Consider the following 52,278-nt stretch of genomic DNA (forward strand, 5'->3'; position numbering starts at 1 on the left):
CCCCCCCCCCCCCCCCCCCCCCCCCCCCCCCCCCCCCCCCCCCCCCCCCCCCCCCCCCCCCCCCCCCCCCCCCCCCCCCCCCCCCCCCCCCCCCCCCCCCCCCCCCCCCCCCCCCCTTTTCAAGCAGAAGACGGCATACGCGATTTCCTGTACGGTCTCGTGGGCTCGGAGATGTGTATAAGAGACAGGGGCTCCGGCGGCGCGGCCGGCGCGGCAGCCTGCGCCGGCAGGGCCGGCGGCGTGGACGCGCGCTGCTGCCAGTACCACCAGCCGGCCCCGGCGGCCACCGCCAGCACGACGGCGGCGGCGACGGGCTTCAGCGCGGAGGACTTTTGCGCGGGCGGACGGAAGTCGGAATCGGACATGGGCCATGCTCCTTCAAAGACGCTGCAGCCATGGTAGACCCCAGCGTGGTCACAATACGTAAGACACAGGAGAACTCCATGACCGAACACTACCCGCTGGCCGAGCTGGCCGGCCTGCCCGACGACATCCGCGCGCGCATCCTCGCGGTGCAGGAGAAGGCCGGCTTCATTCCCAACGTGTTCCTGGCACTGGCGCGCCGGCCGGCCGAGTGGCGCGCCTTCTTCGCCTACCACGACGCGCTCATGGAGAAGGAGGAAGGCCACCTGAGCAAGGGCGACCGCGAGATGATCGTCACCGCCACCAGCGCGGCCAACCGCTGCCTCTACTGCGTGGTGGCGCATGGCGCGCTGCTGCGCATCTACGAGAAGAAGCCGCTGGTGGCCGACCAGGTGGCGGTCAACTGGCGCAAGGCCGACATCACGCCGCGCCAGAGCGCCATGCTGGCCTTTGCCATGAAGGTCTGCGACCAGTCGCACGCGGTGGACGAAGCCGACTTCGCCGCGCTGCACGCGCATGGCTTCGACGACGAGGACATCTGGGACATCACCGCCATCACCGCCTTCTTCGGCCTGTCCAACCGACTCGCCAGCGTGACCGGCATGCAGCCGAACGCGGAATTCTTCCTGCTGGGCCGGTTGCCACGCGATAAGAAGGTTTAGCTATCTTATTTATAGCTAAAAGCCCAGGTTTTACATGGGCTTCAGCCATTTTTCTTCTAGATTTCCGCCCGCAGCAGCCCCCACACCATGCGCACCAGCTCGTCCTCGAAAGCCGGCGTTCCCAGCAGCGGGGAATCCTCCAGCGAGGCGCTGCGGATCGCGCCCATCACCGCGCGGGTGGCGACGTACATCATGGCCGGCGTGGGCGGCCGCACGCCGGGCGCCTGGCCGCTGTCGATCAGCTGCGCCAGCGCCAGGGCGTTGCGGTCCGCGCCCTCGCGCAGCGCCTGGGTGATGTTGTCATGGTGGTCCAGCCGCCAGGCCATGCGGATGAAGGCGCGCCGCGGGCGCGTGGTGCCGCCGAAGGCCTGCACCAGCAGCCGCACCAGTTCGCGCACCGTGGCCCGCACGTCGCGCCGCTCGGCCACGGCGCGGTCGAGCATGGCCTGCAGATCCTGCTGCACCTTGTCGCGCTGGCGGTGGATCATGGCGGCGAGCACTGCCTCCTTCGACGGGAAATACTGGTAGAGCGTGCCGATGGAGAAGCCCGCCTTCTGCGCGATGCGGTTGGTGGTCAGGGCGCCCTCGCCTTCGCTTTCCACAATCTGAGCAGTGGCGTCGAAGATGGTCTCGATGGTGCGCTGCGCGCGCGCCTGCGTCGGCTGCTTGCGCATGCGGGGCGCGGCTTGCGCGGCGCTGGGCTTCTTCATGGCAGGCTCCTGCAAAAACTGAGCACAAGGCGAGTAGCGGCCTACGCCGAAAACTGAATAATGCTCAGAAACGCGCCCCGCATCAAGCCGCGCGCCCCCTGGAGAACCACCATGCGCCCTGCCACCCCGCCACCCGAGCGCCTGATCGTGCGCAAACTGGAGATCGACCTCAAGCGCGGCTTCGCCCGCCACTGGCATGGCGGCCGCGCCTACCGCACCCAGTTCTTCAACGCGCTGTCGATGAGCTTCCCGGTGGGCGAGCAGTTCTTCATCGACGCGGTGCGCGACGCCGCGCGCGCCCTGCCCGCGGGGCCGCAGCACGACGCCATGCGCGAGACCGTGGCCGGCTTCATCGGCCAGGAGGCCACGCACCGGCGCATCCACGGCCTCTACAACGAGGAGCTGGAGCGGCAGGGCCTGGTCAACCGCTGGCAGCACTGGGCCACGGCCCGCATCGCGCGCTTCCGCCGGTTGGTGAGCGACCCGCGCCATGCCCTGGCCGTGACCTGCGCCTACGAGCACTTCACCGCGCTGCTGGCCGATGGCACGCTGCGCCACACGCGCTGGCTCGACGGCGCCGATGCCGACATGCAGACCGTCTGGCGCTGGCATGCCGCCGAAGAGACCGAGCACTGCGCGGTCGCCTACGACCTGTACCAGGCGCTGGGCGGCAGCTACCGGTGGCGAGTGCGCTGGTACCTCTACGTCTGCCTGGTGTTCGGGATTGACGCCACACGGCAGACGCTGATCAACCTGTGGCGCGACGGCACGCTGCTCAGGCCCTCCACCTGGGCGGACGGCCTGCGCCTGTTCTGGGGCCGCGACGGCCTGGTGTGGCGCTGCGCCGGGCCGATGCTGGCCTACTTCCGGCGCGACTTCCACCCTTCGCAGGACACGCACGCGGTGCCGGCGCAGACGCTGGCGGCACGCTGGCTGGCCGCGCACGCGGCGCTGCTGCGGCCGGTGCGCTGAGAGGAGTTCCGGATCGCGTGATGACGGTGGAAACGGGCGCGACGCGGGTGGCACGGCCCGCCGAATAAAATTCGCCGGGCGGCAGTGCGTGTCGAACAGAGGCCCGCGCCGAGCCCATCACCCACCATCACGACGAGAAGAGCCTTTCATGACCCACGACGAGATCATTGCCCAGTTCGGTCCCCGCGAAGCCATGGAGTACGACGTGGTCGTCGTGGGCGGCGGCCCGGCCGGGCTTTCCACCGCCATCCGGCTCAAGCAACTCGCCGCCGAGAAGGGCCGCGAGGTATCGGTCGTGGTGCTCGAGAAGGGCTCCGAGCCCGGCGCCCACATCCTCTCCGGCGCGATCATGGATCCGCGCGCGCTGTCCGAGCTGTTCCCCGACTGGAAGGCCATGGGCGCGCCGCTGAACCAGCCGGTGACCGAGGACGCCTTCCTGTTCCTGGGCGAGAAGAGCGCCTTGCGCACGCCCAACTTCCTGCTGCCCCACTGCTTCCACAACGAGGGCAACTACATCATCAGCCTGGGCAACGTCACGCGCTGGCTGGCCCAGCAGGCCGAGAACCTGGGCGTGGAGATCTTCCCCGGCTTCCCGGCGGCCGAGGTGCTCTACCACGAGGACGGCTCGGTCAAGGGCGTGGCCACCGGCAACATGGGGATCGGCAAGGACGGCGAGCCGACCGAGAACTTCCAGCTCGGCATGGAGTTGCACGCCAAGTACACGGTGTTCGCCGAAGGCGCGCGCGGCCACCTGGGCCGCCAGCTGATCGAGAAATTCCAGTTGGCCAAGGACAGCGATCCGCAGAGCTACGGCATCGGCATCAAGGAACTGTGGGAGATCGACCCGGCGCGCCACCAGCTCGGCCTGGTGGTGCATGGCGCGGGCTGGCCACTGCCGGCCGACACCTATGGCGGCGGCTTCCTCTACCACGCCGAAGACAACAAGGTGGTTGTCGGCTTCGTCGTCGGCCTGGACTACCAGAACCCCTACCTGAGCCCGTTCGAGGAATTCCAGCGCTTCAAGACGCATCCCAACATCCGCTGGTACTTCGAGGGCGAGGAAGGCGCCAAGCCAGCCAAGCGCATCAGCTACGGCGCGCGCGCCATCACCGCGGGCGGCCTGCTGGCCCTGCCCAAGACGGTGTTCCCGGGCGGCGCGCTGGTGGGCTGCGAGGCCGGCTACCTCAACGTCAGCCGCATCAAGGGCAGCCACGCGGCGATCAAGACCGGCATGCTGGCCGCCGAGGCCGCTTTCGACGCCATCGCAGCCGGCCGCCAGCACGACGAACTGAGCGCCTACCCCGAGGCCTTCGAGAAGAGCTGGCTGTTCAAGGAGCTGAACAAGGACCGCAACTTCAAGACCTGGTTCAAGAAGGGCCGCACCATAGGCAGCCTGATGACCGGCATCGAGCAGAAGCTGCTGCGCGGCAACATGCCCTGGACGATCCACCGCCAGCAGCCCGACCATGAGCGGCTCAAGCCGGCCTCGGCGTTCTCGCCGATCCGTTATGCCAAGCCCGATGGCAGGCTGACCTTCGACCGGCTCTCCAGTGTGTTCGTGAGCAACACCAACCACGAGGAGAACCAGCCGCCGCACCTGACGCTCAAGGACCCGACGGTGCCCACGCGCATCAACCTGCCCAAATACGCAGGGCCCGAGGGCCGCTACTGCCCGGCCGGCGTCTACGAGTTCGTGCCAGACGAGGCCACCGGGGGCAAGTCCGAGCGGCTGCAGATCAACGCGCAGAACTGCGTGCACTGCAAGACCTGCGACATCAAGGACCCGACGCAAAACATCGTCTGGGTCACGCCCGAGGGCGGCGGCGGGCCGAACTACTCGGGCATGTAGGCGCGTGCCCGGCGGGGCGCTCCATCCACGAAAACCCCGATGCTGCACTGCGGAAGCACTCCCCATAATGTGCCGGCCATACGGCACTACACCGAGGAGACTTCCGCATGTCCTTTTCATCGCGCGCCCTCCCGCGCGCCGCGCGCGCAGGCCTCGGCGCCGCGGCGCTGGCACTGATCCAGGGCCTGCTGCCCGCTGCCGCGCAGGCGCAGACCACGACGCTCAAGATCGGCTACGCCACGGCCAAGGACTCGCACTACGGCGTCGGCTCCACCGTGTTCTGCGACGAGGTCGAGAAGAACACCCAGGGCCGCTACAAGTGCCAGCATTTCGCCAACTCGGCGCTGGGCGGCGAGCGCGAGCAGATCGAGGCGATCCAGCTCGGCACGCTGGACCTGCTCAACACCTCCACCGGGCCGGTAGGCAACTTCGTGCCCGAAATGAGAATCGTCGACCTGCCCTTCCTGTTCCGCGACTACGCGCATGCGCGCAAGGTCATGGACGGCCCGATCGGCCAGGGCATGCTGGCGCAGTTCCCCAAGCACGGCATCATCGCGCTGGCCTGGACCGAGAACGGCTTTCGCCAGATGACCAACAGCAAGCGCGACATCGTCAAGCCCGGCGACGCCGCCGGCCTGAAGATGCGCACCATGGAGAACAAGGTGCACATGGAGGGCTACCGCACCTTCGGCATCCTGCCCACGCCCATGGCCTTCCCCGAACTGTTCGGCGCGCTCCAGCAGGGCACGGTGGACGGCCAGGAGAACCCGGTGCCGGTGATCCTTTCGGCCAAGTTCGCGCAGGTGCAGAAGTACATGTCGCTGACCAACCACGTGTATTCGCCGGCCCTGCTGCTGATGTCGCCGCGCAGCTGGAACAAGCTCTCCGACGCCGACAAGCAGGTGTTCCTGGCCGCGGCCAGGAGCGGCGCAGCGGCCCAGCGCAAGAAGGTCAACGACGACGAGGAGAACGGCATCGCCCAACTGGAGCAGGCCGGCATGAAGGTCACGCGCAACGTGGACGGCGCCGCCTTCCGCGAGGCGATCAAGCCCGCCTACGCGAACTACGCCAAGGAATTCGGCGCGGACAACATCAAGAGGATCCAGGACGTGCAGTGAGCAGCAGGCCCTGCTGATCCCCCCTGCCGCCGCCCGACCGTCCCCGGATCCTCGGGCGGCCTTTGGCAACGCTGAACGAGTCCCTCGCGTGTCGCGCATCCCTGCCGTGGGCGGCCTGCGGCGTTGCAAATCCTCGCCATCTCAGCGTCGCCTTTGTTTTGCTCCGCCACCCAGGACACGCAACGTGCAAGCCTTCGAACGCTATTTCCTCAGCGCCAACCGCTGGGCCCTGATCCTGCTGCTGGCCGCGATGTCGGTCATCATCTTCGTCAACGTGGCGCTGCGCTATCTCACCAGCCAGTCGCTCGAATGGGCCGAAGAGGTCTCCCGCCACATGATGATCTGGCTGACCTTCCTGGGGGCCGGCCCGGTGCTGCGCTACGGCGGCCACATCGCGGTCGAGAACCTGCAGGACGCGCTGCCGCGCGCCGGCGGCATCGCCATGCGGGTGCTGGTGGCGGCGCTGCTGTTCGGCTTCTTCGGCTTCATGGTCTGGTATGGCTGGCTCTACATGGAGCGCACCATGTTCCAGATGACCGCCGTGACGCAGATTCCCTTCGCCTGGATCTACGCGGCCATGCCGATCGGCGGGCTGCTGCTGATCGTGCATTTCCTGCTGGTGGTGCGCGGCTACGTGCTGCGCCGCGAGTTCGCTTCGGACGCGCATTTCGACGCCAATGCCTCGGCGTCGCTGTGATTCGCCCCCAGGCTTCGCGCTTCGTGCCTTCTCCAACCCCCTTCCGGGGGCAACACCAGTGGCCTGGCAAAGCCAGCTCCACGGTGTTCCTCGCCAAAACCCAATACCCGCTGCCATGGACGCAAGCATTGTTCTGATCGTTTCGGCCTGCGTGTTCCTCGCCATCGGCGTGCCGGTGGCGTTTGCGCTGGGGCTGGCCACCGCGGCCACGCTGATCCTGGCCGAGAGCTATCCGCTGCTGGTGCTGCTGAAGGAAACCTTCAGCGGCATCGACAGCTTTCCGCTGATGGCCGTGCCCTTCTTCATACTGGCGGCCGAGCTGATGAGCGGCGGTTCGCTGACCGAGGTGCTGCTGAAGTTCGCCGGCCAGTTCGTCGGCCACAAGCGCGGCGGGCTGGGCTATACCAACGTGGTGTCGCTGACCTTCTTCTCGGGCATCTCCGGCTCGGCGCTGGCGGATGCGGCCGGCCCGGGCTCGATGCTGATCAAGATGATGGACCGCGCCGGCTACGACCGCTCCTACGCCGCGGCCCTGACCGCCTCCACCGCCATCGTCGGGCCGATCATCCCGCCCTCGATCATCATGATCATCTACGCGCTGCAGGACGAGACGGTGTCCGTGGGTGCGCTGTTCGTGGCGGGCATCGTGCCCGGCATCCTGATCGCCGTGGCGATGTGCGTGGTCAACTTCCACGTCTCCAGGAAGCGCAACTACCGCGGCGACGGCCGCCTGCCGCCGCTGGCCGACATCCTGCGCACCACCTGGAAGGCGCTGCCCGCCATCCTGCTGCCGGTGGTGATCCTGGGCGGCATGCGCGCGGGCTGGTTCACGCCCACCGAGGCTTCGGTGGTGGCAGTGTTCTATGCGCTGGTGTGCGGCAAGTACGTCTATCGCACGCTGGAATGGAAGTCCGTGCCCGAAATCCTCTCGCGCTCGGCGCTGCTGTCGGCCTCGGTGCTGATCATCATCGGCCTGTCGGCCTCCTTCGCCTGGATCCCGACCATCGAAGGCGTGCCGCAGGCAATGGCCGAATGGCTGGCGGGCATGAACCTGTCGCCGTGGACGTTCCTGATCATCGTGAACGTCTTCCTGCTGCTGTTCGGCATCTTCATCGAGCCGCTGCCCGGGGTGATGGTGCTGGCGCCCATCCTGGCGCCGGTGGCGCTCAAGCTGGGCGTGGACCCGGTGCACTTCGCCATGATCGTCATCTACAACCTCACGCTGGGCATGATCACGCCGCCGGTGGGCGGGCTGCTGTTCGTCACCTGCAACGTGTCCAGGGTGCCGATGTCGCAGCTGGTGCGCGAACTGCTGCCCTTCCTCTGGGCGCATGGGGTGGTGCTGGTGCTGCTGACCTTCCTGCCCGGCCTGTCCACCTGGTTGCCGCGGCACTGGGGTTTCATCAAATAGCCATCGGCCCATGAGGGCTCCGCGTCCGGCACCGGCATACTTGGCGCTTTTGGCCGGCCGCGCGCGCCGGACGCGTTTTTCCAGGAGCCCTTGCCATGACCGTCAAATATTCCCGCGAGCACCAGTGGATCGACATCGCCGACCATGAGGCGGCCGCCGTCGGCATCACCCTGCATGCCCAGGAAACCCTGGGCGACATCGTCTTCGTCGACCTGCCGCCGGTGGGCAAGGTCTTCCGGCAGGGCGAGGTCGCGGCCGTGGTCGAGTCGGTGAAGACGGCTGCCGACGTCTTCATGCCGGTCTCGGGCGAGGTCGTCGAGGTGAACGAGGTGCTGCGCAGCGACCCGTCGCTCGCCAACCGCGATCCGATGGGCGAGGACTGGTTCTTCAAGGTGCTGGTTTCGGACATGCTGGAATTCGACGCCCTGCTCGACGAGCCGGCCTACACGCAATACGCCCAGAACGCCTGAGGCGCCGCTGCCCCATGGTCAAGGCAACGCGGCGCAAGCCGCAACCGCGCCCCGCGGCGCCGCAGGCGCCAGAGCCCGGACACGAGGAGCTGCGGCAACTGGTGGCGGAACTCGAGGCGCAGAACCGGGTGCTGCGCTACAGCAGCGCGGCGGCCGAAGGGGCCTCGGAGCGCTTCGAGACCCTGTTTGCCAGCGTGCCGCTGGCGCTCATGGTGATCGACGGCCACGACATGGTGGTGCAGGGCAACGCCAAGGCCCAGCGCATGTTCCAGCCCACCGAGCGCGACCGGCCGCTGGTGTCGCTGATGCCCTTCGTCAGCCCCGGCCACACGGCCAAGGTCAGCCGTTGCTTCCAGGAGGCGCTGCGCAGCGGGCATGGCGAGGTGGCCGAAGTGGTATTCAACATCGGCGAGGCCGGCACCATCACCGGCGACCTGCACGTGCGCCGGCTCGACGCGCCCCACGAAAGCGGCGACGCCGCAGCGCAGTTCATCTGTGCCGTGGTGGACCAGGGCCCGCTGCTGGCCGAGCGCCGCGCACTGCAGCAAAGCGCCATGGCACTGCAGGAGCGCAACGAGCAGCTCTACCAGGGCGAGCGGCGGCTCGAGGCCGTCATCAATTCCGCGCTGGACGCGATCATCTGCGTCGACCAGCATCAGCGCATCACCGTGTTCAACCCGACCGCCGCGGCCCTGTTCCAGTGCTCACCGGCCGACGCGCTGGGCAGCCCGCTGGAGCGCTTCCTGCCGGATGCGTCGCAGGCCCTGGCATTCGCCCAGATCTCGACCCAGGCCATGCTCGGCGAACGCACCGCGCGCACCGCGGGCGGGCGCGAGCTGTCGGTGGAGATCAGCGTGTCCTTCGAGCGCCATTCCGGCGGCGAGACCACCACCGTCTTCGCGCGCGACCTGACCGGGCGCAAGAAGGCCGATGCGCACCGCGCCCTGCTCGAGGCGCAGTTGCGCGAGTCGCAGAAGATGCAGGCCATGGGCACGCTGGCCGGCGGCATCGCGCACGACTTCAACAACATCCTCTCGGCCATCCTCGGCAACGTCGAGCTGGCCCGCGCCGATCTGGATCCGGCCTCGCCCGCCCTGGAAAGCCTGGAGGAGGTCGGCAAGGCCGGCCGCCGCGCGCGCGACCTGGTGCGCCAGATCCTCACCTTCAGCCGCAACGAGCCCACGCAGCACGGGCCCGTGTCGCTCGAACACGTGGTCCGGGAAACCGAACGGCTGCTGCGGGTCACCCTGCCGCCGGCCGTCGGGCTGCACGTCCAGATCGGCCGCGACCTGCCGCCGGTGGCCGGCGACGCCACGCAGATCGGGCAGGCGGTGCTTAATCTCTGCACCAATGCCATCCAGGCCATCGGCGAGGGCGGCGGCACGGTGCTGGTGGATCTGCAGGTCACGCGGCCCGATGCCCCGCTGTGCGAGCGGCTGGGGCTGGCGCCCGGCGTCTACGCCGCCCTGGCGGTGCACGACACCGGCGCCGGCATCGAGGCCGCCACGCTGGCGCGCATCTTCGAGCCCTTCTTCACGACCAAGGAAGTCGGCAAGGGTACCGGCCTGGGACTGTCCGTGGTGCATGGCGTGATGCGCAGCCACCAGGGCGCCACCGACGTGCAGAGCGCGCCCGGCCGGGGCAGCATCTTCACGCTGTACTTTCCCGCGGCGTCGGTCCCGAGCGCCGCGCCGCTCGCGCAGCCGGACCGGCCGGCCGCCAGCAGCCATGCCAGCGCCGAACGCTCGGGGCGCCACGTCATGTACGTGGACGACGACCAGGCGCTCGTGTTCCTGGTCGAGCGCCTGCTGCGCCGCCGCGGCTTCCGGGTCAGCGGCTTCTCCGACCCGCGCGCGGCCGAGCGCGCGCTGCGCGCCGAGCCGCTCAGCTACGACCTGCTGGTGACCGACTACAGCATGCCCGGCTACAGCGGCATCGACCTGCTGCGCGAGGCCCGCGCCATCCGGCCGGACCTGCCGGTGGCGCTGGCCTCGGGCTACGTCACCGCCGAGATCGAGGCCGCCGCGCGCGAGGCCGGCGCGCGCGCCCTGATCCACAAACCCAACGACGTGGAAGAGCTGTGCGCGACGGTGCAGCGGCTGGTGCTCAAGGGCGATGGGGGGTGAGGTGGGACCACCCCCAGGCTACGCGCTTCGCGTCTTCGCCTTCCCCCTCAAAGGGGGCACATCCTGCGGCCCGGCAAAGCCGGATCCGCGGATGTCCTGGCATGGCCTGCTCCGCGGCCTTTTGTGCCTTTGGGTTTCATTCGCTGCGGGTGGCGCTGGAATAGGACCACCCCCAGGCTTCGCGTCTTCGCCTTCCCCCTCAAAGGGGGCGCATCCTGCGGCCCGGCGGAGCCGGTTCCGTGGATGTCCTGGCATGGCCTGCTCCGCGGCCTTTGGTGCCTTTGGGGTGCATGGGGGCGCCGCGGATGACTGACATGACAGTGCCCGCGCCGCTGTACCTCGACGACGACCTGCTGGTGGTGGACAAGCCCGCCGGCCTGCTGGCCGTGCCGGGACGCGGCGCGGATAAGGCCGATTGCCTGAGCGCCCGGGTGCAGGCCGCCTGGCCCGGCGCGCTGGTGGTGCACCGGCTGGACATGGCGACCTCGGGCCTGATGGTTTTCGCCCGCCATGCGCAGGCGCAGCGCCGCCTGGGCCACGCCTTTGCCACGCGCGCCGTGGACAAGCGCTACGTGGCCGTGGTCGAGGGCGTGCCGCAGGCCGCGCCGGTGGACGCCGCAGGCTGGTCCGCCATCGACCTGCCGCTGGCCGCAGACTGGCCGAGGCGGCCGCTGCAGAAGGTGGACGACGTGCACGGCAAGCCCAGCACCACCCGCTGGCGGCTGCTGGCGCAGGTGGACGGTGGCCGGGCGGCGCGGCTGGAGCTGGCGCCGCTCACCGGCCGCACGCACCAGCTGCGGGTGCACCTGCAGGCCATCGGCCACCCGATACTGGGCGATGCGCTCTATGCCGGCGCGGCGGCGCAGACGCGCGCGCCGCGCCTGTTGCTGCATGCCGCAGCCCTGGCCCTGGTACAGCCCATGCGCGGCACGCCCCTGCGCTTCGACAGCGCCGTCCCCTTCTGAACTCCGAGCACACGCCATGACCCTGCCCCACCTCTACATCCTCACCGGCGCCTCGCGCGGCATGGGCCGTGCCATGGCAGAGCAACTGGTGCAACCCGGAGTGCACCTGGTCGGCATCTCCCGCCATGCCGATCCGGCCCTGGCGGCGCAGGCCGCGGCCCAGGGCGCGGCGCTGGAGCAGTGGGCGCACGACCTGCAGGACGCCGGCCCCGCCGTGCGGCAGTTGCAGCAACGGCTGGCCACGGGCGGCGCCCCCTGGTCCGGCGCCACGCTGATCAACAACGCCGGCATGATCCCCGCCGTCGTGCCGCTGCGCGATGCAGGCGACGAGGACACCGCCCGCGCCCTGCGCGTGGGGCTGGAGGCCGCCATTCGGCTGACCTCCGCCTTCCTGGGCGCCACGCGCGGCTGGACCGTGCCGCGCCGGGTGCTCAATATCTCCTCCGGCCTGGGCCGGCGGCCCATGGCCTCGCAGTCGGCCTACTGCGCGGCCAAGGCCGGCATGGACATGTTCACCCGCTGCGCCGCGCTGGACGAGGCCCGCCTGCCCCACGGGGCGCGCCTGTGCGCGCTGGCGCCCGGCGTGATCGACACCGGCATGCAGCAGCACCTGCGCAGCGCCGACGCCGGCGCCTTTCCCGACCGGTCGCGCTTCACGGCGCTGCGCGCCGAGCACCGCCTGCTGTCGCCGCAGGACGCCGCCGCGCGCGTGCTCGCCTATCTGGCGCGCCCGGACTTCGGCGCCGAGCCGGTGGCGGATGTGCGGGACTGAGGCGTCAGCTACGAAATAAATAGCTAGAAGCCCAGATGGATCCTGGGCTACAGCCACTTTTCGTCAAGATTTTGCCGCAACCGTGCCGATGCGGCCCCGGGCGCTTCATTCCCGCACCACCAGCACCGGAATGTGCACATCCCCGAGCACGCTCTGGGTGACGCTGCCCAGCACCAGCTTCTCCAGGCCCTTGCGGCCGTGCGAGCCCATGACGATCAGGTCGGCGCCCACGCTCTCGGCCGTCTCGGCGATGCCGCGGTGCACGGCATGGCCTTCGACCACCATCACGTCGGCCTCCACGCCCTGCTGGGCGGCCAGCGCCTTGGCGGCCTCCAGCGCGCCGTTGGCCTCGTTGGTGGCGGCGGTCAGGTACTGGTCCTGGCCATAGGCCAGGTCGGTGCCGACGCCGGTGAACGGATAGGGGTCGATCACATAGACCACGGAGACTTCGCTGCCGAAGGCCTTGGCCAGGCCGGCCGCCTTGGCCATCGCGCGCTGCGCGGTCTCGGAACCATCGATGGGGACCAGGATGTGCTTGAACATGGTGTTGCTCTTCTGAGTGGATGATGGCGCGACCCTACACCATCTGGGATCGCGCCGGCTGCGCGCTTCGCATCTTCGCCAAACCCCTCACAGGGCACAGATCCCGCGGTCCGGCAAGGCCGGTTCCGCGGATGTCCTGGCGTGGCCTGCGCCGCGGCCTTGGGTTTCATGTACTGCGCAATGGCGCGTCCTGCGGCCCCTGGAAGCCGCCGGCGCGGCAGGTCACCACCAGGGTGTCGCGGTGGCCGCCCCCGGCCAGGGGCTGGATCGGGGTGGTCTCGTGGATCATGCGCGCATCGTCCAGCAGCAGCACCGACCAGGGCTCGGTCAGCGTGAAGCGCTGGCCGCCGGGCCCGGCGGCCTCGAACACGCGGGTTTCGCCGCCCTTGATGCCTTCGCGCCCGATCAGGAACACCGCCACCAGGTCCACGCCATCGCGGTGCGCGCCCTCGGGCGTGGGCCGGCCGATGCCGTCGGTGGTGTCGATGCGGAACTGGTGCGCCTCCAGGTACCAGGGCTGCGCGCCGCGCAGGGTGCTGGCCAGGGCCGCCAGCGCGCGCAGCAGTTGCAGCCAGGCGGGCGCGGCGGCCGTCTGCGGCAGCATGGGCGCGAACCAGCGCTCCATGCCGCCATGCAGCGCGTTGTATTCGAGCGGCTGCCAGTGGGCGCGGTGCGGCACGATCGAGACGGCCTGCCCATCGACCACGAAGCAGGCATGGCGCCGGCGCCGGTAGCGGCCGCCGTCCTTCAGGTACTGGTCCGCCTCCAGCCCCTCCCAGTCCGCGCGCAGCGCTTCCAGCGCCAGCGGGTCGCAGCCGCTCCAGCGGCGCACGTCGGCGGCGCTGAGCACGGCATGGCCGAGCATGCGCATCTGCGATGGCAGGCGCTCGAACGGCGTGTACGGAGGATCGAACGTGGCGGTCATGCGGCGAGCTTAACCCCACCGAGCGCAGCCACGCGAGCTGGTGCATGATGCCGCGCATGAAAGAATCGCCCCCCCCCAGTGCCCCGCCTGCGACGCAACGAGCGCGGGTGCTGATCGTCGGCTGCGGCTTCGGCGGCCTGGAGGCCGCGCGCGCCCTGCGCCATGCGCCGGTGGACGTGACCCTGGTGGACCGCAACAACCATCACCTGTTCCAGCCCCTGCTCTACCAGGTCGCCACCGCGGGCCTGGCCGCGCCATCCATTGCCGCGCCGATCCGCCACCTGTTCCGCCGCCAGGCCAATGCCACGGTGCTGCTGGGCGAGGTGGTGGGCGTGGACCCGGCCGCGCATGCGCTGTCCCTGGCCGATGGCAGCCAGCTCCGCTACGACTACCTGATCGTTGCCGCCGGCGCCACGCACGGCTATTTCGGCCATGACGAGTGGGCCGAGCATGCGCCCGGCCTGAAGACGCTGGACGACGCCTTCGCCATCCGCCGGCGCGTGCTGCTGGCCTTCGAGGCGGCCGAGAAGGAGACCGACCCGGCCGCGCGCGCCGCCTTGCTGACCTTCGTCGTGATCGGCGCCGGCCCGACCGGCGTGGAGATGGCGGGCACGCTGGCCGAGATCGCCCGGCGCACGCTGCCGGGCGAGTTCCGCAACTTCGACCCCGCCAGCGCCCATGTGCTGCTGGTCGAAGGCGGGCCGCGCGTGCTGCAGGCGTTCCCCGAGGCCTTGAGCACGCGCGCGTGCGAGCAGCTCGAGCGGCTCGGCGTGGACGTGCGCACCGGCGCCCGCGTGACCGCCATCGACGCTCACGGACTTCAGGTTGAATCAGCCTCAAGCCCAGGAAACGCCTCGGCTTCCAGCTATAGAATCAATAGCAACTGCATGATCTGGGCCGCGGGCGTTTCCGCCTCGCCCCTGGGCCGCCTGCTGGGCCAGGCCACGGGCGCGCAGATCGACCGCGCAGGCCGCGTGGCGGTCGAGCCCGACCTGTCGCTGCCCGGGCATCCGGAGATCAGCGTGATCGGCGATCTGGCCGCCGCCAGGAGCTACGCCCCGGGCCGTGAGCCGCAGCCGGTGCCGGGCGTGTCCCCAGGCGCCAAGCAGATGGGCCGCACCGCCGCGGCCAACATCCTGCGCCGCCTCAAGGGCAGCCCCGCCCTGCCCTTTCGCTACATCGACTACGGCAATCTGGCCACCATCGGCCGCCACGCGGCGGTGGTGGACCTGACCTCGCCGCTCGGGCCGATACGCTTCTCGGGCACGCTGGCATGGCTGTTCTGGCTGTTCGCCCACATCTGGTTCCTGATCGGGTTCCGCAACCGGGTGGCGGTGCTGGCCGACTGGGCCACGGCCTACTTCCGCTACCACCGGCCCGCCCGCATCGTCACCGGCGTGCGGCATCCGCAGGCCGACGCCCCGCCAGCAGAGCGCGAGGCAGACTGAACGAGCGGGCCACGGCCCGCTTTTTTCCGCGCGTGCGCGGTGCGCCGCGCCTGTGCACGGTGCATGCCGGGATCGCTCCTGGTGCATCAGCAGATGCACCTGTGCTCGCCTAGGCTTGTATACCAGTGGCACGGAATCTGCTGTACCCACGGCATGCCTTCCGCCACCGAGATCAGCAGCCGCATCATCGAAGCCGTGATGGCGCAGAAGCTCGCCCCCGGCACGCGGCTGGGCGAGCAGCAGCTCGCGCTGCTGTTCGACTGCAGCCGCACCATCGTGCGCGAGGCGCTCGCGCGGCTGTCCACGCGCGGCATCGTCACGGTGAGCGCGCGGCGCGGCTGGTTCGTGGTCGAGCCCTCGCAGGACGAGGCGCGCGAGGCCTTCGAGGCACGCCGCGTGATCGAGCTGGGCCTGATCCGCCAGATGCCCCCGGTGGGCAAGGAGGCGATCCGCCAGCTCAAGCAGCACCTGCAGCGCGAGAAGGCCGCGGTGCGCGGCAGCGACGTGGGCGCGCGCAGCTTCCTGCTCGGCGACTTCCACGTCTGCCTGGCCGAGTGCCTGGGCAACCACCTGCTGGCCGACACGCTGCGCGACTTCACCGCGCGCACCACGCTGATCGCCATGCTTTACCAGTCCTCGCACGACGCGGCGCAGTCCTGCGAGGACCACGTGCGCATCGTCGCCGCGCTGGAGGCGGGCGACGCCGCCCTGGCCGAGCGGCTGATGTCCGAGCACATCGGCACCGTGCAGGCCGCGCTGCGGCTCAAGCCGGCGGCCGCCGAAGAAGACCCGCTGCGCGCATTGCGCGATGCCCTGGCGCCGGTCGCCAAGTCGCCCGCCGGCGCCCGGGCATCCGTTTCCGAAAACCCCGCCACCTATCTGGGAGCCCTGCTATGAACCTCGCCCGCCGCCCGCTCGCCCTCGGCCTTGCCACCCTCGCCGCCTTCGCCGCCTGCGGCGTGCATGCGCAGTCCGCGCTGGACGACGTCATGAAGGCCAAGACCATCCGCATCGCCATCCCGACCGACTACCCGCCCTACGGCTTCGTCGGTACCGACCTGCAGCCCCAGGGCCTGGACATCGACACCGCCCGCCTGATCGCCGCCAAGCTGGGTGTCAAGGCCGAACTGGTGCCTGTCACCAGCGCCAACCGCATTCCCTACCTGCAGACCAGGAAGGCGGACCTGGTGATCTCCACCCTGGGCAAGAATCCCGAGCGCGAGAAGGTGATCGACTTCACCTACTCCTATTCACCTTTCTTCCAGGCCGTGTTCGCGCCCAAGAGCCTGCCTATCAGGAGCTTTGCCGACCTGGCCGGCAAGAGCGTGGCGGTGACACGCGGCGCCATGGAAGACCAGGAGCTGTCCAAGGTCATCCCGCCCGGCGTGGATGTGAAGCGCTTCGAGGACAACAACGCCACCATCGCCGCCTTCGTCGCCGGCCAGACGCAGGTGGTGGCCACCAGTGCCTCGGTCGCCGGCAACATGATGGCCAAGAACCCGCAGGTCGGCGCCGAGTACAAGCTGCTGCTCAAGGACAGCCCCAACTTCATCGGCGTGGCCAAGGGCGAGGACGCGCTGCGCGGCAAGGTCAACGAGATCCTGGCCGACGCCAAGAAGAGCGGCGAGCTCGACAAGATGTCGCAGAAGTGGCTCGGCCGCCCGGCCGGCGACCTGCCGCAGTAAACACGCCCGCACACTGCACGACGAGGACGCTGCCCCATGCGCATCCAGTTCGACTTTGGCGCGGTACTGACCGAGTGGCCGCTGCTGCTGCACGGCATCTGCTGGACCATGGGCCTGACGGCCGTGGCCACGGTGCTCGGCCTGGCGCTGGGCATCGCTTTTGCCTGGGCGCGCGCCAGCGGCCCCACCTGGCTGCACTGGGTGGTCGGCGCCTATGTGGAGCTGGTGCGCAACACGCCCTTCATCGTGCAGCTGTTCTTCATCTTCTTCGGCCTGCCGGCCGCGGGGGTGAAGCTCTCGCCCGAGACGGCCTCGGTGATCGCCATGGTGGTGAACCTGAGCGCCTACGCCACCGAGATCATCCGCGCCGGCATTGCCGCCACGCCGCGCGGCCAGATCGAGGCCGCGCAGAGCCTGGCGCTGGGCCGGGTGCAGATCTTCACGCGCGTGGTGCTGCCGCCGGCGCTGGCCAAGGTCTGGCCGGCGATGACCGGGCAGATCATCATCGTCATGCTGGGCTCGGCCGTGTGCGGGCAGATCTCCACGCCCGAGCTGAGCTACGCCGCCAACCTGATCCAGAGCCGCAACTTCCGCGCCTTCGAGTCCTACATCGTCGCCACGCTGCTCTACCTGGCGCTGGCCATCGCGCTGCGCCGGCTGCTGCAGTGGGCCGGGCCGCGCCTGGTTTTCGGCCGCTGAGAAGAGGGTTGCCATGGTCGAATTCACCCTCTGGGACATCCTGCGCAACCTGCTGCTCGCAGCACGCTGGACGGTGGCGCTGTCGCTGATGGCCTTCGTCGGCGGCGGCATCGTCGGGCTGGCGCTGCTGGTGCTGCGGCTGTCGAGCGGCAGGATCGCGCGGCGCTTCGTGGCGGGCTATGTGCAGCTGTTCCAGGGCACGCCGCTGCTCATGCAGCTGTTCCTCGCCTACTTTGGCGTGGCGCTGCTGGGCATCGACACCTCGCCCTGGTTCGCCGCCGCGCTGGCGCTCACGCTCTACAGCAGCGCCTACCTGACCGACATCTGGCGCGGCTGCGTCGAGGCCGTGCCCAGGGGCCAGTGGGAGGCCTCGGGCAGCCTGGCGCTGTCCTTGCGGGAGCAGTTGCGCCACGTGATCCTGCCGCAGGCCACGCGCCTGGCGGTGGCGCCCACGGTGGGCTTTCTGGTGCAGGTGGTCAAGGGCACGGCGCTGGCCTCGGTCATCGGCTTCGTCGAGCTGACCAAGGCCGGCAGCATGATCTCCAACGCCACCTTCAAGCCCTTCGTGGTCTATGGCTGCCTGGCGCTGATGTACTTCGCGCTGTGCTTGCCCATCAGCCTCTACGCCCGCGCGCTCGAAAGGAAACTCCATGCAGACCGCCGCTGAATCCCCCGCCGTCACGGACGCCGCGCTGCCGCCGGCCGTGCCGGGCGCGCCCATCGTCGCCATCCACGGCCTGCGCAAGTCCTATGGCGCGCACGAGGTGCTCAAGGGCATCGACCTGCAGGTGGCGCGCGGCGAGGTGATCGCCATCATCGGCAAGAGCGGCTCGGGCAAGAGTACGCTGCTGCGCTGCATCAACGGGCTGGAAGTGTTCCAGGACGGCTCCCTCACCGTCGACGGCCAGCCGCTGGTCCACGACAGCCCGCAGGCCATGCGCGCGCTGCGCCAGCGCGTGGGCATGATCTTCCAGGGCTTCAACCTGTTCCCGCACCTCTCGGTGGGCCGCAACATCATGCTGGCGCCCACGCTGGTCAAGAAGAAATCGCAGCAGGACGCGGCCGAGCACGCGCGCCGGCTGCTCGCGCGCGTGGGCCTGGCCGAGAAGTTCGACGCCCGGCCCGAGCAGCTCTCCGGCGGCCAGCAGCAGCGCGTGGCCATCGCCCGCGCGCTGGCCATGGAGCCCGGCGTGCTGCTGTGCGACGAGATCACCTCGGCATTGGACCCGGAACTGGTCGGCGAGGTGCTGCGCGTGGTCGAGTCGCTGGCGCTGGAGGGCATGACCCTGCTCATGGTCACGCACGAGATGGGCTTTGCCCGCAAGGTGGCCGACCGCGTGATCTTCATGCACCAGGGCCGCGTGCACGAGGCCGGGCCGCCGGCGGCGCTGTTCGGCAACCCGCAGACGCCGGAGCTGAAGCAGTTCCTTTCCTCGCTGAACGACTGATACGGGAACGAAGGCGCCCGGGCGTGGTCGAACCGCCCATGCCACGCGCCCCCTCGACATCCGGCATCCGCCGCCGCCAGATCCTGGTCCTGGCCGTCTCGCTGCCGGCCGTGGCCCATGCGGGCTACAACATCTGGACCAGCGAATACACCCTGAGCCGCGAGCAGATCCAGGCCGGCATCGAGCCGCGCTTTCCGGTGCGCATGCGCTATGCCGAGATCTTCGAGCTGCGCCTGTCCCACCCGCGCGTCACGCTGCTGCCGCGGGCCAACCGGCTGGTGGTCACGACCGACACGCTGGTGCGCAACCCCCTGCTGCTGCCCACGCCGCTGTCGGGCGTGCTGGCGATCAGCAGCGGACTGCGTTTCGACGCCGCGGCCCGCGCGGTGCGGCTGTACCAGCCCACGACGGAGCGGCTGGAGCTGCAGGGCCTGTCCGCCGACGACGCCCGCAACCTGCAGGCCCTGGGCGCGTTCGTGGCCCAGCAGGTGCTGCGCGATTGCCCGCTGCACACCTTCACGCCCGAGCAACTGCGCTTGGGCAACCGTCCGGTGGAGATCGGAGAGATCACCGTCGTCGAGGACGGGCTGAAGGTGGAGGTGCGGTAGCCGGCCGCGCGCGCCGGCACCCACCGCTCAGCGCCAGCCCTCCGCCTCCTGCAGCGCGCGCCACATCACCTTGCCGCTGCCGCTCTTGGGCAGCGCGGCCACCAGGGCGACCTGGCGCGGGGCCTTGTAGACCGCCATGTTCTCGCGGCACCAGGCGATGATGTCCTCCGCCGTGGTCGCCTCGAAGCCGTGGCGCAGCACCACGACCGCCTTCACGCTCTCGCCGCGGTAGGCGTCGCGCGTGGCGATGACGCAGGCCTCCTGGATCGCCGGGTGCCGGAACATCAGCGCCTCGACCTCGGCCGGCCAGACCTTGAAGCCCGAGGCGTTGATCATGCGCTTGAGGCGGTCGGTCATGAAGAAGTAGCCGTCCTCGTCCATGCGGCCCAGGTCGCCGGAGCGGAAGAAGCGCTTGCCCTCGATCTCGATGAAGGCCGCGGCCGTCGCCTCGGGCCGCTTCCAGTAGCCGCGGAAGACCTGCGGGCCGTGGATCACGATCTCGCCCTGCTCGCCTGGGGGCAGTTCCTGCAGCGTATCGGGATCGAGGATGCGCGCGTCGGTGCTCACGAAAGGAATGCCCAGGCACTGCTGCTTGGGCGCGTCCGGCGGGTTGGAATGCGAGGGCGCCGCGGTCTCGGTCAGGCCGTAGCCTTCCGAGAAGCGCAGGCCGAACTCATCGAGCAGGCGCTGGGCCACCGCCTGCGGCATGGCCGCGCCGCCGCCGCCGATGTAGGCCAGGCTCGACAGGTCGTAGTCGCGCAGGTGCGGGCTGCCCAGCAGGTCGATCACCATGGTGGGGATGTTGGTCCAGTGCGTGACGCGGTGGCGCGAGATCATGCGCCCGGCCAGGTCACGGTCCCAGCGCGGCATCACCACCAGGGCGCCGCCGCCGTAGATGCTGGTGTGCATCATGCTCACGATGCCGGTGATGTGGAACATCGGGATCACCGCCAGCGCGATGTTGGCCGGCGTGCCGTTGCCCCAGTGGAAGCTCGCCAGCGTGTTGTGCTGGATGCCCGCGTGCACGTGCATGCAGCCCTTGGGCAGTCCGGTGGTGCCGCTGGTGTAGGGCAGCAGCGCCAGGTCCTCGGCGCCGGTGTCGAGCGGGGGCGGCGGGTCGGCGCAGGCGATGGCGCCGGACCAGGCATGCACCTGCCCGCCGGCGAGCGCGGGCGGCGCGTGGCGGGTGCAGAGCCAGTCGCGCCAGGCCTGGGGCGGCGCATCGCCGCCGGTGGCGTCGGCATCGAAGGCATCGGTGAAGTGGGTGATGATCAGGTGCCGCAGTCGCCCGGGCTGCGGCAGCGCATCGCTGGCGCGGGCCAGTTCGCCGGCCAGGTCGGCGGTGGTGATGGCCACCCGGGCGTCGGAATCGGTGATGTAGTGCTTGAGCTCTTCGGCCCGGTTCATGGGGTTGACCGGCACCACTACGGCATTGGCGCGCAGGATGGCGAAGTGCGCGATGACCAGTTGCGGGCAGTTCTGCATGTCGAGCAGCACGCGGTCGCCCTTGCCGACCCCCAGGCGCGCCAGAAAGGCCGCCAGGCGCTCGGCCTGCGCCGCCAGTTCGGCGTAGCAGGTGCTGCGGTCGAAGAACACCAGCGCGGTCTTGTCCGGATAGCGGCGCGCCGAAACCGCGAGATTGTCCCAGAGCGAGGTGACGGGCGGCGTCAGGTGGTGCGGCAGCCGCCGCGGCCAGAACTTGTAGTGCGGGCGCATGAAAACTCCTTCTGGCACAGGTTAGCGCCGCGGGCCAGGGCCGCCTACCGGGACGGCCCTGGCCCGCGTCGCCTGCGCGACGCGCGGGCCGCCGGCCGACCATGGCGGGCATATCCCTGACGCTGCCTCAGGCCCCGGTCCTGCCGTGGCCCCCGGAATGCGGCCGCACCATGCGGGCTGTCTTTCGCCGGATCAGCCTCAAACAGGCCGCCCGACGCCATCCAAAACCATCCGAGGAGTTCCGGCCATGTCCCTTTCCTTCATTTTGCTGATCGTGCTGATCCTGATGCTGCTCGGCGCCCTGCCCACCTGGGGCCACAGCCGCTCGTGGGGCTACGGCCCGAGCGGCGGCCTGGGCCTCGTGATCGTGATCGTGGTGGTGCTGCTGCTGATGGGCCGCATATGAACCCGCGCCGCTTCACGGGCGTGGTCACGCGTTGAGCAGCGCCCACGCCTTGTCCAGCCGCTTGAGGCTGACCGGCTGCGGTGTGCGCAGTTCCTGGGCGAAGAAGCTCACGCGCAGTTCCTCCAGCAGCCAGCGCAGTTCCTGCATGCGCGCATCCACCTGCCCCTTGCGTTCGGCCACCAGGCGCCAGTAGCGCTGCTCCTGCGGGCGCAGCTCGGCCAGGCGCTGGGCGTCGCGCGCCGGATCGGCGCGCAGCTTGTCCAGGCGCAGCGTGATCGCCTTGAGGTAGCGCACCAGGTGCTGCAGTTGCGGCCAGGGAGTGGCGGCGAGGAAGTTCTTCGGCACCAAGCGCTGCAACTGCTGCTGGGCGTCGGCCACGGCCTCGGGCTGGATCTTCGTGTCCTTGATCTTGCGCGCGGCGGTGGCGTATTCGGCCAGCACGGCGGCGGCCAGCCGCGCCACTTCGTTGGCGATCAGCGTCAGGCGGCCGCGGCCTTCGTCCAGGCGCTTCTTGAAACCGGCTTCGTTGCCTGGCAAAGGATCGAGCAGAAAGGCTCGGTCCAGCGCGACATCGAGGATCTGCGCGCGCAGTTCTTCCTGCGTGCCCAGCGGCATGTAGGCGACGGCCATCTTCTGCAGATCGGGCAGGTTCTTTTCGAGGTACTTCAGCGCATCCCTGATCTGCAGCGCAAACAGCCGGCGCAGGCCGGCGTGATGGCGCGCGGCGGCCATCTCGGGCTCGTCGAAGACCTCGATGCGCACCGCATCCTGCGCGTCGATCAACGCGGGAAAGCCGACCAGGGTCTGGCCGCCCTTGCGGATTTCCATGAGTTCGGGCAGTTCGCCGAAAGTCCAGGCGGTGTAGCGCTGTGCGGCCGGCGCGCCGGGCGGCGCCGCCTTTGCTACATTTTTTATAGCTACAGACCCAGGTGATACCTGGGCTACAGGTGTATTTGGCTCGGATTTCGGGGCCGCAACCCGCAAACCCGCCAGCGCCTGGAAGGCGCCGCGCGCCTTGGTGCCCAGCTCGGCCTTGAGCGCGGCCAGGCTGCGGCCTGCGCCCAGTTGGCGGCCGTGCTCGTCCAGCACGCGCAGGTGCATGAACAGGTGCGGGCTGAGCATGTCGGGCTTGAAGTCGGCGCGCTTGACGTCGAGCTGGGTGATCTCGCGCACCACCTTCAGTAGCGCGTCGACCAGCGCGCCGTGGCCGAAGACTTCGGGTGCGCTCAGTTGCCCGGCGATGCGCGTGGCGCTTTCGGGCAGCGGCACCAGGCGTGCGCGCGGCTTCTGCGGCAGGCTCTTGAGCAGGGCCTGCACCTTGTCGCGCAGCATGCCCGGCACCAGCCATTCGCAACGGTCTTCGCTGACCTGGTTGAGCACGAACAGCGGCACGGCCACCGACAGTCCGTCCTTGGCGTCGCCCGGCGCGTGCAGGTAGCTGGCGCTGCAATCGACGCCGCCGAGCCGGATCGTGCGCGGGAAGGCGCTGCCGGTGATGCCGGCGGCCTCGTGGCGCATCAGCTCGTCACGGGTCAGCAGCAGCAGGTCGGGCTTCTCGCGCGAGGCGTGGCGGTACCACTGCTCGAAGCCGTGGCCGTTGAACACATCTGCGGGCAACTGCTGCTCGTAGAAGGCGTAGATCAGCTCGTCATCCACCAGCACGTCCTGGCGGCGCGCCTTGTGCTCCAGCTCTTCCACCTGGCGGATCAGCTTGCGGTTGGCGGCGAGGAAGGGCAGCCGGGTGTCCCATTCGCTGCCCACCAGCGCCTCGCGGATGAAGATCTCGCGCGCGGCGGCCATGTCGACCTGCCCGTAGGCCCTCCGCCGGCCGCTGTAGACCACCAGCCCGTAGAGCGTGGCGCGCTCGAAGGCGACGACCTCGGCCGAGCGCTTTTCCCAGTGCGGGTCGAGCAGTTGCTTCTTCAGCAGGTGCGCGCCCACCTCCTCCAGCCACGTCGGTTCGATGTTGGCGATGCCGCGGCCGTACAGGCGCGAGGTCTCGACGAGTTCGGCCGCCACGATCCAGCGCCCGGGCTTCTTCGACAGATGCGCGCCCGGATGGCGGTAAAACCTGATGCCGCGCGCGCCCAGGTACACGTCTTCGTCCTCGGGCTTGCAGCCGATGTTGCCGAGCAGGCCGGCCAGCAGGGCTTTGTGCAGGTCTTCGTAGCTGGCGGGCTGGCGGTTGAAGACCCACTTCTGCTCGTTCACCACGGTGAGCAACTGGCTGTGGATGTCGCGCCATTCGCGCACCCGGCGCACGTTGATGAAGTTCTGCCGCAGCAACTGCTCGTACTGGCGGTTGCTGATGCGGTGCGTGGCCGGCGCCGCGGGCGCGAGGATGGCCGGCGCGGGTGCTGCGGCCGTGCGCTGCGCTATCGGCAGCACCGCGGCGCTGGCACGCTTTGGCGCCGCGCCGCCGGCCGCGGCCATTTCGCGCCGCGTGGCCGGCGCTCGGCCGCCGCGCGCGTCGTCCAGCCACTTCCAGAGCTTCAAGTAGCCGCTGAACTCGCTCTTCTCGTCGTCGAACTTGGCGTGCGCCTGATCGGCTTGGGTCTGCAGCTCCATCGGCCGGTCGCGCACGTCCTGCACGCTGAGGGCGCTGGCGATCACCAGCACCTCTTCCAGCGCGCCGCGCGCGCGGGCCTCCAGGATCATGCGGCCGATGCGCGGGTCCAGCGGCAGGCGCGAGAGCTGCCGGCCAACCTCGGTCAGCTCGTTGGCCTCGTCCACCGCGCCGAGTTCGCCCAGCAACTGGTAGCCGTCGGCGATGGCGCGGCCCGAAGGGGCCTCCAGGAACGGAAAGCGCGCCACGTCGCCCAGGTGCAGCGACTTCATGCGCAGGATCACGCCGGCGAGCGAGCTGCGCAGGATTTCCGGGTCGGTGAAGCGCGGCCGGGCGGCGAAGTCCTTCTCGTCATACAGGCGTATGCAGATGCCGTTGGCCACGCGCCCGCAACGGCCGGCGCGCTGGTTGGCCGCGGCCTGGCTGATCGGCTCGACCAGCAGTTGCTCGACCTTGCTGCGGAAGCTGTAGCGCTTGACCCGGGCCGTGCCGGCGTCGATCACGTAGCGGATGCCCGGTACGGTGAGCGAGGTCTCGGCCACGTTGGTGGCGAGCACGATGCGCCGGCCGGTGTGGCCGTCGAAGATGCGGTCCTGCTCGGCCTGCGACAGCCGCGCGAACAGCGGCAGCACCTCGGCGCTGCGCAGCACCGGCTGGTGCGACAGGTGCCTGCGCAGGTGCTCGGCCGCCTCGCGGATCTCGCGCTCGCCGGGCAGGAAGACCAGGATGTCGCCGCTCTGGCGCGGGTCGCTCCAGAGCTCGTCCACCGCGTCGGCAATCGCCTCGTCCAGGCCGTAGTCGCGCGACTCCTCGAACGGGCGGTAGCGCTGCTCCACCGGGAACGTGCGGCCCGAGACGTAGATGATCGGCGCCGGCCCATGGCTGGAGGCGAAGTGCTGGGCAAAGCGGTCGGCGTCGATGGTGGCCGAGGTGACCACGATCTTCAGGTCCGGACGGCGCGGCAGGATCTCGCGCAGGTAGCCCAGCAGGAAGTCGATGTTGAGGCTGCGCTCGTGCGCCTCGTCGATGATCAGGGTGTCGTAGGCCTTCAGCAGCGGATCGGTCTGGGTCTCGGCCAGCAGGATGCCGTCGGTCATGAGCTTGACCGAGGCGTCCTTGGACAGCCGGTCCTGGAAGCGCACCTTGAAGCCCACCACCTCGCCCAGCGGCGTCTTCAGCTCTTCCGCAATGCGCTTGGCTACCGAGCTGGCCGCGATCCGCCGCGGCTGCGTGTGCCCGATCAGCCGGCCCTGTCCCGCCGGCTTGCCGAGCTTGCCCCGCCCCATTTCCAGGGCAATCTTGGGCAACTGCGTGGTCTTGCCGGAGCCGGTCTCGCCACAGACGATGACCACCTGGTGCGCCTTCATGGCAGCACGGATTTCCTCGCGGCGGGCGGATACCGGCAGCGATTCGGGAAACTGGATTTCGAGAGGGATCGGGGGCTGGGACGACACGGACGGGCCCGCTGGCGGGCGGACTGACTTGGGAGACAATCCGCAATTATCCCGCGCCGCGCGCGCGGCCATCCGTCCCCGCCCGCCCTGCCTGCATGTCCGCCGTCTTCAACTTCACCTTCGTCCCCTGGTTCCGCTCGGTCGCGCCCTACATCCACCTGCACCGCGGCAAGACCTTCGTGGTGGCGATCGCGGGCGAGGCCATCGCCGCGGGCAAGCTGCAGACCATCGCACAGGACATCGCGCTGATCCAGAGCATGGGCGTGAAGATCGTGCTGGTGCATGGCTTTCGCCCCCAGGTCAACGAGCAGTTGCTGGCCAAGGGCCACGAGCCCAAATACTCGCACGGCATGCGCATCACCGACAGCGTGGCCCTGGACTGCGCACAGGAGGCCGCCGGCCAGCTGCGCTACGAGATCGAGGCCGCTTTCAGCCAGGGCCTTCCCAATACGCCCATGGCCGGCTCCACGGTGCGCATGATCTCGGGCAACTTCCTGACGGCGCGGCCGGTGGGCATCGTCGATGGCGTGGACTTCAAGCACTCGGGCCTGGTGCGCAAGGTGGACACGGCCGGCATCCTGCGCTCGCTCGATTTCGGCGCCATGGTGCTGCTGTCGCCTTTCGGCTTCTCCCCCACCGGCGAGGCCTTCAACCTCACCATGGAGGAGGTCGCCACCAGCGTCGCCATCGAGCTGCAGGCCGACAAGCTGATTTTCCTGACCGAGGTGCCCGGCATCCGCCTGCGGCCCACCGAGCCCGAGGGCGAGAACGACGACAACCCGATCGACACCGAAATGCCCCTGGCCACGGCCGAGCGCTTACTCGCCGAGCTGCCCGCGCCGCTGCTGCCCACCGACCCCGGCTTCTACCTGCAGCACTGCGTCAAGGCCTGCAAGGGCGGCGTGGAGCGCAGCCACATCCTGCCCTTCGCGGTGGACGGCGCGCTGCTGCTGGAGATCTATGTGCACGACGGCATCGGCACCATGGTGATCGACGAGAAGCTCGAGGAACTGCGCGAGGCCACCGCCGACGACGTCGGCGGCATCCTGCAACTGATCGAGCCCTTCGAGAAGGACGGCACCCTGGTCAAGCGCGACCGCACCGAGATCGAACGCGATGCCGACCACTATTCCATCGTCGAGCACGACGGCGTGATCTTCGCCTGCGCCGCCCTCTACCCCTATGCCGAGGCCCGCACCGGTGAAATGGCCGCGCTCACGGTCTCGCCGCAAAGCCAGGGCCAGGGCGACGGCGAGAAGATACTGCGCCGCATCGAGCAGCGCGCCCGCGCCATGGGGCTGGCGAGCATCTTCGTGCTCACCACCCGCACCATGCACTGGTTCCTCAAGCGCGGCTTCCAGCCGGTCGATCCCGACTGGCTGCCCGAGGCGCGCAAGCGCAAGTACAACTGGGACCGCAAGAGCCAGGTGCTGGTCAAGAAGCTGTAGACGGAGCCATGGCTGACTTCCTCACTGCCGCGCTCTACAAGTTCGTGGCGCTGCCCGACCACGCGGCGCTGCAGCCGCCGCTGCTGGCCTGCTGCGAGGCGCACGCCGTCAAGGGCACGCTGCTGCTGGCGGCCGAAGGCATCAACGGCACCATCGCCGGCCCGCCCGCGGGCGTGCATGCGGTGCTGGCGTGGCTGCGCGGCGATCCGCGCCTGACCGACCTGCAGCACAAGGAGGCTGCCGCACGGTTCATGCCCTTCTACCGCCTGAGGGTGCGGCTCAAGCGCGAGATCGTGACCCTGGGCATCCCCGGCCTGGACCCGGCCGAGCATGCCGGCACCTACGTCAAACCCCAGGACTGGAACGCACTGATCGGGCAGCCCGGCGTGGTGCTGGTCGATGTGCGCAACGACTACGAAGTGGCCATCGGCAGCTTCGAAGGCGCGATCGACCCGCGGACCAGGAGCTTTTCAGAGCTGCCCGCCTGGGTGGCGCGCGAATCGCAGCCGGGCGGCGTGCTGGCAGGGGACGGCAACACCAGGCCCCGCGTGGCCATGTTCTGCACGGGCGGCATCCGCTGCGAGAAATCCACCGCATATCTGCGCAGCCAGGGCTTCGACGAGGTCTACCACCTGGAAGGCGGCATCCTCAAGTACCTGGAGACGGTGCCCGAGGAGCAGAGCCGCTGGCGTGGCGACTGCTTCGTGTTCGACGAGCGGGTGTCGGTCGGCCACGGCCTGGCGCCGGGCCACCATGAACTGTGCCGCTCCTGCCGCTGGCCACTGGGCGCGGCGGAACGCGCCTCGCCGCTGTTCCAGCGCGGCATCAGCTGCCCCTACTGCCACGGCACCCGCAGCGAAGAAGAGCTGCGGGCCCTGGCCGAGCGGCACAAACAGGTCGAGCTGGCGCAGCGGCGCAGCCGGATGCACATCGGCGCGCGCATGCCCGGCAGCGCTTCAGCAGGCGCCGGGCAACAGAAGCTCAGCGTGGCTCAATCTGCGCAGCCACTGCGCTGAGGTGCTCCAGCAGAGGCCGCAGGTCCGGCTGCTGCTCTTCCTGCTGGCGGAGGTTGCGCAGCAGACCTGTGACCGTACCGGACTTGTCGATCAGGCGTTTGGTATACAGCGCATAGGCGGTGTTGCTCTGCGCCGATTGCCAATCGCCCTCGCCTTCATTGACGCTATAGCGATAGATATAGACCTTGTCGAGCGCACCGGAGGCCGTGATCTTGACGCACATCACCCAACCCGCTGCGTTACCGCCCACCTGCTGCTCACAGCCAAAACGCCCATCGCGCGTCGAGATCAGGCCATTGCCATTTGCCGTGCTGCTCCCGGTGATCTGCAGGTCCACCACTTCGCTGATCCAGGTATTGCTGGCGGTCGTGCCGGTGGTCATGAGCCAGGCGCCCCTGAGGCCGGAAGGATCGGCGGGATAGCCGAAGTTGAAGCGCGAGATGGCCACTTCCTGCTCGCCCGGAAAGGTGATGAAGCCGCTGACCCCATCGACGAAACGGACCGTCATCCTGCCGGCATTGCCCTTCTGCGTGCCCGAACGTGGCCCGCTGCCGAAGTAGCGCCCGCCTTCGAACTGCAGCAGGTCCGCGCTGACCTTGTTACCGACGATGGGGCCTGTGGCCTGATAAAAGGTCCCCTTGCCGCTGCTGTCATAGGCGTACATGGTCAGTGCCAGCACACCGTTCTGCACATCCACCGTCATGCCGCGCCCGGGCTGGCCGTTGAGTTCCGAGGTGACGGCCCAGGTGCCGGCCTGCGGCACAAAGGCGTGGGCCACGCCCGCAACGAGTACCGACGCAGCGGCTGCAAACTTCTTGAACATGGCCAACGCCTCCCTCATGAATGTTAATTACGCCCCTAATGTAACCAAATAATTCGATGGCAGAAACCGCACCCAGCCACGCGAAGCCGCCTAACCCGCACGGCGGGAATTCCGCACCAGCAAGGCCAGCAACGCCAGTCCCAGCACCACGAAGGCCACGAACGACCAGTTGGCGATGGAGCCGCCGAGCAGGGTCCAGTCGATGGCGGTGCAGTCCCCGCTGCCCTTGAAGATCATCGGGATCGCCCGCTTGAGCGGGAACGTCTCGACCATGCCGTAGAAGTCACGGCTGCAGGAGGCGAACTCCGGCGGATACCACTGCAGATAGCTCTGCCGCGCCGCCGTGAAGGCGCCAGAGCCTGCGGCCAGCAAGCCCAGCAGCGCAAGGATCTTCCGGCCGCCGCCACGCAGGGCCGCGCCGATCGCCGAGAAGACCGCCACCAGGATCAGCGCGTAGCGCTGCACGATGCACATCGGGCACGGCTCCAGGCCGACCACGTGCTGCAGGTAAAGGCCAAAGGCCAGCATCGCCACGCAAACCGCGCTGATGGCGGCCAGCACCCGGCGCGGGTGCGTATCAAACAAGGTCCACAAGATCCAGTCCTCCAAAGGGTGTGCAATTGTCACGCTCTTTGGGTGGACGGCGCCGCAATGGTTCCCCGCGCTCAGGAAACGCCGTCGACGAACACCCGCGCCCGCCGCGGCGTGAGCACCACGGTCTCGCCCTCGCGCAGGCCCATGGCGCGAAACTGCTCGGCGGGGATCTGTGCCTCGATCAGCGTGTCCTTGCCCTCCCCTTGCGACGCGCGCGGCTCGGCGGCCACGAGTTCCAGCCGGGCCGTGGGGCCGACCACGATGGCGCGTTCCAGCACGGCGACGATGCCGCGCGCATGCCCCTCGGCGTCCTTCTCCGCGCCCGGCGCGTAGCGCTGCACGTCGAGGTCGTGCGGACGCACATAGGCATAGGCGCGCGCGTCCTGCGCGCCTGCATGTTCCGGCGCATCGAGCCGTATGCCCTCGACGTGCACCTGCCCCTGGTCGGCGCGGCCGTGGAACAGGTTGACGTCGCCCAGAAAGCCGTACACGAAGGGGCTGGCCGGGTGGTCCCAGACCTCCTGCGGCGAGCCGCTCTGCTCGACGCGGCCACCGTTCATCAGCACCACGCGGTCGGCCACCTCCAGCGCCTCTTCCTGGTCGTGGGTGACGAAGATGCTGGTGACGTGCAGTTCGTCGTGCAGCCGGCGCAGCCAGCGGCGCAGTTCCTTGCGCACCTTGGCGTCGAGCGCGCCGAAGGGCTCGTCCAGCAGCAGCACCTTGGGCTCGACCGCCAGCGCGCGCGCCAGGGCGATGCGCTGGCGCTGCCCGCCGGAGAGCTGCGCCGGATACCGGTCGGCCAGCCAGTCGAGCTGCACCAGGCTGAGCAGCGAATGCACCTTTTCCTTGATCTGCGCCTCGCTCGGGCGCTGGCCGCGCGGCTTCACCCGCAGGCCGAACGCGACGTTCTCGAACACCGTCATGTGGCGGAACAACGCATAGTGCTGGAACACGAAGCCCACCTGCCGATCGCGCACATGCACGTCGGTGGTGTCCTCGCCGGCAAACAGGATGCTGCCGGCATCGGCCGACTCCAGGCCCGCGATAATGCGCAGCAGTGTGGTCTTGCCGCAGCCCGAAGGCCCGAGCAAGGCGATGAGTTCGCCGGAGTCGATGTCCAGGCTGACGTCGCGCAGCGCGTGGAAGTTGCCGAACTGCTTGCTGACGTTGCGGATTTCAATGCTCATATCTGTCCTTGTTCACGCGAGGGCGCCACTGGAGGCTTGCGGCCGCTCGGGCGGCAGTTCGCCGATGGCCTTGTGCTCCTGCTCGCTGCGCCACTCCACCACCGACTTGATCACCAGCGTGACCAGCGCCAGCAGGGCCAGCAACGAGGCCACGGCGAACGCGGCGACCGACTGGTACTCGTTGTAGAGAATCTCCACGTGCAGCGGAATGGTGTTGGTCTGCCCGCGGATATGGCCCGACACCACCGACACCGCGCCGAATTCGCCCATGGCGCGCGCGTTGCAGAGGATCACGCCATAGATCAGGCCCCATTTGATGTTGGGCAGGGTCACGTACCAGAAGGTCTGCCAGCCCGAGGCCCCGAGCACCGTGGCGGCCTGCTCCTCGTCGTTGCCCTGCGCCTGCATCAGCGGGATCAGCTCGCGCGCGATGAATGGGAAGGTGACGAAGACCGTGGCCAGCACGATGCCCGGCACCGCGAAGATGATCTTGACGTCGTGCGCCGACAGCCAGTCGCCGAACCAGCCGTGCGAGCCGAACACCAGCACGTACATCAGGCCCGCCACCACCGGCGACACCGAGAACGGCAGATCGATCAGCGTGGTCAGAAAGGCCTTGCCGCGGAACTCGTACTTGGCAACGGCCCAGGCCGCCGCCACGCCGAACACCAGGTTCATCGGCACCGCGATGGCCGCGGTCAGCAGCGTGAGCTTGATCGCCGACCACGCATCGGGCTCGAGCAGGCCGTCGAAGTAAGGCCCGAAGCCCTTGCGCAGCGCCTCGGTGAAGACTGCCGCCAGCGGCAGCACCAGGAACAGCAGCAGGAACACCAGCGCGATGCCGATCAGCGTGCGCCGCACCCAGGGCGACTCGGTGGTGCCGGCGCGCGCGCGGCCCAGGTGGGTGGAGGTACTCATGCGGGCATCCCTGCGCGGCGCCGCTGCCAGGCCTGCAGGCCATTGATGATCAGCAGCAGGATGAAGGAGAACAGCAGCATCACCACGGCCACGGCGGTGGCGCCCGCGTAGTCGTACTGTTCCAGCTTGCCGATGATGATGAGCGGCGTGATCTCGGAGATCATCGGCATGTTGCCGGCGATGAAGATGACCGAGCCGTACTCGCCGATGGCCCGCGCGAACGCCATGGCGAAGCCGGTCAGCAGCGCGGGCGTGATGGACGGCAGGATCACCCGGGTGAAGGTCTGCAGGCGCGTGGCCCCGAGGCAGGTGGCGGCCTCCTCCAGCTCCTTCTCGGTGTCTTCCAGCACCGGCTGCACCGTGCGCACCACGAAGGGCAGGCCGATGAAGATCAGCGCGATCACCACGCCCGCGGGCGTGAAGGCCAGCTTGATGCCCAGCGGCTCCAGGTAGCGCCCGATCCAGCCGTTGCCCGCCAGCAGGGCGGTGAGCGAGATGCCGGCCACCGCCGTGGGCAGGGCAAAAGGCAGATCCACCATCGCATCGACGATCTTCTTGCCCGGGAACCTGTAGCGCACCAGCACCCAGGCCAGCAGCAGGCCGAACACCAGGTTGACCAGCGCGGCCAGCAGCGAGGCGCCGAAGGTCAGCCGGTAGGAGGCCAGCACACGCGGCGAGGTCACCGCGGCCCAGAACTGCTCGCCGGTGAGGCTGAAGCTGCGCAGCACCAGCGCCGACAAGGGAACGAGCACGATCACGCTCAGGTAGAACAGCGTGTAGCCCAGCGTCAGGCCGAAGCCGGGCAGCACGCGCTTGGCCGCACCCCGGCGGCCGGGCGCCGCAACGGGCGGCGCCATGGTGGCGGCGGCCGACATTTACCGGCCGGCGGTGTAGAGCTTGTCGAACTGGCCGCCGTCGTTGAAGTGCACCTTCTGCGCTTCACCCAGGCTGCCGAACAGTTCCTGCACCGTGAACAATTGCAGCGGCTTGAACACGTCGGCGTGCTTCTTCAGCACCGCCTGCGAGCGCGGGCGCAATGCATGCTTGGCCGCGATTTCCTGGGCCTCGTCGGAGTACAGCCAATCGAGGTAGGCCTTGGCCAGCTCGCCCGTGCCCTTCTTGGCCACCGTGCGTTCGACCACGGCCACCGGGTTCTCCGCCAGGATGCTGATCGAGGGGTAGACCGCATCCACCTTGCCATCGCCGAACTCGCGGTTGATCGAGACCACCTCGGACTCGAAGGTGATCAGCACGTCGCCCACGTTGCGCTGCAGGAAGGTCGTGGTCGCGTCGCGTCCTCCCTTGCCCAGCACCGGCACGTTCTTGTAGAGCTTGCCGACGAATTCGGCGGCCTGGGCGTCGCTGCCGCCCTTCTTCTTCACGTAGCCCCATGCGGCCAGATAGGCGTAGCGGCCGTTGCCGCCGGTCTTGGGGTTGACCACCACCACCTGGATGCCGGGCTTGATCAGGTCGTCCCAGTCCTTGATGTTCTTGGGATTGCCGTTGCGGGTGAGAAACAGCATGGTCGAGGTCGTGGGCGACGCGTTGTCGGGGAAACGCTTGGTCCAGTCCTTGGCGACGACGCCGCGCTCGGCCAGGAAGTCGATGTCGGTGGAGGTGTTCATGGTCACCACGTCCGCGTCCAGGCCGTCGGCCACGGCACGCGCCTGGGCGCTGGAGCCGCCATGCGACTGGTCGATCTTCACGTCCTTGCCGGTGGTCTTCTTGTAGTGGGCCACGAAGGCGGTGTTGTAGTCCTTGTAGAACTCGCGGGCCACGTCGTAGGAGGAGTTGAGCAGGGTCTGCTGGGCGGAAGCCAGGCTGCTGGCGGCCAGCACGGCGGCGGCAAGCGCGATCTTGAGTCGGGATTTCATGCGGATTCCGTGGCGAGAGTGGAAGAAGAAAAAAGCTTGGATGTCATGGGCGCGGCCCCGAGCGACAGGGCGCCCGTGAGCGACTGCAGCAGCGCCAGCCCCAGGGGCCAGTCGCCGTGGCCGGAATCGACGTTGATGTGGCCGGCATCCTGCAGGCGCACGAACTCGCTGCCCCAGGAGCGCGCATAGGCGCCGGTCAGGCGGATCGGGCAGTACGGGTCGTTGCTGCTGGCCACCACGATGCTGCGGTAGGGCAGGCGCGCATGCGGCACCGGGGCGAAGTCGCTCAGCACCGCGCGCCGCTCCGGATCGGCCGGCGCCACCAGCAGCGCGCCGCAGATGCGTTGCTGCGCTGCCGGCCCGAGGTGGCTGACCGCGATGCAGCCCAGGCTGTGCGCGGCGATCACCACCGGCCCCGGCGCGGCAGCCACGGCCTGCTCCACCGCCGCGACCCAGGCGGCGCGGCGCGGCGTGACCCAGTCGTCCTGCTCGACGCGGCGGGCATGGCCCAGGTGTGCGGCCCACAGGCTCTGCCAGTGCCCCGCGCCCGAGCCGCGCCAGCCCGGCACGATGAGGATGGTGGGCTGCGGCGCCGCCGCGAATGCCGGCCTGCTCACTTGTTCGGCTGGGGCGTCAGGCGCAGGTAGGGCTTCACCGCTTTGTGGCCCTTGGGGAAGCGCTGGGCGATCTCCGCCGGGTCCTGCAGGCTGGGCAGGATCACCACGTCGTCGCCATCGGTCCAGTCGGCCGGCGTGGCCACCTTGTGGCTGTCGGTGAGTTGCAGCGAGTCGATCACGCGCAGCAGTTCGTCGAAATTGCGGCCGGTGCTGGCCGGGTAGGTCAGCGTGGCGCGCACCTTCTTGTTCGGGTCGATGAAGAACACGCTGCGCACCGTGGCGGTGGCCGAGGCGTTGGGATGGATCAGGTCGTACAGCTCGGACACCGTGCGGTCGGCATCGGCCAGGATCGGGAAGTCGACCGTGGTGTTTTGCGTCTCGTTGATGTCGCCGATCCACTGCTGGTGTTTGTCCACCGGGTCCACGCTGAGCGCGATCGGCTTGACGCCGCGCCTGGCGAACTCACCCGACAGCGCCGCGGTGCGGCCCAGTTCGGTGGTGCAGACCGGCGTGAAGTCGGCCGGATGCGAGAACAGCACGACCCACGAATCGCCCGCCCATTGGTGGAAATGGATCGGGCCGACGGAGGAGTCCTGTGTGAAATCAGGGGCGGTGTCGCCCAGTCGAAGGGTAGCCATGGGCGCTCCTTTTGAATGAATGGAGCGATTGTGGGGAGCGGCCCCTCATAAGAGAACAAATTAATTCTTCTTTCCTTATCGAATTTTCCGCATAAGCAGGCACTGCCAACCGGGAATATTCACTACAAAATTAGTAGCAATAAACCCAGGAAATATCTGGTCTACAGCCATTTTTCATCAATAAATCAGCTCTGATGGCGCTGGACCCAGGCCGCATACCGGTCCACCCAGGCCTGCAGGAACTTGCTGCTGGCCTCGCCGATCCGGCCCTGCGCGTCGAACAGCCCCTCCTTTTGCTGGATGAAGGCCTCGGGCTGGCCCAGCGTGGGCACGTCGAGGTAGGCCAGCACGTTGCGCAGATGCTGCTGCGCCACGGCGGTGCCGATCGCGCCCACCGACACGCCCAGCACGCCTGCCGGCTTGCCGGCCCAGGCGTTCTGGCCGTAGGGGCGCGAGGCATGGTCGATCGCGTTCTTGAGCACGCCCGGGATGGACCGGTTGTATTCCGGCGTGACAAAGAGCAAGCCCTGGGCCGCCTTGACCTCCCCGCGCAGGCGAGTCACCGCCGCTGCCGGGCTGCCGTCGTCGTCCTGGTTGTAGAGCGGCAGATCGTCTATGCGCAGGTGCTCGAAGGTGAAACCGGCCGGAAACAGCGGCTCCAGCGCACGCGCCAACTGGCGGTTGAACGAATCCTTGCGAAGGCTGCCGACGACGACTGCAATGCGGTACTGGCTCATGCGGGCTCCAGAAAAATGGCGGGGCACCATTATGCGAAGCACCGCATGTCGACACCATTACAAGATGCATGTGCCAAGCCTGCACATTGCGCAAAGTCGGCTAAGCAGTACAGGCGCGCCAGCGGCACACTGGCACCATGAAAACCCGCCGTGCCGAGCAAGACTACCGCGAGCGCGTGGCGCGCGTCGTGGCGGCCATCGTGGCTGATCCTATGGCCGAGCACCGCCTGGAAGACCTCGCGCGCCTGGCGCATTTCTCGCCCTTTCACTTCCATCGCGTCTACAGCGGCATCGCGGGCGAGACCGTGGCTGCCACGGTGCGCCGCGTGCGGCTGGCGCTGGCCACGCGCTTGCTGACGCAGGGCGGCCAGAGCATCACGCAGGTGGGACTGGCGGTGGGCTATGAAAGCCCGCAGGCATTCACGCGTGCCTTTGGCCAGTTCACCGGGCAGTCGCCGCGCGAGTTCCAGTTGCAGATGCGCGAGGCGATTCTCTACGTCGGCCCTGCGCTGCAGGACAAGGATGCCAGTACACCGTCGCCCGTGCGAATCGTAGAACTCATCGCACAGCCGGTACATGCACTGCTCCATCGCGGTCCCTTCAGCACCATCCCTCACACCCACCGACGGCTGCGCACACACATTGGCGCCCGGGCCATATCGGACTGGTTTGGTATCTCCTGCGGCGATCCGGAGTTGCGGTCCGAATTCAGGTACTACGCCGCGGTGGCCTCACCCGACCCCTGGCCCGCCGACGATGCGGAGATCGAGACGCTCGATATCCCGGGCGGGCTCTACGCCGCGCATTGCCTTGCCGGCCCCTACACCCGCATCAACGCCGCCGTGCAGGCGCTCTACGCACACTGGCTGCCCGGCAGCGGCTACGAGCCGGACGACCGGGCCACGCTGGAGCACTACCTGAACTCGCCACGCCAGGTCGCGCCCGCCGCACTGCGCACCGACCTGCTGATTCCCATTCGCCCAGCCAACTGACGCCCCACCTTTGCTCAGGATATGACATGCCTTTCCTTCGCCTGCTCTTACTCACGGCCCTTGGTCTCTTGGCGACACTCGTCCAGGCCGCCGGCTTCAGCACCATGGAGGTACCGGCCGACGCGCAAGGGCCGTGGCTGCGCGGCGCCGTATGGACGCCCTGCGGCACGCCGGATGGAGAGATCAAGCTCGGCCAGTCTGTCATTCCCGGTGTGCAGGATTGCCCGGTCGCAGGCGCGCAGTTGCCATTGATCGTGCTGTCGCATGGATATGGCGGCTCCTTCCTCGGCCATCACGACACGGCCGAAGCGCTGGCCAATGCGGGCTTTGTGGTCGCAGCCATCAACCATTCAAGCGACAACTACCATATCCGGAGTGGCCCGAACGACAGAATCACGGCACTCGCCACGCGGACCACAGACATCAAGCGACTGATCGACTACATGCTCCAGCAGTGGCCGGCACGCACCGCACTGGCGGCAGACAAGATTGGCTTCTTTGGCTTTTCAAGGGGCGGCTACACGGGCCTGGTGCTCGCTGGTGCCCGTCCGGACTTCGAACGGCTCCCTCCCCTGCCAGGGTCCCCCTGCGCGTCAGCGCCGGAAAGCCCGGCGTGCGGCCAGATGCGGCAGAGCTTCCGCGAACTGCTCGCAGCGCCCCTGGCGCATGACGCGCGCATCAAGGCGGCCGTGATCGCCGATCCGCTCAGCATGGTCTTTGACGCCGAGGGCTTGAAGAGCGTGGCCATCCCGATCCAGCTCTGGGCCTCTGCATACGGCGGCGATGGCGTCACGCCCGAAAGCGTGGCGGCCGTTCGCCGCAACCTGCCTGCGGCGCCGGAGTGGCACGTGGCCGAAAACGGCGCGCACTTCGGGTTTCTGGCGCCCTGCTCGCCCGCGCAGCTCGAATCGATACCCGAGATCTGTAATGACGGGCCCGGTTTCGACCGCGTGGCTTTTCATGCCGCCTTCAATGCCGAAGTGCGGGCCTTCTTCAGGCAGCACCTTCTCCTAACAGCCAAGCCGTAGAGCTAGGCTGCGATCTACGCGGTGCACGTGCGCTCGGGGAGGCGGCCGATCAACGACCGCTACTCGTAACGATCACGTCGATGACGTGCCTTGCTCAGCGAAATAAAGGAGGAGCCCGCAGGGCGGGGGACATTCGCGGAGCAAGGTACGCCGTCGGCGGGATCGCGCCACAGTGCCCCAAATAAGCGGATGGCTTTAACCCGCCCGCCGCTGCCCAGCCAGCCGCCGTACCACCGCCACCAGCCGATCAATCTCATCGAAGGTGTTGTAGAACGCCAGCGAAGGCCGCACCGTGGTCTCGACACCGAAGCGCCGCAGGATGGGCTGCGCGCAGTGGTGGCCCGTGCGCACCGCGATGCCTTCATCGTTCAGCGCCCGCCCCACCTCTTCGGTGCTGTAGCCGGCCAGCACAAAGGACATCACGCTGGCCTTGTCCGCCGCCGTGCCGATCAAGCGCATACCGGGGATGCTCCCGAGCTGCTGCATGCCGTTCACCAGCAGGTCATGCTCGTGGCGCGCAATGTTCTCCATGCCCACCCGGTTCACATAGTCGATGGCAGCGCCCAGGCCCACCGCGTCGGCGATGTCGCCGGTGCCGGCCTCGAACTTGTTCGGGATCGGCTGGAACACGGTCTTCGCGAAGGTGACGTCGGCAATCATGTTGCCGCCGCCCTGCCACGGGGGCATGTCTTCGAGCACCTAGCGCTTGCCCCAGACTACGCCGATGCCGGTCGGGCCGAACACCTTGTGGCCAGAGAACACGAAGAAGTCGGCGCCGATGTCCTGCACGTCCACCCGCATGTGCGAGATGGATTGCGCACCATCGACCAGCGCCTTGGCGCCAGCGCGACGTGCCAGCTCGACGATCTACTTCACCGGCACCACCGTGCCCAGCGCGTTGGAGACCTGCGTGACGGCCACGGCCGCAGTTCAGGAGGATTTCAACAATGCGGCCACGTGCTCGGCCGTCGCCTTGGACGACATGGGGTTCTGCCCGGTCACCAGCCTGCCATCGACGACGACGTTCGAGACGAATGGCAGCCACGCCTTTTCGTAGCGCGCGCCGCGCCGTTTCATCTCTTCCTCGGCGTTGTAGGGCATCTTCGCCGCCACGCCCGCCAACACCTCCTCCCGCCAGGAAAACCCGGTGACGCGCCGTCCGGCCACCAGCAGCGAACCGTCTTCCAAGCGGGTGTTCAGCAGCCCGCAGTAGCCGTGGCAGACCGCAGAGACGATGCCCCCGCGCTCATGGATGGCGCGGGTGATGCGCTGCAGCCCCTCGCTGCCGGGGAAGTCCCACATGACCGCGTGCCCGCCGGTGAAGTAGATCGCGTCGAACGCCGCCGGGTCGATCTCGTCTGGCTGCGCGGTGGAGGCCAGCAATGCCATCCGCGCCGGGTCGGCCAGCCAGTCCTTCACGGACGCATCGGCCAGCGGCCATTTCAGCGAGCGAGGCTCCAGCGGCGAGAGGCCGCCCCGCGGACTGGCGATGCGCTGCGCGTACCCGTTGGCGGCAAAGACCTGCCACGCGTGGGTCAGCTCCGACAGCCACAAGCCGGTGGGCTGCATGGGATCCTGGTAGTGGGCCACGTTGCTGACAACGTGGAGTATTCGCTTGGTCATCCGCAAACTCCTTGGACCGTGTGTGGCCCGAACGAATGCAACTGCAGTGTCGGGCCGCGATGCCCATCTACGTTGCCCTAACGACGAACCCTCTTGGCGGCCGGGGCAGCGTCCGCCTCGACCAACTGCATTTCCGACAGCACGCGCCGGGCGTTGGCGGCGCAATCCATGTCCTGCGGCTTGGCTGCGATCTGCGCCATCAGTTCGACCAGATGCGCCTTGCTTTGCGCGAGCTGTGCTTGCAGGGCCTCGATGTCCTGCACCTTGCGGCGCAGCGTGTCGAGCAGCGTTCCATGTTCCCAACTGGCGAGATCGCTGGGCAACAGCGCACGCAACTCGTCCAGACTGAAGCCCGCCTGCTGCCCGGCCGCGATGAGCTTGAGCGCCAATACCGCGTCCTCGGGGTAGCTGCGGTAGCCGTTTTCCTGGCGCTCGACCGCCTTGAGCAGGCCGATGCGTTCGTAGAAGCGGATGCGCGAGGTGGCCAGGCCGGTGCGCCCTGCAAGCTCTCCAATTTTCATGATCGAGCTGCTCCTGATGGCCACGGAGTTTGACATTGAACATTACTTCAAGGTTAACCTTGGGGTCATTGCACCACCCGGTGCAACTTCATGAAGGTGGACGCCATGCAGACGATATTGGGGGCGAACGGCCAGATCGCCACGGAACTGGCGCGTGAACTCAAGCGCAGATACACGAACGACCTGCGGCTCGTGAGCCGCAACCCGCGCAAGGTCAACGACACCGACCGTCTGGTGTCCGCCGATCTGCTCGATGCGAAGCAGACGGCGGATGCGGTCAAGGGCAGCCGCATCGTTTACTTCACGGCCGGCCTGCCGCCGGACACGGCGCTGTGGGAAGCGCAGTTCCCCACGATGCTGAAGAATGCCCTGGACGCCTGCCGCGCAGCAGGCGCGGGCTTCGCCTATTTCGACAACACCTACATGTACCCGCAGGACAAGCGGCTGCAGACGGAGGACACGCCCTTCGCCCCGGTGGGCCGCAAGGGCCGGGTGCGCGCCGCGATGGCCTCGATGGTGCTCGAAGAAATGGCACGTGGCGAAATCCCCGTGCTTATTGGCCGCGCCCCCGAGTTCTATGGCCCGGGCAAGACGCAGAGCTTCACCAACGCGCTGGTCATCGAAAAGCTCCAGGCCGGCAAGAGGCCGCGCGTGCCGGTGCGCGACGACACGCGGCGCACGCTGATCTGGACGCCCGACGCGAGCCGGGCGCTGGCGGCTCTCGGCAACGCGCCCGATGCGTTCGGACAAACCTGGCACCTGCCGTGCTGCGACGACCGGCCGACGTACAAGGAATTCGTCACGATGGCCAGCCAGGTCTTCGGGCGCGAGCCCGCCTATTCGGTCATCGGCAAGTGGACGCTGGCTGCGGCCGGACTGTTCTCGAAGCAGGTGCGCGAGATCCAGGAACTGCTGCCCCGCTACGAGCAGGACAACCTTTTCGATTCCACGAAGTTCAAGCGCCGCTTCCCTGACTTCGTGGTGACGGCCTATCGACAGGGTCTGGAGCAGATACGGCGGGAGTGGCCGGGCCCATAGGTGTCACAGGCCGGACGAGCATATGGCCGCTTGTGGAGCCGGTGCCCGACGGCGCGGCCTGGGCCTGCCGAGCCAGCGCGCCGAGCAGTTGCGTGACGCTGGGCGTCACGATGGGAATGAAGGCGGCCTCGCGCCAGCGCCGCGCGAAGCTCAGCGGCTGGTCGCGGTGGTAGGCGCGGCCGCCGCCGGCCTGCAGTTCCAGCAGCAGGGCCTGCTGCACGACGTCCGCCAGCGCCAGCCGCAGGCGAAAGAGCGCGGCGGGCTGGGCCACGAAGCGGCCGTCCGCCAGCCCCTCGCGCAGCGAAGCCGTTGCGGCGTCCAGCGCCGCCCGCTGGGCGCGCACCGGCTCGTGCAGCACCTCGCGCCCCGCACCGCCGCTGCGCCGCGCGGTCGCCAGCGCCGAACGCGCCAGCCCGATCGACAGCGCGCACTGCAGCCCGAGGAAGGCCGGCCTCACGCGCGGCAGGAAGGCACCGGCATCCTCGTGGATCAGGTCGGCGGGCTCCAGCAGCAGGCCGTCGATGCCGAGCGATGCGGTGTTGCTGGCGCGCAGGGCGATCAGGTCCAGGTCGTCGCTGCGGGTGAGGCCGGCGCGACCCGACACCAATGCGGCCACCACGGGCCTGGCGCCTTGCGGCAGCGCCACCGCGGCCGCCGCGACGAATCCATCGGGCCGCAGGTTGGTGCACCAGGGAATGCTGCCCTGCAAACGCCAACCGGAGGCCGCCGGCCGCGCCGTGATGCCCAGCGCCTCGATGCCGCCGAGGAACTTCATGGCGTTGGACAAGCCGGCCGCGCCCGCGTGCGTGCCGGCGAGCAGGGGCGGCAGCCAGCGCTCGCGCAGCACGATGTTGGGCGAGTGCAGCAGGTTCTCGATGAACGCCCGCTGCCCCCAGAACGTGAACGCCGCGGTGAGCGACTCGCCCGCGACGGCCGCGATGGCCTCGACGCCGTCCCATACGTCGCCGCCCTGCCCGCCCCACTCACGCGGCACGCCCAGACCAAACAGGCCCGCGGCTGCGAGGCGCGGAACCACCTCATGCGCCAGGCTGTTGTCCCTATCCAGCGATTCGGCGCTGGCCGCGAGCCAGGCGCGGTCGGCGTCAGCCAGCATGCGCCGCTCCGACCCGCGCGAGGAGATCCTTGCCTCCATGCTCAAGGGCTCCCCCCACTCACCAACCCGGCACCACCGCGCCCTTGAATTCCGTCAGCACGAACTGCCTGACCGGCTCCGAGTGGTAGGCCTTCACGAGCTTGGCGACCCAGGGCTTGTCCTTGTCTGCGGTGCGCACCACCAGCACGTTCACGTAGGGGCTCTTGGCGCTTTCCTGGGCGATGGCGTCCTTGGCGATGGACAGGCCCGCGGAGACGGCGTAGTTGGTGTTGATGCCCGCGGCGTCCAGGTCGTCCAGCGTGCGCGGCAACTGGGCCGCGTCCACCTCGATGAACTTGAGCTTCTTGGGGTTGTCCACCACGTCCAGCGGCGTGGCCTTGACGTCGGCGCCGGGGCGCAGCTTGATCAGGCCCTGGTCCTGCAGCACCAGCAGCACGCGCGCGCCGTTGGTAGGGTCGTTCGGCAGGCCGAAGCGCGCGCCGGGCTTGAGGTCGGCGAGCTTCTTCACCTTCCTGGAATAGATGCCCATCGGGTAGTTGACGGTATAGCCCACGTCGGTGAACTTGTAGCCGCGGTCCTTCATCTGCACCTCCAGATACGGCTTGTGCTGGTAGCTGTTGGCGTCCAGGTCGCCGGCGGCCAGCGCGGCGTTGGGCTGTACGTAGTCGCTGAACTCGACGATCTGGATCTTCAGGCCGTCCTGCTCGGCGACCTTCTTCACCTGCTCCATGATCTGCGCGTGCGGGCCGGCGGTGACGCCAATCTTGATCGGCCTGTCCTGCGCCTGGGCCGGCAGGCCCAGGGCCGCGGCCAGGGCGCCGGCGGCGAGGATCTGCAGGGTGAAGCGTTTCGGGAATGTCATGTCTTTGGGTCCTTGGGATGAAAAAACGGATCACCTGTGGCTCAGGCGCTTGACCAGCCAGTCGCCGGCGCCCTGCAGCACCTGCACGAAAACGATCAGCACCACCACCACGGCGAGCATCACCTCCGGCAGGAAGCGCTGGTAGCCGTAGCGGATGCCCAGATCGCCCAGGCCGCCGCCGCCGATGGCGCCGGCCATGGCCGAGTAGCCGGTGAGGCTGACCAGGGTGATGGTGATGCCGGCGACGATGCCCGGCAGCGCCTCGGGCAGCAGCACTTTCCAGACGATCTGGCCGGTGCTCGCGCCCATGGCCTGGGCCGCCTCGACCAGGCCGCGGTCGACCTCGCGCAGGGCGGTTTCCACCAGCCGCGCCATGAAGGGCGCAGCGGCGATGGTCAGCGGCACGATGGCCGCGGCGGTGCCGATGGACGAGCCGGTCAGCAGCCGCGTGAACGGGATGATGGCCACCAGCAGGATGATGAAGGGCGTGGAGCGCACCGCGTTCACGGCAAAGCCCACCACCCGGTTCACCGGCCGGTTCTGCAGCACGCCGCCGGCGGCGGTCAGGTGCAGGTAGACGCCCAGCGGCACGCCCAGCAGCGCGGCGATGGCGCCCGAGACGCCGACCATGACCAGGGTCTCCCAGAGCGAGGTGGCGAAGAGTTCGAGCATGGGCGCGGTGAAGACGTCAAACATCGCTCACCTCCTGCACCGACACGCCCGCGCCGCGCAGGTACGCCACGGCCTCGCCCAGCGAAGAAGGCGCGCCGCGCAGCAGCAGCGCCAGCGCGCCATAGGGCTGGCCCTGGATCTCGTCCATCTGGCCGTGGACCACCGACAGGTCCACGCCGAAGCGCCGCACCAGCTCCGACAGCAGCGGCTGGTCGGCCACCGCGTCGCCGGCAAAGGCGATGCGCAGCACGCAGGCCTCGCCCGCGGGCAGGCCCTGCAACTGGCTGCGCAGCCGCGCCAGCACGCTCTCGGGCAGCGCCTGCGGCGTGACCTCGTCGAGCAGGCTGCGCGTGGTGGCGTGCTGCGGGCGGGTGAACACCTCCAGCACCGCGCCCTGCTCCACGATGCGGCCGGCGTCGATCACCGCCACCTGCTGCGCGATCTGCTTGATGACCTGCATCTGGTGCGTGATCAGCACCACGGTCAGGCCGAACTCGCGGTTGACCTGCTGCAGCAGCGCGAGGATGGCGCGGGTGGTTTCCGGGTCGAGCGCCGAGGTGGCCTCGTCCGACAGCAGCACCTGGGGCCGGTTCGCCAGCGCCCGGGCAATGCCCACGCGCTGCTTCTGCCCGCCGCTGATCTGCGCCGGATAGCGCTCGCGCAGCGCCGCCAGCCCGACCAGGTCCAGCAGCGGCATGACGCGGGTGCGGATCGCGGCGGCATCCATGCCGGCCAGCTCCAGCGGCAGCGCGACGTTGTCGTACACCGTGCGCGAGGCCAGCAGGTTGAAGTGCTGGAACACCATGCCGATGCCCTGGCGCGCCTGGCGCAGTTGGGCGTCCGGCATGGCGGTGAGGTCCTGGCCGGCCACGCGCACGCGCCCGGAGGTGGGCCGGTTCAGCAGGTTGATGGTGCGCACCAGCGAGCTCTTGCCCGCGCCGCTGCGCCCGATCACGCCGAAGATCTGGCCTTGGGGAACATGCAGGTCGATGCCTCGCAGTGCCTGCACCGGCCCGCTGGGGCCTGGATAGGTTTGATGGATGTTTTCGAGCCGAATCACAGTTTGGCGATGGAAACCTCGGTGGATTTCACCAAGGCCACGACGTCGGAGCCGACCTGCAGCTGCAGGTCGTCCACGGAACGTGTGGTAATGACGGAAGTGACGATGCCCCAGGGCGTCTCGACGTCGACCTCGGAGACGACGTCGCCGCGGATTATCTCGCGGACCTTGCCCTTGAACTGGTTGCGCACGTTGATGGCCTGGATGGACATGGAATTGCTCCTGGGGTTGAGAACTATGAAATTGATAGCTTAAAGCCCAGATAAAACCTGGGCTACAGCCATCTTCTGCTCAGAAACTAGGTCGCCGCCAGCGCCTGGTCCAGATCGGCGCGCAGATCGTCGATGTGCTCAATGCCGACCGACAGGCGCACCGTCTCTTCCGACACGCCGGCTTTGGCCAGTTCCTCGGGCGAGAGCTGGCGGTGGGTGGTCGAGGCCGGGTGCGTGGCCAGCGAGCGCACGTCGCCGATGTTGACCAGCCGCGTGAACAGCGCCAGCGCATCGAGGAAGCGCGCGCCGGCCGCGCGGCCGCCCTCCTTGAGGCCGAAGGTCAGGATGCCCGAGGCCTTGCCGCGCAGGTACTTCTGCGCCAGCGCATGGTCCGGGTGGCTCGGCAGGCCGGCGTAGTTGACCCAGCTCACCTTGGGGTGGGCCTGCAGGTGCTGCGCCACGGCCAGCGCGTTGTCGTTGATGCGGTCCATGCGCAGCGACAGGGTCTCGATGCCCTGCAGGATCAGGAAGGCGTTGAAGGGCGAGATCGCCGCGCCGGTATTGCGCAGCGGCACCACGCGCGCCCGGCCGATGTAGGCCGCCGCGCCCAGCGCTTCGGTGTAGACCACGCCGTGGTAGCTCGGGTCGGGCTCGTTCAGGCGGCGGAACTTCTGCTTGTGCTGGCCCCAAGGGAACTTGCCGGAATCGACGATGGCCCCGCCCAGGCTGCTGCCGTGGCCGCCCAGGTACTTGGTGAGCGAATGCACCACGATGTCGGCGCCGTGCTCGATCGGGCGGCTCAGGTAGGGCGAAGGCACGGTGTTGTCCACGATCAGCGGCACGCCATGGCGGTGCGCGATCGCGGCCACGGCGGCGATGTCGGTCACGTTGCCCGCCGGGTTGCCGAGCGACTCGACGAACACCGCCTTGGTCTTGTCGTCGAACAGCTTCTCGAAGCTCGCCGGGTCGCGGTGGTCGGCAAAGCGCGTGGTGATGCCGAACTGCGGCAGCGTGTGCGCCAGCAGGTTGTAGGTGCCGCCATACAGCGCGGTGCTGCTGATGATGTTGTCGCCCGCCTCGGTGATGGTCTGGATCGCATAGGTCACCGCCGCCTGGCCCGAGGCCAGCGCCAGCGCGCCGATGCCGCCTTCGAGCGCGGCCACGCGCTGCTCCAGCACGTCCTGCGTCGGGTTCATGATGCGGGTGTAGATGTTGCCCGGCACCTTCAGGTCGAACAGGTCGGCGCCGTGCTGGGCGCTGTCGAAGGCATAGGCCACCGTCTGGTAGATCGGCGGCACCACGGCATGCGTGGTGGGGTCTGGCGAGTAGCCGGCGTGCACCGACAGGGTCTCGAACTTCCAGTGGGCGGGGGTGGGACGGGTCATGGCATCTCCTTTTGGATGGGTGGGTCAAACCGCCCAGCGTAGCGCATGCGCGGCGGGGCTGGACACCTCGGGCGCGGGTTCCGGCGCCGGTTGCTGCAGCACGCGGTCGAGAATGCGCTTCTCGATGGCGGCAAAGGCCGGGTCGCCCTGCGAGCGCGGCCGCGCCAGCGCGATCGGCTCGTCCAGCGCGATGCGGCCGTCCTCGATCAGGATCACGCGGTCGGCCAGGGCCACGGCTTCCTGCACGTCGTGCGTGACCAGCAGCGCGGTGAAGCGGCGGCGCTGCCACAGGTCTTCGATCAGGCGGTGCATCTCGATGCGGGTGAGCGCGTCGAGCGCGCCCAGCGGCTCGTCCAGCAGCAGCAGGCGCGGCTGGTGCACCAGCGCGCGCGCCAGGGCCACGCGCTGGCGCTGGCCGCCCGACAGGCGCGCCGGCCATTCGTGCCCGCGCTCGGCCAGACCGACCTGGGCCAGCACCTCCAGCGCCCGGCCGCGTTCGCTGGCCGGCAGGCCCAGCGCCACGTTGTCCAGCACGCGCTTCCAGGGCAGCAGGCGCGCCTCCTGGAACATGATGCGGGCGTCTTCGTGCAGGCCGCGCACCGGCCGGCCGTCCAGCGCCAGCGTGCCGGCCGTGGCCGGCTCCAGCCCGGCCACCAGCCGCAGCAGCGTGCTCTTGCCGCAGCCGCTGCGCCCGACGATGGCGACGAACTGCCCGGGCTCGATGCTCAGCTGCGCGCCGCGCAGCACCTCGCGCGCACCGTAGCGCTTGCCCAGGGCCCGCGCCTCCAGGCGCACGCCGGTGGGGGTTCGATCAGGATGTGCCATGGCCTGCGTCCTCATCTGGCGTTCTTCTGATAGCCGGGATGCCAGCGCAGCCACCCGTGCTCCAGCGCGCGGGCGAACAGGTCGGCCAGCTTGCCCAGCAGCGCGTACAGCAGGATGCCGACCAGCACCACGTCGGTCTGCAGGAACTCGCGCGCGTTCATGGTCAGGTAGCCGATGCCGGCCTGCGCCGAGATGGTCTCGGCCACGATCAGGATCACCCACATCAGCCCGAGCGAGAAGCGCAGCCCGACCAGGATCGAGGACAGCGCCCCCGGCAGGATCACCTGGCGGTACAACTGCCAGCGCGACAGCCCATAGGTGCGGCCCATCTCGATCAGTTGCGGATCGACGTTGCGGATGCCGTGGAAGGTGTTGAGGTAGATAGGGAAGAACACCGACACCGAGATGAGGAACAGCTTGGCCGACTCGTCGATACCGAACCAGATGATCACCAGCGGTATCAGCGCCAGCGCCGGAATGTTGCGCACCATCTGGATGGTGGAGTCGAGCAGCGTCTCGAAGAAGCGCACCGAGCCGGTCAGAAGCCCCAGCGCCAGCCCCAGCCCGCCGCCGACCGCCAGCCCGGCCAGGGCGCGGCCGGCGCTGACCCTGACGTGGGTCCACAGCTCGCCCGAGGCGCTGAGCGACCACGCCGCCCGGGCCACGTCCGCCGGCGCCGGCAGCACCCGGCTGGACAGCCAGCCGAGCGAGGCGGCGATCTGCCAGAAGGCGATCAGCCCCACCGGCAGCAGCCACGGAACGAGCCGCCGGCCGACGCTGGCGGCAAAGCCCTTGAGCGCGCTGCCCGCGCCCTCGGCGGCAGCGACGGCCGGCAGGTCCTGCACTTGTCCGGTCATGGCGGGGCCCCTAGCTTTGCGATCGGAGGCGCGAAGGCGCGTCCAGGTTGGCGACGACTGCGCCGAACGGCCCGCCCAGCGAACCGCCCGCCAACTGCGACTGCGCCTTGCGCGAGAGCAGCGGAAACACCAGCTCGGCAAAGCGGTAGGCCTCTTCCAGATGCGGGTAGCCCGAGAGAATGAACTTGTCCAGGCCCAGCGCCGCGTATTCCTCGATGCGGGCGGCCACGGTCCTGGGGTCGCCCACCAGCGCGGTGCCGGCGCCGCCGCGCACCAGGCCCACGCCGGCCCAGAGGTTGGGCGCGATCTCCAGATCGGCGCGCGAACGCCTGGTGCCGCCCGCATGCAGCGCGGCCATGCGGCGCTGGCCTTCGGAATCCATGCGCGCGAAGGCGGCCTGGGCGCGCGCCACGGTGGCCTCGTCCACACGGCTGATCAGGTCCTCGGCGGCCCTCCAGGCGGCGTCCTCGGTCTCGCGCACGATCACGTGCAGGCGGATGCCGAACTCGAGCCTGCGGCCCAGCCCCTGGGCACGCTCGCGCACGTCGGCGATCTTCTTCGCCACCGCGGCCGGCGGCTCGCCCCAGGTCAGGTAGGCATCGACCTGCTCGGCCGCCAGCGCATGCGCCGCGGGCGAGGAGCCGCCGAACCACACCGGCGGATACGGCTTCTGCAGCGGCGCAAAGAGCAGCCGGGCGCCCTTCACGCTCAGGTGCCGGCCGTCGAAGTCGACGCCCTGGCCGTCGTGGCTGCGCGCGATGATCTCGCGCCAGATACGGATGAACTCGGCCGATTGGGCGTAGCGCTCCGCGTGGTCCAGGTAGACGCCGTCGCCTTCCAGCTCGGCCTGGTCGCCGCCGGTGACCAGGTTCACCAGCAGCCGCCCGCCCGAGAGCCGGTCGAAGGTGGCCGCCATGCGCGCGGCCAGGCTCGGCTGGTGCAGGCCGGGGCGCACCGCCACCAGGAACCGGAGATTGCGCGTCGCCCCGATCAGGCTGGAGGCGACCACCCACGGGTCTTCGCACGAGCGCCCGGTGGGGATCAGCACCCCTTCGTAGCCGAGCCGGTCGGCCGCGCCCGCGATCTGCTGCAGGTAGGCCAGGTCCACCGTGCGCGCACCCTCGGCGGAGCCCAGGTAGCGGCTGTCGCCGTGGGTGGGAAGAAACCAGAAGATCTGCATGGAATGCCTCGTGCCGTCAGACGGCGATGGAAAACGTCAGGCCGGCCGCGTGCCGCACGCCCCAGGCGCGGGCGGTGGTGCGGATAAGCCGCTGGACGCGGTACGACAGAAGAAGTGCGGGAGAAGCCATGGCGGTGTCCTTGGGGTTGTGCGGTGCAGGGCTGCGCCCGCCCGCGGCGACGTGGAAAGAAGAACGGGAGGCAGGCGGCCGGCGCGCGGGCGCGCGGGCGCGCGGGCGCGCGGGCGCCTCAGACGCTACATCGCACCTGCGCGAAGGGCACCGCGGCAAAGCCGTGCGGCAGCGGCGGGCCCAGGCCCTCGACCAGCGCATCGACCGCGTCGTCCAGGCGCGGCGCCAGGTCCGGGTGCACCTGGTAGGCGCCCTCGGGCGCGAGCGCGACCTGCGCGTCGGTGGCGTACACGCCCGGCAGGATGTGCCGCGCCGCCAGCGCCTGCAGCACCGGCCGAAGCGCGTAGTCCAGCGCCAGCATGTGGTGCGGACTGCCGCCGGTGGCCAGCGGCAGCACCGTCTTGCCCTTGAGCGCGGTCTGCGGCAGCAGGTCCAGAAAGGCCTTGAGCACGCCGCTGTAGGCCGCCTTGTAGACCGGCGTGGCGATCACCAGCGCCCGCGCCCGGGCCACGCGCTCCACCGCCTGGCGGGCCGACGCGCTGCCGAAGTCCCCATGCAGCAGCGCCTGCGCCTCCAGCTCGCGCACCGGCAGCCGCTGCACGCCGACGCGCCGCTGCGCCAGCCGGTGCGCCACGGCCTCCAGCAGCGCGGAGGAGCGCGAGGGCGCCGAGGGGCTGCCGGCAATCAGCAAAACGGACATGGAATGGGCTCTTTTCAGGGAAATTTGAACGAAATCAGCCTGTAGCCCAGGAAAAACCTGAGCTTTTAGCTATCAATATAGGAGCAAACGCCCTACTTCTGGCGATTGGCGTAGAGCTGGTCGAACGTGCCGCCGTCGGCGAAGTGCTCCTTGTCGGCCTTGGCCCAGCCGCCGAACGCCTGGTCGATGGTGACCAGCGTCAGCTGCGGGAACTGGCGGGCGTACCTGGCCTTGGCCTTGTCGCCGGTCGGGCGGTAGAAGTTGCGCCCGGCGATGTCCTGGCCCTCGTCGGAGTACAGGTACTTCAGGTATTCCTCGGCCACGATGCGCGTGCCCTTCCTGTCGACGTTCCGGTCCACCACCGCCACCGAGGGCTCGGCCAGGATGGAAATGGAAGGCACCACGATCTCGAACTTCTCGGGGCCGAACTCCTTGAGCGCCAGGAAGGCCTCGTTCTCCCAGGCCAGCAGCACGTCGCCCACGCCGCGCTGCACGAAGGTGATGGTGGCGCCGCGCGCGCCGGTGTCGAGCACCGGCACGTTCTTGAACAGCTTGGCGATGTAGCCGCGCGCGCCGGCCTCGCCGCCGTACTTGCGCTTGGCGTACTCCCAGCCGGCCAGGTAGTTCCAGCGCGCGCCGCCCGAGGTCTTGGGGTTGGGCGTGATCACCTGCACGCCGGGCCTGGCCAGGTCGTCCCAGTCCCTGATGCCCTTGGGATTGCCCTTCTTCACCAGGAACACGATGGTCGAGGTGTAGGGCGCGGAGTTGTGCGGCAGGCGCTTCTGCCAGTCGGGCCTGACCCAGCCGCCGTTGGCGACCAGCGCGTCGATGTCGCCGCCCAGGGCCAAGGTGGCCACGTCGGCATCGATGCCGTCGATGATGGAGCGCGCCTGCTTGCCCGAGCCGCCGTGCGACTGCTTGACCACCACGTCCTGCCCGGTCTTGCCCTTCCAGTAGGCGGCGAAGGCCTTGTTGTAGTCCACGTACAGCTCGCGCGTCGGGTCGTACGACACGTTGAGCAGGGTCACCGTCTGCGCCCATGCGGGCAGGGACATAGCCGCGGCCAGGGCGCCGGCCAGGGGAATCTTGATAAAGTCGCGGCGATGGGCCATGGCGCTCTTCCTCTTTGTTCGATGTGAAACGATGGAGGCATTCTGGAAGCCGCCCCACCCAACCGGAACGATCAAGTTCGCAGTTCCTTATTCGAAAATCATTTTTAGAGGGTCTCCCTACATGGCACGCATGGTCCACTGCATCAAGCTCGGCAAGGAAGCCGAGGGCCTGGATTTCCCGCCCTACCCGGGTGAACTGGGCAAGCGCCTGTGGCAAAGCGTCAGCAAGGAGGCCTGGGCCCAGTGGATGAAGCAGCAGACCATGCTGGTCAACGAGAACCGCCTGAACCTGGCCGACCAGCGCGCCCGCGACTACCTCAAGCGCCAGATGGAAAAGCACTTCTTCGGCGACGGCGCCGACGTCGCGCAAGGCTACGTGCCGCCCACGGCGCCCTGAGCGCGCCCGGCCCGCACGCCCCGGCTGCCGCAGCCGGGGCGTTTTCTTTTCGTCCATCCACGGTGCCGCGCGCCACCCGCCCCGTATGAAACACCCCAGCACCAAAGGCCGCGGAGCAGGCCATGCCGCAACATCCGCGAAACCGGCTCCGCCGGGCCGCCGGATGTGTCCGCTCGAGGGCGTTGGCGCAGCGACATGTCGTGCGCGCAGCCCGGGGGCGTTTCATGTCTGAACCCGTCGACTGGACCAGCGCCGGCGCGCCGCGCAGCGCGCGCTTCGACGACCGCTACCACTCCGAAGCCGGCGCGCTGGCGCAGGCGCGCCACGTGTTCCTGGGCGGCTGCGGCCTGCCCGGCGCCTGGGCCGGCAAGGCGCAGTGGCGCATCCTGGAAACCGGCTTTGGCCTGGGCCTGAACTTTCTCGCCGCCTGGGCCGCCTGGCGCGCCGACCCGGCGCGGCCGGGCCTGCTGCACTTCGTCTCGGTCGAGGCCTATCCGGTGGCCGCCGCCGACCTGCTGCGCGCCGCGCGGGACGAGCCCGATCTGGCGCCGCTGGCGCAGCAACTCGCGGCGCAATGGCAGGGCCTGCTGCCGGGCCTGCACCGGCTGGCCTTCGACGGCGGGCGGGTGCTGCTCACGCTCTGCGTGGGCCCGGTGCAGCCCATGCTGCGCGCCCAGCGCTTCGCGGCCGACAGCCTGTACCTCGACGGCTTCAGCCCGCAGCGCAACCCCGACATGTGGTCGCCCGAAACGCTCAGGACGCTCGCGCGCTTCGCCCGCCGCGGCACCCGGCTGGCCACCTGGACCATCGCCCGCGCGGTGCGCGACGCGCTCGCCAGCCAGGGCTTCGTTCTGGAAAAAGCCCCCGGCCTGCCGCCCAAGCGCGATTGCCTGCGCGGCGTGTTCGCCCCCGCCTGGGAGCCGCGGCGGCACGAGCCCTGGCCCGGCGAAGCGGTGGCCGTGCCGGGCGATTGCGCCGTCATCGGCGCCGGCCTGGCCGGCGCGGCCGTGGCGGCCAGCCTGGCGCTGCGCCTGTCTCTTATACACATCTAAAAAGGGGGGGGGGGGGGGGGGGGGGGGGGGGGGGGGGGGGGGGGGGGGGGGGG

51 protein-coding genes and 3 pseudogenes are annotated in these 52,278 nt (G+C 69.1%); 26 read left to right on the forward strand and 28 right to left on the reverse strand.

The genetic code is table 11. The features are described 5' to 3' along the window. Positions 1-402: pseudogene (locus JHD63_RS06155) on the forward strand (hypothetical protein); the annotation flags it as partial. 41 nt (positions 403-443) lie between these two features. Next, positions 444-1,025, forward strand: a complete 582-nt coding sequence (locus tag JHD63_RS06160) for a peroxidase-related enzyme (protein ID WP_198969866.1) — start codon at positions 444-446, stop codon at positions 1,023-1,025. A gap of 56 nt (positions 1,026-1,081) precedes the next feature. On the opposite strand, the gene JHD63_RS06165 is transcribed toward JHD63_RS06160, so the two are convergent. Further along, entirely contained in the window at positions 1,082-1,735 is a 654-nt protein-coding gene (locus tag JHD63_RS06165; RefSeq protein WP_233167705.1) for a TetR/AcrR family transcriptional regulator, read from the reverse strand. A gap of 111 nt (positions 1,736-1,846) precedes the next feature. Here JHD63_RS06165 and JHD63_RS06170 point away from each other — a divergent pair, with 111 nt between their 5' ends. From JHD63_RS06170 to JHD63_RS06210, 9 genes are all read left to right on the forward strand, one after another. Then, positions 1,847-2,707 carry a metal-dependent hydrolase gene (locus JHD63_RS06170; protein WP_198969867.1) on the forward strand — a complete coding sequence of 287 codons (861 nt, stop codon included), beginning with the start codon at positions 1,847-1,849 and terminating at the stop codon, positions 2,705-2,707. A gap of 148 nt (positions 2,708-2,855) precedes the next feature. After that, positions 2,856-4,556, forward strand: a complete 1,701-nt coding sequence (locus tag JHD63_RS06175) for an electron transfer flavoprotein-ubiquinone oxidoreductase (RefSeq protein ID WP_198969868.1) — start codon at positions 2,856-2,858, stop codon at positions 4,554-4,556. Between the two features lie 107 nt (positions 4,557-4,663). Then, the gene (locus tag JHD63_RS06180; RefSeq protein ID WP_198969869.1) at positions 4,664-5,674 is read left to right on the forward strand and encodes a TRAP transporter substrate-binding protein; all 1,011 of its coding nucleotides are present in this window, start codon (positions 4,664-4,666) and stop codon (positions 5,672-5,674) included. A gap of 184 nt (positions 5,675-5,858) precedes the next feature. Further along, positions 5,859-6,371, forward strand: a complete 513-nt coding sequence (locus tag JHD63_RS06185) for a TRAP transporter small permease (protein ID WP_198969870.1) — start codon at positions 5,859-5,861, stop codon at positions 6,369-6,371. Between the two features lie 115 nt (positions 6,372-6,486). Further along, a complete protein-coding gene (locus JHD63_RS06190) occupies positions 6,487-7,782 on the forward strand; it encodes a TRAP transporter large permease (protein WP_198969871.1) in 1,296 nt (431 codons plus the stop codon). A gap of 95 nt (positions 7,783-7,877) precedes the next feature. After that, positions 7,878-8,252, forward strand: a complete 375-nt coding sequence (gene gcvH, locus JHD63_RS06195) for a glycine cleavage system protein GcvH (RefSeq protein WP_198969872.1) — start codon at positions 7,878-7,880, stop codon at positions 8,250-8,252. Between the two features lie 14 nt (positions 8,253-8,266). Beyond that, complete coding sequence (locus tag JHD63_RS06200) at positions 8,267-10,378, forward strand: PAS domain-containing hybrid sensor histidine kinase/response regulator (protein ID WP_198969873.1); 2,112 nt, start codon at positions 8,267-8,269, stop codon at positions 10,376-10,378. 314 nt (positions 10,379-10,692) lie between these two features. After that, the gene (locus JHD63_RS06205; RefSeq protein ID WP_233167707.1) at positions 10,693-11,343 is read left to right on the forward strand and encodes an RluA family pseudouridine synthase; all 651 of its coding nucleotides are present in this window, start codon (positions 10,693-10,695) and stop codon (positions 11,341-11,343) included. Positions 11,344-11,359: 16 nt separating this feature from the next. Continuing rightward, positions 11,360-12,115 (forward strand): SDR family NAD(P)-dependent oxidoreductase, encoded by a 756-nt coding sequence (locus JHD63_RS06210; protein WP_198969875.1) that lies wholly within the window; start codon positions 11,360-11,362, stop codon positions 12,113-12,115. 105 nt (positions 12,116-12,220) lie between these two features. On the opposite strand, the gene JHD63_RS06215 is transcribed toward JHD63_RS06210, so the two are convergent. Both JHD63_RS06215 and JHD63_RS06220 read right to left on the reverse strand, forming a co-directional pair. Next, positions 12,221-12,658, reverse strand: a complete 438-nt coding sequence (locus tag JHD63_RS06215) for a universal stress protein (protein ID WP_198969876.1) — start codon at positions 12,656-12,658, stop codon at positions 12,221-12,223. 166 nt (positions 12,659-12,824) lie between these two features. Then, positions 12,825-13,583, reverse strand: coding sequence for a 2OG-Fe dioxygenase family protein (locus tag JHD63_RS06220; RefSeq protein WP_198969877.1), 759 nt, complete (start codon positions 13,581-13,583; stop codon positions 12,825-12,827). 56 nt (positions 13,584-13,639) lie between these two features. Between JHD63_RS06220 and JHD63_RS06225 the strand changes: the two genes are divergently transcribed. From JHD63_RS06225 to JHD63_RS06255, 7 genes are all read left to right on the forward strand, one after another. Then, positions 13,640-15,031 (forward strand): NAD(P)/FAD-dependent oxidoreductase, encoded by a 1,392-nt coding sequence (locus tag JHD63_RS06225; protein WP_198969878.1) that lies wholly within the window; start codon positions 13,640-13,642, stop codon positions 15,029-15,031. 153 nt (positions 15,032-15,184) lie between these two features. Next, the gene (locus JHD63_RS06230) at positions 15,185-15,928 is read left to right on the forward strand and encodes a GntR family transcriptional regulator (RefSeq protein ID WP_198969879.1); all 744 of its coding nucleotides are present in this window, start codon (positions 15,185-15,187) and stop codon (positions 15,926-15,928) included. After that, entirely contained in the window at positions 15,925-16,716 is a 792-nt protein-coding gene (locus JHD63_RS06235; protein ID WP_198969880.1) for a transporter substrate-binding domain-containing protein, read from the forward strand. The genes JHD63_RS06230 and JHD63_RS06235 overlap by 4 nt, the downstream gene beginning before the upstream one ends. Before the next feature lie 36 nt (positions 16,717-16,752). Next, positions 16,753-17,415: an amino acid ABC transporter permease gene (locus tag JHD63_RS06240; RefSeq protein ID WP_198969881.1), complete on the forward strand. Its 663-nt coding sequence runs from the start codon at positions 16,753-16,755 to the stop codon at positions 17,413-17,415. Positions 17,416-17,428: 13 nt separating this feature from the next. Continuing rightward, positions 17,429-18,082, forward strand: coding sequence for an amino acid ABC transporter permease (locus JHD63_RS06245; RefSeq protein WP_198969882.1), 654 nt, complete (start codon positions 17,429-17,431; stop codon positions 18,080-18,082). Then, positions 18,066-18,863 carry an amino acid ABC transporter ATP-binding protein gene (locus tag JHD63_RS06250; protein ID WP_198969883.1) on the forward strand — a complete coding sequence of 266 codons (798 nt, stop codon included), beginning with the start codon at positions 18,066-18,068 and terminating at the stop codon, positions 18,861-18,863. The genes JHD63_RS06245 and JHD63_RS06250 overlap by 17 nt, the downstream gene beginning before the upstream one ends. A 38-nt stretch (positions 18,864-18,901) precedes the next feature. Further along, positions 18,902-19,471 (forward strand): DUF1439 domain-containing protein, encoded by a 570-nt coding sequence (locus JHD63_RS06255; RefSeq protein WP_198969884.1) that lies wholly within the window; start codon positions 18,902-18,904, stop codon positions 19,469-19,471. A 27-nt stretch (positions 19,472-19,498) separates the two neighbouring features. Here JHD63_RS06255 and JHD63_RS06260 read toward each other — a convergent pair whose 3' ends face one another. After that, complete coding sequence (locus tag JHD63_RS06260) at positions 19,499-21,187, reverse strand: long-chain fatty acid--CoA ligase (protein ID WP_198969885.1); 1,689 nt, start codon at positions 21,185-21,187, stop codon at positions 19,499-19,501. A gap of 247 nt (positions 21,188-21,434) precedes the next feature. Between JHD63_RS06260 and JHD63_RS06265 the strand changes: the two genes are divergently transcribed. Further along, positions 21,435-21,593 carry a DUF3309 family protein gene (locus JHD63_RS06265; RefSeq protein WP_198969886.1) on the forward strand — a complete coding sequence of 53 codons (159 nt, stop codon included), beginning with the start codon at positions 21,435-21,437 and terminating at the stop codon, positions 21,591-21,593. Positions 21,594-21,617: 24 nt separating this feature from the next. Here the strand turns inward: JHD63_RS06265 and hrpA are convergent, their stop codons facing one another. Next, entirely contained in the window at positions 21,618-25,685 is a 4,068-nt protein-coding gene (gene hrpA / locus JHD63_RS06270) for an ATP-dependent RNA helicase HrpA (RefSeq protein ID WP_198969887.1), read from the reverse strand. A 23-nt stretch (positions 25,686-25,708) separates the two neighbouring features. On the opposite strand from hrpA, the gene argA reads away from it, so the two are divergent. Both argA and trhO read left to right on the forward strand, forming a co-directional pair. Beyond that, complete coding sequence (gene argA / locus JHD63_RS06275) at positions 25,709-27,061, forward strand: amino-acid N-acetyltransferase (RefSeq protein WP_198969888.1); 1,353 nt, start codon at positions 25,709-25,711, stop codon at positions 27,059-27,061. Positions 27,062-27,069: 8 nt separating this feature from the next. Further along, entirely contained in the window at positions 27,070-28,077 is a 1,008-nt protein-coding gene (gene trhO / locus JHD63_RS06280) for an oxygen-dependent tRNA uridine(34) hydroxylase TrhO (RefSeq protein WP_198969889.1), read from the forward strand. Here trhO and JHD63_RS06285 read toward each other — a convergent pair. The 9 genes from JHD63_RS06285 to JHD63_RS06325 all read right to left on the reverse strand — a co-directional run bounded on the left by JHD63_RS06285 (position 28,043) and on the right by JHD63_RS06325 (position 35,465). After that, on the reverse strand, positions 28,043-28,900 hold the full coding sequence (locus tag JHD63_RS06285) for a hypothetical protein (protein ID WP_198969890.1): 858 nt from the start codon (positions 28,898-28,900) through the stop codon (positions 28,043-28,045). The two genes, trhO and JHD63_RS06285, sit on opposite strands and share 35 nt — an antisense overlap. Positions 28,901-28,990: 90 nt before the next feature. Beyond that, a complete protein-coding gene (locus tag JHD63_RS06290) occupies positions 28,991-29,497 on the reverse strand; it encodes a disulfide bond formation protein B (protein ID WP_370590407.1) in 507 nt (168 codons plus the stop codon). Positions 29,498-29,565: 68 nt separating this feature from the next. Continuing rightward, positions 29,566-30,681 carry a sulfate/molybdate ABC transporter ATP-binding protein gene (locus tag JHD63_RS06295; RefSeq protein WP_198969891.1) on the reverse strand — a complete coding sequence of 372 codons (1,116 nt, stop codon included), beginning with the start codon at positions 30,679-30,681 and terminating at the stop codon, positions 29,566-29,568. Between the two features lie 12 nt (positions 30,682-30,693). Next, positions 30,694-31,599, reverse strand: a complete 906-nt coding sequence (cysW, locus tag JHD63_RS06300) for a sulfate ABC transporter permease subunit CysW (RefSeq protein WP_198969892.1) — start codon at positions 31,597-31,599, stop codon at positions 30,694-30,696. After that, positions 31,596-32,456, reverse strand: coding sequence for a sulfate ABC transporter permease subunit CysT (gene cysT / locus JHD63_RS06305; protein ID WP_370590406.1), 861 nt, complete (start codon positions 32,454-32,456; stop codon positions 31,596-31,598). Before cysT ends, cysW begins: the two co-directional genes overlap by 4 nt. Positions 32,457-32,474: 18 nt before the next feature. After that, on the reverse strand, positions 32,475-33,473 hold the full coding sequence (locus JHD63_RS06310) for a sulfate ABC transporter substrate-binding protein (protein ID WP_198969894.1): 999 nt from the start codon (positions 33,471-33,473) through the stop codon (positions 32,475-32,477). Continuing rightward, a complete protein-coding gene (locus JHD63_RS06315; protein WP_198969895.1) occupies positions 33,470-34,090 on the reverse strand; it encodes an RBBP9/YdeN family alpha/beta hydrolase in 621 nt (206 codons plus the stop codon). Before JHD63_RS06315 ends, JHD63_RS06310 begins: the two co-directional genes overlap by 4 nt. Continuing rightward, positions 34,087-34,728: a peroxiredoxin gene (locus tag JHD63_RS06320; protein ID WP_198969896.1), complete on the reverse strand. Its 642-nt coding sequence runs from the start codon at positions 34,726-34,728 to the stop codon at positions 34,087-34,089. The genes JHD63_RS06315 and JHD63_RS06320 overlap by 4 nt, the downstream gene beginning before the upstream one ends. A 185-nt stretch (positions 34,729-34,913) precedes the next feature. After that, entirely contained in the window at positions 34,914-35,465 is a 552-nt protein-coding gene (locus JHD63_RS06325; RefSeq protein ID WP_198969897.1) for an NADPH-dependent FMN reductase, read from the reverse strand. Between the two features lie 137 nt (positions 35,466-35,602). Between JHD63_RS06325 and JHD63_RS06330 the strand changes: the two genes are divergently transcribed. Together JHD63_RS06330 and JHD63_RS06335 are read left to right on the forward strand one after the other, a co-directional pair. Continuing rightward, positions 35,603-36,457, forward strand: coding sequence for an AraC family transcriptional regulator (locus tag JHD63_RS06330; RefSeq protein ID WP_198969898.1), 855 nt, complete (start codon positions 35,603-35,605; stop codon positions 36,455-36,457). Between the two features lie 26 nt (positions 36,458-36,483). Continuing rightward, positions 36,484-37,485: an alpha/beta hydrolase family protein gene (locus tag JHD63_RS06335; RefSeq protein WP_198969899.1), complete on the forward strand. Its 1,002-nt coding sequence runs from the start codon at positions 36,484-36,486 to the stop codon at positions 37,483-37,485. Between the two features lie 195 nt (positions 37,486-37,680). Here the strand turns inward: JHD63_RS06335 and JHD63_RS06340 are convergent. The 3 genes and pseudogenes from JHD63_RS06340 to JHD63_RS06350 all read right to left on the reverse strand — a co-directional run. Continuing rightward, positions 37,681-38,415: pseudogene (locus tag JHD63_RS06340) on the reverse strand (aminotransferase class V-fold PLP-dependent enzyme); the annotation flags it as partial. Continuing rightward, positions 38,416-39,108 carry a type 1 glutamine amidotransferase domain-containing protein gene (locus JHD63_RS06345; protein WP_198969900.1) on the reverse strand — a complete coding sequence of 231 codons (693 nt, stop codon included), beginning with the start codon at positions 39,106-39,108 and terminating at the stop codon, positions 38,416-38,418. It abuts the pseudogene before it with no gap. Between the two features lie 77 nt (positions 39,109-39,185). After that, positions 39,186-39,629 (reverse strand): MerR family transcriptional regulator, encoded by a 444-nt coding sequence (locus JHD63_RS06350; protein WP_198969901.1) that lies wholly within the window; start codon positions 39,627-39,629, stop codon positions 39,186-39,188. Between the two features lie 105 nt (positions 39,630-39,734). Between JHD63_RS06350 and JHD63_RS06355 the strand changes: the two genes are divergently transcribed. Then, on the forward strand, positions 39,735-40,667 hold the full coding sequence (locus JHD63_RS06355) for an SDR family oxidoreductase (RefSeq protein ID WP_198969917.1): 933 nt from the start codon (positions 39,735-39,737) through the stop codon (positions 40,665-40,667). On the opposite strand, the gene JHD63_RS06360 is transcribed toward JHD63_RS06355, so the two are convergent. From JHD63_RS06360 to JHD63_RS06410, 11 genes are all read right to left on the reverse strand, one after another. Continuing rightward, entirely contained in the window at positions 40,585-41,781 is a 1,197-nt protein-coding gene (locus JHD63_RS06360; protein ID WP_198969902.1) for an acyl-CoA dehydrogenase family protein, read from the reverse strand. The genes JHD63_RS06355 and JHD63_RS06360 overlap by 83 nt on opposite strands. Positions 41,782-41,839: 58 nt before the next feature. Continuing rightward, positions 41,840-42,643 (reverse strand): MetQ/NlpA family ABC transporter substrate-binding protein, encoded by an 804-nt coding sequence (locus JHD63_RS06365; RefSeq protein ID WP_198969903.1) that lies wholly within the window; start codon positions 42,641-42,643, stop codon positions 41,840-41,842. A gap of 30 nt (positions 42,644-42,673) precedes the next feature. Continuing rightward, positions 42,674-43,339 (reverse strand): methionine ABC transporter permease, encoded by a 666-nt coding sequence (locus JHD63_RS06370; protein ID WP_198969904.1) that lies wholly within the window; start codon positions 43,337-43,339, stop codon positions 42,674-42,676. Then, entirely contained in the window at positions 43,332-44,375 is a 1,044-nt protein-coding gene (locus JHD63_RS06375) for a methionine ABC transporter ATP-binding protein (RefSeq protein ID WP_198969905.1), read from the reverse strand. Before JHD63_RS06375 ends, JHD63_RS06370 begins: the two co-directional genes overlap by 8 nt. Then, a complete protein-coding gene (locus JHD63_RS06380; protein WP_198969906.1) occupies positions 44,372-44,587 on the reverse strand; it encodes a TOBE domain-containing protein in 216 nt (71 codons plus the stop codon). Before JHD63_RS06380 ends, JHD63_RS06375 begins: the two co-directional genes overlap by 4 nt. A gap of 86 nt (positions 44,588-44,673) precedes the next feature. Continuing rightward, positions 44,674-45,972, reverse strand: coding sequence for an O-acetylhomoserine aminocarboxypropyltransferase/cysteine synthase family protein (locus JHD63_RS06385; protein ID WP_198969907.1), 1,299 nt, complete (start codon positions 45,970-45,972; stop codon positions 44,674-44,676). Positions 45,973-45,996: 24 nt separating this feature from the next. After that, entirely contained in the window at positions 45,997-46,797 is an 801-nt protein-coding gene (locus JHD63_RS06390; protein WP_198969908.1) for an ATP-binding cassette domain-containing protein, read from the reverse strand. 11 nt (positions 46,798-46,808) lie between these two features. Continuing rightward, positions 46,809-47,654 carry an aliphatic sulfonate ABC transporter permease SsuC gene (ssuC, locus tag JHD63_RS06395; protein WP_198969909.1) on the reverse strand — a complete coding sequence of 282 codons (846 nt, stop codon included), beginning with the start codon at positions 47,652-47,654 and terminating at the stop codon, positions 46,809-46,811. 10 nt (positions 47,655-47,664) lie between these two features. Next, positions 47,665-48,834 carry an FMNH2-dependent alkanesulfonate monooxygenase gene (ssuD, locus tag JHD63_RS06400; RefSeq protein WP_198969910.1) on the reverse strand — a complete coding sequence of 390 codons (1,170 nt, stop codon included), beginning with the start codon at positions 48,832-48,834 and terminating at the stop codon, positions 47,665-47,667. Between the two features lie 248 nt (positions 48,835-49,082). After that, positions 49,083-49,664 (reverse strand): NADPH-dependent FMN reductase, encoded by a 582-nt coding sequence (gene ssuE, locus JHD63_RS06405; protein ID WP_198969911.1) that lies wholly within the window; start codon positions 49,662-49,664, stop codon positions 49,083-49,085. Positions 49,665-49,756: 92 nt separating this feature from the next. After that, positions 49,757-50,776, reverse strand: coding sequence for a sulfate ABC transporter substrate-binding protein (locus JHD63_RS06410; protein ID WP_198969912.1), 1,020 nt, complete (start codon positions 50,774-50,776; stop codon positions 49,757-49,759). Between the two features lie 121 nt (positions 50,777-50,897). Between JHD63_RS06410 and JHD63_RS06415 the strand changes: the two genes are divergently transcribed. Next, on the forward strand, positions 50,898-51,173 hold the full coding sequence (locus JHD63_RS06415) for an oxidative damage protection protein (protein WP_198969913.1): 276 nt from the start codon (positions 50,898-50,900) through the stop codon (positions 51,171-51,173). A gap of 224 nt (positions 51,174-51,397) precedes the next feature. Beyond that, positions 51,398-52,204: pseudogene (mnmD, locus tag JHD63_RS06420) on the forward strand (tRNA (5-methylaminomethyl-2-thiouridine)(34)-methyltransferase MnmD); the annotation flags it as partial. Positions 52,205-52,278: the final 74 nt, after the last annotated feature.

Source organism: Xylophilus sp. ASV27 (assembly GCF_016428875.1).
Taxonomy (GTDB): domain Bacteria; phylum Pseudomonadota; class Gammaproteobacteria; order Burkholderiales; family Burkholderiaceae_C; genus Xylophilus.

Excerpts from the sequence above, each read along its gene's own strand:
- JHD63_RS06170 (WP_198969867.1), top strand. The coding sequence starts at position 1,847 with ATGCGCCCTGCCACCCCGCCACCCGAGCGCCTGATCGTGCGCAAACTG.
- JHD63_RS06350 (WP_198969901.1), bottom strand. The coding sequence starts at position 39,629 with ATGAAAATTGGAGAGCTTGCAGGGCGCACCGGCCTGGCCACCTCGCGC.
- ssuD (WP_198969910.1), bottom strand. The coding sequence starts at position 48,834 with ATGCAGATCTTCTGGTTTCTTCCCACCCACGGCGACAGCCGCTACCTG.
- JHD63_RS06330 (WP_198969898.1), top strand. The coding sequence starts at position 35,603 with ATGAAAACCCGCCGTGCCGAGCAAGACTACCGCGAGCGCGTGGCGCGC.
- JHD63_RS06370 (WP_198969904.1), bottom strand. The coding sequence starts at position 43,339 with ATGTTTGACGTCTTCACCGCGCCCATGCTCGAACTCTTCGCCACCTCG.
- JHD63_RS06175 (WP_198969868.1), top strand. The coding sequence starts at position 2,856 with ATGACCCACGACGAGATCATTGCCCAGTTCGGTCCCCGCGAAGCCATG.
- JHD63_RS06390 (WP_198969908.1), bottom strand. The coding sequence starts at position 46,797 with ATGGCACATCCTGATCGAACCCCCACCGGCGTGCGCCTGGAGGCGCGG.
- JHD63_RS06245 (WP_198969882.1), top strand. The coding sequence starts at position 17,429 with ATGGTCGAATTCACCCTCTGGGACATCCTGCGCAACCTGCTGCTCGCA.
- JHD63_RS06225 (WP_198969878.1), top strand. The coding sequence starts at position 13,640 with ATGAAAGAATCGCCCCCCCCCAGTGCCCCGCCTGCGACGCAACGAGCG.
- JHD63_RS06385 (WP_198969907.1), bottom strand. The coding sequence starts at position 45,972 with ATGACCCGTCCCACCCCCGCCCACTGGAAGTTCGAGACCCTGTCGGTG.
- hrpA (WP_198969887.1), bottom strand. The coding sequence starts at position 25,685 with ATGGCCGCGCGCGCGGCGCGGGATAATTGCGGATTGTCTCCCAAGTCA.
- JHD63_RS06250 (WP_198969883.1), top strand. The coding sequence starts at position 18,066 with ATGCAGACCGCCGCTGAATCCCCCGCCGTCACGGACGCCGCGCTGCCG.
- JHD63_RS06295 (WP_198969891.1), bottom strand. The coding sequence starts at position 30,681 with ATGAGCATTGAAATCCGCAACGTCAGCAAGCAGTTCGGCAACTTCCAC.
- JHD63_RS06235 (WP_198969880.1), top strand. The coding sequence starts at position 15,925 with ATGAACCTCGCCCGCCGCCCGCTCGCCCTCGGCCTTGCCACCCTCGCC.
- JHD63_RS06255 (WP_198969884.1), top strand. The coding sequence starts at position 18,902 with ATGCCACGCGCCCCCTCGACATCCGGCATCCGCCGCCGCCAGATCCTG.
- cysT (WP_370590406.1), bottom strand. The coding sequence starts at position 32,456 with ATGGCGCCGCCCGTTGCGGCGCCCGGCCGCCGGGGTGCGGCCAAGCGC.
- JHD63_RS06325 (WP_198969897.1), bottom strand. The coding sequence starts at position 35,465 with ATGAGCCAGTACCGCATTGCAGTCGTCGTCGGCAGCCTTCGCAAGGAT.
- JHD63_RS06240 (WP_198969881.1), top strand. The coding sequence starts at position 16,753 with ATGCGCATCCAGTTCGACTTTGGCGCGGTACTGACCGAGTGGCCGCTG.
- JHD63_RS06415 (WP_198969913.1), top strand. The coding sequence starts at position 50,898 with ATGGCACGCATGGTCCACTGCATCAAGCTCGGCAAGGAAGCCGAGGGC.
- JHD63_RS06320 (WP_198969896.1), bottom strand. The coding sequence starts at position 34,728 with ATGGCTACCCTTCGACTGGGCGACACCGCCCCTGATTTCACACAGGAC.
- JHD63_RS06335 (WP_198969899.1), top strand. The coding sequence starts at position 36,484 with ATGCCTTTCCTTCGCCTGCTCTTACTCACGGCCCTTGGTCTCTTGGCG.
- JHD63_RS06205 (WP_233167707.1), top strand. The coding sequence starts at position 10,693 with ATGACAGTGCCCGCGCCGCTGTACCTCGACGACGACCTGCTGGTGGTG.
- JHD63_RS06345 (WP_198969900.1), bottom strand. The coding sequence starts at position 39,108 with ATGACCAAGCGAATACTCCACGTTGTCAGCAACGTGGCCCACTACCAG.
- JHD63_RS06215 (WP_198969876.1), bottom strand. The coding sequence starts at position 12,658 with ATGTTCAAGCACATCCTGGTCCCCATCGATGGTTCCGAGACCGCGCAG.
- JHD63_RS06210 (WP_198969875.1), top strand. The coding sequence starts at position 11,360 with ATGACCCTGCCCCACCTCTACATCCTCACCGGCGCCTCGCGCGGCATG.
- JHD63_RS06230 (WP_198969879.1), top strand. The coding sequence starts at position 15,185 with ATGCCTTCCGCCACCGAGATCAGCAGCCGCATCATCGAAGCCGTGATG.
- JHD63_RS06410 (WP_198969912.1), bottom strand. The coding sequence starts at position 50,776 with ATGGCCCATCGCCGCGACTTTATCAAGATTCCCCTGGCCGGCGCCCTG.
- JHD63_RS06360 (WP_198969902.1), bottom strand. The coding sequence starts at position 41,781 with ATGCTGGCTGACGCCGACCGCGCCTGGCTCGCGGCCAGCGCCGAATCG.
- JHD63_RS06200 (WP_198969873.1), top strand. The coding sequence starts at position 8,267 with ATGGTCAAGGCAACGCGGCGCAAGCCGCAACCGCGCCCCGCGGCGCCG.
- JHD63_RS06265 (WP_198969886.1), top strand. The coding sequence starts at position 21,435 with ATGTCCCTTTCCTTCATTTTGCTGATCGTGCTGATCCTGATGCTGCTC.
- JHD63_RS06165 (WP_233167705.1), bottom strand. The coding sequence starts at position 1,735 with ATGAAGAAGCCCAGCGCCGCGCAAGCCGCGCCCCGCATGCGCAAGCAG.
- JHD63_RS06190 (WP_198969871.1), top strand. The coding sequence starts at position 6,487 with ATGGACGCAAGCATTGTTCTGATCGTTTCGGCCTGCGTGTTCCTCGCC.
- JHD63_RS06220 (WP_198969877.1), bottom strand. The coding sequence starts at position 13,583 with ATGACCGCCACGTTCGATCCTCCGTACACGCCGTTCGAGCGCCTGCCA.
- JHD63_RS06260 (WP_198969885.1), bottom strand. The coding sequence starts at position 21,187 with ATGCGCCCGCACTACAAGTTCTGGCCGCGGCGGCTGCCGCACCACCTG.
- ssuE (WP_198969911.1), bottom strand. The coding sequence starts at position 49,664 with ATGTCCGTTTTGCTGATTGCCGGCAGCCCCTCGGCGCCCTCGCGCTCC.
- JHD63_RS06380 (WP_198969906.1), bottom strand. The coding sequence starts at position 44,587 with ATGTCCATCCAGGCCATCAACGTGCGCAACCAGTTCAAGGGCAAGGTC.
- JHD63_RS06180 (WP_198969869.1), top strand. The coding sequence starts at position 4,664 with ATGTCCTTTTCATCGCGCGCCCTCCCGCGCGCCGCGCGCGCAGGCCTC.
- JHD63_RS06160 (WP_198969866.1), top strand. The coding sequence starts at position 444 with ATGACCGAACACTACCCGCTGGCCGAGCTGGCCGGCCTGCCCGACGAC.
- JHD63_RS06310 (WP_198969894.1), bottom strand. The coding sequence starts at position 33,473 with ATGAAATCCCGACTCAAGATCGCGCTTGCCGCCGCCGTGCTGGCCGCC.
- trhO (WP_198969889.1), top strand. The coding sequence starts at position 27,070 with ATGGCTGACTTCCTCACTGCCGCGCTCTACAAGTTCGTGGCGCTGCCC.
- argA (WP_198969888.1), top strand. The coding sequence starts at position 25,709 with ATGTCCGCCGTCTTCAACTTCACCTTCGTCCCCTGGTTCCGCTCGGTC.
- JHD63_RS06355 (WP_198969917.1), top strand. The coding sequence starts at position 39,735 with ATGCAGACGATATTGGGGGCGAACGGCCAGATCGCCACGGAACTGGCG.
- JHD63_RS06365 (WP_198969903.1), bottom strand. The coding sequence starts at position 42,643 with ATGACATTCCCGAAACGCTTCACCCTGCAGATCCTCGCCGCCGGCGCC.
- gcvH (WP_198969872.1), top strand. The coding sequence starts at position 7,878 with ATGACCGTCAAATATTCCCGCGAGCACCAGTGGATCGACATCGCCGAC.
- cysW (WP_198969892.1), bottom strand. The coding sequence starts at position 31,599 with ATGAGTACCTCCACCCACCTGGGCCGCGCGCGCGCCGGCACCACCGAG.
- JHD63_RS06285 (WP_198969890.1), bottom strand. The coding sequence starts at position 28,900 with ATGTTCAAGAAGTTTGCAGCCGCTGCGTCGGTACTCGTTGCGGGCGTG.
- ssuC (WP_198969909.1), bottom strand. The coding sequence starts at position 47,654 with ATGACCGGACAAGTGCAGGACCTGCCGGCCGTCGCTGCCGCCGAGGGC.